Consider the following 52,150-nt stretch of genomic DNA (forward strand, 5'->3'; position numbering starts at 1 on the left):
TAGCGCCTGTGGCTATGGAAGAGGGGCTTAGGTTTGCTATAAGGGAAGGTGGAAGGACCGTTGGTGCTGGTGTCGTCACTAAAATTCTGGATTGAGGAGTAACGGACTATGGAGCAGGATAAGATACGGATAAGACTCAGAGCATACGACTACAAGCTTTTAGATGAATCCGTTAAAAAGATAATAGAAACCGTCAAGAGAACCGGAGGAGTTATAAGAGGTCCTATACCTATGCCAACGAAGATAAGAAAGTGGTGTGTCCTTAGATCTCCCCATAAATTTGAGCAGTCAAGGGAGCATTTTGAGGTCAGGGAGCATGCAAGGATACTTGATATAACGAGGGTTACACCTCAAACCATAGAAGCTCTTATGGAGATAAATCTTCCAGCAGGCGTAGACGTTGAAGTGAAGATGAGAGGTTAACGGTCATGGGTATCGGAGTTATAGGAAGAAAGCTTGGAATGACGCGAGTATTCGCAAAGGATGGAACGGCTGTGCCTGTAACTGTTGTGCAGGTGCCTACCAATTATGTCGTTCAGGTGAAGTCTCCCGAGAGAGACGGCTACCGGGCTGTTCAGGTAGGAGCCATAGAGGCGAAGGAGAAACATCTAACTAAACCCCTTATAGGACACTTTACCAAGAGAAATATTAAGCTTCTGAGATACCTTAAAGAGTACAGGATTGACAATCCTCAGGACTTTCAAGAGGGACAAGAACTGAAGATAGAGGAGTTATTTAAGCCCGGAGACCTTGTTGATGTGGTTGGGACTTCCAAAGGAAGAGGATTTGCTGGAACAATGAAAAGGTGGGATTTTGGGGGTTTCCCTAAATCTCACGGACACAGGTACCACAGAGCCGTAGGTTCCATAGGAAACAGGACAGACCCTGGAAGAGTCTGGAAAGGAAAAAAGATGGCCGGTCACTGGGGGTCTGAGAAGGTCAGAGTTCAAGCTCTTTTGGTGGTTGATGTTATTCCCGAAGAGGGGCTTTTACTCCTTAAGGGTTCTGTTCCAGGACCAAACAAAGGTTTGCTCTTTATAGAGCAGTCAAGGATAGCTGGTAGAAAGAAGCAGCAGCTTAAACAGAATAGGTTGAAGGCTATAGTTGAAGGACTTGGGCAGGTAGGAGCACAGTCATGAAGATAGGAAAGATAGAGGTCAAGGATGAGGTTTTCAACGTCAGGGTGAAGAAACACGTACTCTGGGAAGTTGTGAAGTGGCAACTTTCCTCAAGAAGACAGGGAACACACTCCACCAAAACCAGGGGTGAATTAGGCTACAGCGGTAGAAAGTTGTTACCCCAGAAAGGTACAGGCAACGCCCGTCACGGGGATAGAGGGGCGAACATACTTGTTGGTGGAGGTGTAGCCCACGGACCCAAGCCCAGAGACTACTCCTACTCCCTTCCCAAGAAGGTTAAGAAGCTGGCGCTGAAGATGGCTCTCTCGGATAAGGCTCAGAATAAGAGTATCCTTATAGTTGATACTATAGAGCTTGGAGATGTACCCAAAACCAAGAATGCCCTGGAATTTCTCAAGAAGAACAAGATTGATTCCGAAAAGGTTCTCATAGTTACACCTCAGAAAGATGAAGTTATTTATAAGTCCTTCAGAAACTTGCCAAACGCTAAAGTCCTTCCCGTTGAAGGGCTTAATGTGTACGATATCTTGTGGAGTGATAAACTTGTGATACACAAGGATGCGCTTGAAGGAATCTATAAGAGGGTTGAAGCATGAGTCAGAGGAGACCTTATGAGATCATTATCAGACCTGTTATAACAGAGAAGAGCAACAGGCTTATGGAGGATTACAACAAATACGCCTTTGAGGTTTCATTGGACGCTTCTAAGTCGGAGATAAGGAACGCCATACAGGAACTTTTCGGAGTCAAAGTGAAGAAGGTGAACACACTTATAGTCAAGCCAAAAAAGAAAAGGGTTATGGGAAGGTTCAGACAGTACGGGACCACAAAGAAGTGGAAGAAGGCTATAGTTACCCTTGAACCGGGTGAAAGCATTGACCTTCTTAATTTTGCAGGTTAAGGAGAGTGAGATATGGGTGTTAGGAAGTTAAAACCGGTCACAAATGGAGCTAGGCATGCGGTTGTTTACGATTTTTCTGAGATAACAAAAAGGGAACCCGAAAAATCCCTCGTGGTATGGTGGCATAGGGCTAAGGGAAGGTCACGCCAACAGGGTAAGATAACCTCTAGGCATAGAGGTGGAGGGCATAAGAAACTCTACAGGATAATAGACTTCAAACGGGATAAGAGTCTCGTTCCTGCAAGGGTGGCTGCGATAGAGTACGACCCGTTCAGGAGTGCCAGGATAGCTCTCCTTCACTACGCGGACGGTGAGAAGAGGTACATCCTCTGGCCAGAAGGTCTTAAGGTAGGAGACACCGTTATGTCCATAAATTATGAGGATGCCTCTGCTGGTAAAAACCTTCCTGAGATTAAGCCTGGTAACGCTATGCCTTTAAAATTCATACCGGTAGGAACAATAGTACACAACATAGAGCTCAAGCCTGGTAAGGGTGGTCAGCTTGTGAAGGCTGCTGGTACAGAAGCTCAGATACTGGGTAGAAGCGGGAGTTACGTTCAGGTAAGACTCCCTTCTGGAGAGATGAGACTCGTTCATGAGAGGTGCATGGCAACGATAGGAAAGGTTGGCCTCGCTGAGCATGAACTTGTTAAGCTTGGAAAAGCTGGTAGGACAAGGTGGCTGGGGTGGAGACCCCATGTTAGAGGTACGGCTATGAACCCTGTTGACCATCCTCACGGAGGTGGTGAGGGTAGAACCAGAGGTAAACATCCTGAGTCTCCATGGGGATGGAAGACCAAAGGGTACAAGACAAGGAGAGGTCGTAAGTATTCTGATAGGTTCATAATTACACGTAGAGATGGGAGGCCGCTCTAATGGGTTTTAAAGGTGCATGGAACAAGAGAAACAGGATTATTGAAGACCTTGATAGTTTCTACAGGCTTTACAAGAGAATTCACAGGCTTCACAAAAAGGTCAGGGAAGCTCAGAAGAAGGGAGACCCTGCCCTTATAGAGCAGAGGATTAAGAGGTATGAAGAAACCTATGAGCAGTTCAGAGATCTGGTCAATAAGAAAGCCTGGGTTCATCCCAAGCTTTGGAAGAAAATCAAGCAGATGAATGAGACAGGCGACAGAAAAGTCATAAAAACCTATTCCCGTTCAACAACCATAATTCCGGAGTTTGTGGGGCACACTATAGCGGTGCACAACGGAAAGACATTCGTTCCGGTTTACATAACTCAGGAAATGGTGGGACATAAACTCGGTGAGTTTGCCCCGACGAGAACTTTTAGGGGCCACCCTGAAAAGAGTGCAAAGGTGGTCAAGAAGAAGTGAGGTGTAGGATATGGGACAGCTGAAGATAAAGGATAAGAGTCAGAGAGAAGGTTACAGGCAGGGTGAAGCTATAGCCATACTTAGATACGCCAGGGTTTCACCTCTAAAGGCAAGGCTTGTTCTGAGTCAGATTCATGGGAAAAGTGTGGGTGAGGCTCTCTACCTTTTGAAGGTCCTTCCTAAGAAAGGTGCCCGTATAATTGAGAATGTTCTAAAGAGCGCCATAGCCAATGCTGAACAGAAAGGGCTTGACCTTGACAGACTTTACGTTAAGAAGGCGGTTGCCGATAGGGGACCTATGTTTAGAAAGTGGCTCCCCAGAGCCCATGGAAGGGCTACAATGCTCAGAAAGAGGCTTTCTCATATAACTATAGTACTTGCCGAAAAGCAGGAAGAGCAGGAGGACTGATTTATGGGACAGAAGACACATCCGATAGGCTTTAGGCTCGGTATAACTAAGAGCTGGGACTCAAAGTGGTACGCTCCCAAGAAGGAGTACGCTCAGACTCTCCATGAAGACCTGAAGATAAAGGAATACATAAAGGAGAGGTACAAGATAGCTGGGATATCCAACATTGAAATTGAAAGGATAGTGGACAAGCTCAAGATAAGGATTCACGCTGCGAGACCTGCAATAATAATAGGTAGGAAGGGACAGGAAGTTGAACTTCTTAAGAAAACTATAGAAAGTATGGTTCCTGGTAAAGAGGTGACTATAAACGTTGCTGAGGTGAGGGTCCCTGAGCTGGACGCCCAGCTTGTTGCCGAAGATATAGCCCTTCAGATTGAGAGAAGGGTATCCCACAGAAGAGCCATGAAGAGAGCCATAGACAATACCCTCAAGGCAGGTGCAAAAGGTGTAAAGATTCAGGTAAAGGGAAGGATAGGCGGTGCAGAGCTTGCCAGAAAAGAATGGTTCCTCGTTGGCAGGATGCCTTTACAAACCCTGAGGGCGGATATAGATTACGGATTTGCGACAGCTTACACGAAATACGGTATACTCAGCGTCAAGGTGTGGATATACAAGGGTGATGTCCTTAAGGGTGGAAAGGAAGAGGTTCTTAGAAAGATAGAGGAAGACTTAGCAAAGGTTCCTCAGGAGGTAGGATGAGATGTTTCTCCAGCCAAAGAAGACTAAGTACAGAAAACAGCAAAGGAGGACATTAAAGGGTAAATCTCTCAGAGGGAACAGGATAGCTTTTGGTGAGTATGGCATACAGGCGCTTGACAGGGCTTGGATAACCCAGAGACAGATAGAGGCAGTTAGGGTTGCCCTGGTTAGAGCCCTCAGAAAGGGTGCCAAGGTGTGGATAAGGATATTCCCTGATAAGCCATATACGAAGAAACCTAACGAAGTCAGGATGGGTGGAGGAAAAGGTGACCCTGAAGGTTTTGTAGCGGTGGTAAAGCCGGGCAGGATCATGTTTGAGTTCGGTGGCGTCCCGGAGGATGTAGCTGAGGAGGCTTTCAGGCTTGCCTCTGCGAAATTACCTATAAAGACGAGGCTTGTTAAGGCTGGAGGATTCACAGTATGAAGGCAGCGGAGCTTAGGAAATTGAAGAAGGAAGAGCTTGAGAAGAAGGTTGACGAGTTAAAGACAGAGCTTCTCAGGTTGAAATTTCAGCAGAAGATCTCCGGACTTGACAACCCCATGGCTATAAAGAACCTCAGAAGAGAGATAGCCAGGGCTCTTACCATTATTAGAGAAAAGGAATTAAGGGGTGAGTAAGATGGCTGAGAAGAACTGGAACGATAAAAGAAAACACCTTGTTGGAACAGTTGTATCCGATAAGATGGACAAGACAGTTGTGGTAAAGGTGGACAGAAAAGTTCCCCACCCGCTTTACGGAAAGCACATAATAAGGAGTAAAAAGTACCATGCCCACGACGAAAAAAACGAGTGCAAAGTGGGAGACGTAGTAGAAATCAGGGAGACGAGACCTCTCTCCAAGACAAAGAGGTGGGTTGTTGTAAGGGTTCTTCAAAGAGCTATAAAGGAGGAGGAAGCTCTTACCCAACAGTCCTAACTTTTCTTTCTCCTCTCCGAGCATATCTTTATCTCTATGCTCAGGTATATCCTCTATGTGGCTGCTGTATTTATAATAGCTGACCACGTCTTTACCCACTGGGGACCAGAAATAATAAACTGGCTGGCGAGCAGTTTTTTAGGCAGAGACGTTACCGTCGTTGAAGAAGCCCCTTACAGGGAGAGTCTTATAGATAAAGTTATTCAGAGTGTGCGTGATAAACTCGGTGATAGCCGGAGGTAGGTTATGAGTGCAAGCGAGTTTAAGTTCAACACCATTGAGGAGGCTGTAAAGGATATAAGAGAAGGGAAGATGGTCATAGTGGTTGATGACCCTGATCGGGAGAATGAAGGTGACCTTGTGATGGCGGCCGAGAGGGTGACCCCCGAAGCTATAAACTTCATGGCTAAGCATGGAAGGGGCTTAATATGTTTATCCTTGCCTCCTGAGAGATGTGAAGAGCTTGACCTTTATCCGATGGCCCACAGAAACACAGACCCTAAAGGAACGTATTTCTGTGTATCTATAGATGCGCACCCTAAACACGGAACAACCACGGGTATATCTGCCCATGACAGAGCTAAAACTATAAAGTTAGCAATAAGCCCCGAAGCTGGACCATCAGACTTTATAAGACCTGGACATGTTTTTCCCCTGAAAGCCAGACCAGGTGGAGTCCTTGAAAGGGCAGGGCACACGGAGGCTTCCGTAGACCTTGCAAGGCTTGCAGGGCTTTACCCTGCAGGAGTTATATGTGAAATAATGAAGGAAGACGGGACTATGGCAAGACTTCCAGACCTTGTAGAGTTTGCCAGAGAGCACGACCTTAAGATAATAACTATTGCAGACCTTATAAGGTACAGGCTTAAAAAGGAAAAGCTCGTTGAAAAAGTGGCAAGTGCCCATCTTCCCACACCTTGGGGAACTTTCAACATACACGCATACAGACACAAACTTACCGGGGAAGAACAGGTGGCTCTGACCATGGGAGATTGGGACGAGGAGGAGCCGGTTCTGGTCAGGGTTCACTCCGAATGCCTTACCGGCGACGTCTTTCGTTCCATGAGGTGCGACTGCAGACCGCAGCTGGAAAGAGCGCTTGAAATGATCGCCAAGGAGGGTAAGGGTGTTCTTGTGTATATACTCGGACATGAGGGTAGAGGCATAGGCATAGCTAACAAGATAAAAGCTTACGAGCTCCAGGAGAAAGGTTACGATACCGTAGAAGCCAACGAGAGGCTTGGCTATCCGCCAGACCTTAGAGACTACGGTGTTGGAGTTCAGATACTCCTTGACCTTGGAGTCAGGAAGATGAGGCTTATGACAAACAACCCAAGGAAGATAGTAGCTCTTGAAGGTTTCGGACTTGAGATAGTGGAGAGGGTCCCAATAAAGATAGACCCTAACCCTTACAACAGGGTATACCTTAGCACTAAGAAAGACAAACTGGGACATATGTTTTAAGGAGGTCAAGATGGCAGATTTTAGGAACGCAGGTATTGACAGGGGAGATATTAGAGCTGAGCTGAAGAACTTCCTGCTCGCTATAAGGATAAGAAAGGAAGAGTACATGAACATAATAGACGAGCTTGAACCTGATGAGCTTGAATTTGACCTTCGGGAATACAAGGAGTACTTTGAGAAACAGGTTAAACCTATCTATGAGCAGGCTCACGCAGTTGGTGTGGAGAGCCTGGTGGCCTTGGCTGAAGAGGTGAAACGTGTTTACGATGAGATAATAAACATGATAGAAAGCAAGCTTTCTTATGGAAAACAGGGATAGAGAGGGTCAAGAGGCTCTCAAGGAATTTGAAGGTCTATTTGAAGTAGTTGCAGTTAGGGATGAAGCCCAGATAGTCCGGGAATTTGGGAGGGGTTTAACCTTTTTAAAATTCTCTCCTATACTTGAGAGAGCCTTTCAGAATTACTACCTTTCCAAATACGCCTGGCAGTCCAGGATAGCGATAATCATGGGTATACTCCTTTACGCTTCCTTCGGTCTCCTTGATGCCATAGTGTTTCCAGACCTGAAGTCTTACTTCTGGTTCATTCGCTTTGGAGTTGTTATACCCTTAGGCTTTCTGTTTCTGTTTTTCACCTTTAAGGTCCACGATGAAGCAAAGATAGAGCTTTTGCACTCCTTTGTGGTGATAGCAGGAGGGCTTGGCATAGTTGCCATGATATATCTGGCTTCAACAGGCAAATCCTACCTCTACTATCCAGGGCTCATGCTGGTGATATTCTATGCCTTTACCCTTTCAGCCCTAAGGTTTTACTATGCCTCCGCTGTAGCACTCACGATAACCTTCACCTACCCTTTTGTTGACCTTTTTATTCTCAACACCCCAAAGGACCAGCTTCTTACAAATATGTTCTTTCTGGGCTCTGCTACCATACTGGGCATGCCCGTAAGCTACCTTTTGGAGAGACATAGCAGAAGGGACTTTCTCCTGACGATGCTCCTTGCCTTTGAGAAGAGAAGAACGGAGGAGTTAAACGTAAAACTTAAGGACATGTCCTATATTGACGGGCTTACGGGCGTAGCGAATCGTCTTCGCTTTGAAGAGTTCTTCCGTAAGGAGTGGGCAAGGGCAAAAAGGGCTAAGAGACCAATATCTCTTCTCATGCTGGATATTGATTTCTTTAAGAACTACAATGACCTGCTCGGACATCTGGAGGGGGACGAATGCCTTCAGATGGTTGCCGGTGCTATCGGTAAACACATAAGGTCTGATATAGACCTGGTTGCAAGGTATGGAGGGGAGGAGTTTGTGGTTGTCCTTCCAGAAACAAACCTCAGGGATGCGCTGAAGGTAGCTGAGAGAATTAGAAAGGACATAGAGAACCTGGCGATAGCTCACCCAGGCTCAAAGGTTTCCAAGTTCGTTACGGTTAGTATAGGCGTAGCCTGCTTAGTACCAACCAACAACCTTAAGAAAGAAGCCCTGATAAGGATGGCGGATAAAGCCCTCTACAGGGCAAAGGAGAAGGGCAGAAACAGAGTTGAGTACTACTCTTCTGAGGACTTCAACAGTAAATTTACCACCTCAGGATGACCGTAATCCTTAGCGAAATCCAAAGCGGTGAGTCCAGCGTTGTCCTTAGATTTCACATCCGCACCGGCTTTCAAAAGGAGTTCAACTACCTCTTTGTGCCCGTTCATGGCGGCTACGTGCAGAGGTGTGAGACCTGCCCCGTTTCGTACGTTGACCTTTGCGCCCCTTTCAAGAAGCAGTTTAACGATTTTAAGGTGTCCATTGCGGGAAGCCAAGTGAAGCGGTGTCCACCCATTTAGGTTTCGTGCGTTTACCTTAGCCCCGTGTTCAAGAAGAGACAGGACTATTTCATAATGTCCGTTGTTGGCTGCAAAATGAAGGGGTGTTGCCTTGTAGTTGTCCCTTGCGTTCACATCTGCTCCCTGCTCAAGAAGGAACTTGACAATATCTGTGTGTCCTGCCTCCGCTGCCACATGTAGCAGGCTTTCCCCTTCATGGTTCTTCATGTTCACATTGCTGCTGTTTACTAACTTTCTTAGAGTCTCCAAGTTACCGCCTTCGGCGGTCTTAAAGAGATCTGTGGAGAAGGATAAACCCACGGACAGGATAAAGATAATCAGGAACATAAAAAAAAGTTAACCCGCCTTTGCACCCTCTTCAATGTCCCTGTCCGGGACTATGAGAGACATCTTGTCTCCGTTGGATAGGGCGAGGATCATTCCCTGGGATTCTATACCGAATATCTTCCTGGGCTTTAGGTTTGCTACTACAAGTATCTTCTTGCCTACAAGTTCCTCAGGTGAGTAAAACTTTGCTATGCCTGCAACCACGGTCCTCTCTTCGTTTCCAAGGGAAAGTCTCAGCTTTATGAGCTTGTCCGAACCCTCTACCTTTTCAGCTTCAAGAACCTTGGCGAGTCTAAGGTCCAACTTCAGGAAGTCTTCAATTCCCACGTAATTCTTTTCTTCCATAGGATTCACTATTATATGACAGAAGACATCAAAAAGCCCACAGATTGCTGATAGAATGGCTAAAAACCACAGAAGGAGGTGGATACCATGGCTGAAACAGTAACTTTGAAAGGTAATACAGTCAGTCTTGTCGGACCTGTACTTAACGTTGGGGACGATGCACCGGAAGCGGTTGTCGTAACCACAGACCTGCAGGAAAAGAGAGTTGGTGGCGCTAAGGGTAAAGTTCAGCTTATAGTGACTGTTCCTTCCCTTGATACACCGGTTTGTGAAACCGAAACTAAGAAATTCAACGAACTTGTTCAGGGACTTGGAGACAAAGTTGACGTAACCGTGATTTCAATGGACTTGCCCTTTGCGGAGAAGAGGTTCTGTGAGAGCTTCAGCATAGGGAATGTCACCGTTGCATCTGACTTCAGATACAGGGACATGGAGAAGTACGGAGTCCTCATAGCGGAAGGCGCACTGAAAGGCATTCTTGCAAGGGCTGTGTTCATAGTTGACAAAGAAGGAAAGGTTGCCTACAAACAGCTCGTTCCAGAGATAACCCAGGAACCCAACTACGACGAAGTTCTCAGCAAACTCAAGTCTATGGTCTAACTCTTCGGGGGCGTCCCAGCCCCTGCTTAATTACTTACCCCTATATCTCAATACAGGTTTCCTGTTTGCTTCGGCTTCTTTTATCCTTCTAACAGGTGTTCTGAAGGGAGCTTTGTTTAACCTGTCGGGGTTTTCTTTTGCTTCCTTGACGATACTCTTTAAAGCTTCGGCGAATTCCCTGAGAGTGTCAGGGTCCTCCGTCTCGGTAGGCTCTATCATGAGCGCTTCCCTCACAACGAGAGGAAAGTAAACGGTTGGAGCATAAAAGCCATAGTCCAGCAACCTCTTTGCCACACCCATGGCGTTGGTGTTGTACTTCAAAAGGTTGGTTGCAGATAGGACAAATTCGTGCATGCAGGGGACGTGAGAGTATGGGTCGTTGAACACCCCTTTCAAGAGACTTCTCAGGTATCTTGCATTCAAAACCGCGTACTTTGCAACCTTATCTATCTCCCTGCCGTAGCTTAAGATGTAAGCAAGGGCTCTGAGCCACATGCCGAAGTGTCCGTAAAAGGCAAGGAGTTTTCCCACGCTCTTGGGGATGTTCCAGTTCAGGTAATATTTTTTTCCGTCAAACTCAACCTGGGGGACCGGGAGGTAAGGCTTCAGTCTCTCTGAGACCCCAACGGGACCGCTTCCGGGTCCTCCTCCTCCGTGGGGTGTGGAGAAGGTCTTGTGGAGGTTAAAGTGCATAACGTCAACTCCCCAGTCTCCGGGTCTTGCCACTCCCACAAGGGCGTTGAAGTTGGCTCCGTCCATGTAGAGGAGAGCGTCCCTCTTGTGGAGCTCCTCAGCCATTCTTTTTACCTTTCTTTCAAATATCCCAAGGGTGTTCGGATTGGTTATCATCAGTGCCGCCGTATCTTCTCCGAGCTTCTTCATAAAGTCTTCCCAGTCCAGCTCTCCGTTCTCGTCACTTTTAACCGTAACCACATCAAAGCCGCATATGGCAGCGGAAGCTGGATTCGTTCCGTGGGCTGAGTCTGGTATCAGAATCTTTCTCTTCTTGTCGTTTCCCCTGTCTCTGTGGTAAGCGAGGATTAAGAGGAGTCCGAGGAACTCTCCCTGAGCGCCAGCTGCCGGCTGGAGAGATACGTCCGCAAAACCTCCCAATTCTTTTAGAAGCTCTTTTAGCTCGTAAGCTACCCTCAGTGTTCCCTGTACCAGCTCCTCTGGAGTCAGCGGGTGGACGCTGAGGAACTCAGGCATGTTTGCCAGCTCCTCGTTTATCCTCGGGTTGTACTTCATAGTGCAGGAACCCAGTGGGACCATCGTGGTATCTATGGCGTAGTTGAGCTGGGAGAGCTTAGTAAAGTGCCTTACTACCTCCAGCTCGGAGAGCTCTGGGAGATTTAATTCTCTCCTTATATATCCTTCCGGTATAACCTCTGTAAGGTTTACCCTCGGAACATCAAGCTCCGGGAGTCTGTAACCTTTTCTGCCTTCCTTTGTCAGCTCAAAGAGGAGTTCCATAGGGGAAATATTTTACCTTCAAGGCTGTAAGTTCGCCTTCAGCTTTGAAGTATATCTGGTATTACTAACCGTTTCTAACCCTTCCGGACGCCCTGTTAAAAAACTTTACAGCACTGCCGATTTAATTCTTTGACAAAACCAATAGGAGGTGTCAGCCATGGCTCTAAGAATCAACTTCAACTATGAGGCGGCTGTGACGCACACAGCCCTCAAGCAGAACGAGAGGCTTATGAACAAGTCTCTCCTGAGGCTCTCAACAGGTCTCAGAATTCTGAACGCTGCGGACGATTCCGCAGGTCTGTTCATAGCTGACCAGCTTGCCGTTGTCTCCGCCGGTCTTGAACAGGGTAACAGAAACATCCAGACGGGAATATCCGCCCTCCAGATAGCGGAGAACTCCTCCGGACAGATTTACAACAAACTAAAGGAGATCTATGTCAAAGCTGAGAATGCTGCCAACGACATCAACGACCCCAACGCAAGGGCAGCTCTCCAGAAGGAGATAAGCAACCTCGTTGACGCCATTCAGAAGATAGGAACGGACACCGAGTACAACGGGATAAAGCTCCTTGACGGAACCTTCGCCGGAAAGTCCATACACTACGGACCGAGGTACGGACAGACGGTTACAGTTAACATAGGCGACGTGAGGGCACAGAGCCTGGGTGCTTACATAGTGAGCGGAAACGGAGGTGTATATACAAGTGCTGCAGACAAGCCAATAACTGGTTTGGAAACGGACAAAGATGATTATGCCCTTGCCAACGGTGAAGAGCTCAGGGTTGGAGGTCAGGTTGTCCTTCAGGGAACAGCTACAACTGTCCTCGTAGATGCGGCAACCGCCGCTAACAACATAAACAACGACGCTACCCTTCAGGCGGCGGGCATAGAGGCGGTTGCAAAGAACAAGAGCACCGGAGCGGATTTTACAGGTGTTGTGTCAGGTGATGCCGGAGACACTGTCACGTTGCATTTCTATGTTGGTGCAAGGGATATAACATCTCCCAACTTTTCCATAACAGGAGTCACAACAACTACCACACTTTCAGACCTTGTTACTCAGATTAACAGCCAAGCTTCTGCAACGGGGACACCTATAACTGCAAGAGCGGAAAACGGTAAGCTCGTTCTTGAAACGACCAACGGAGAAACGATAGCTATAGAGGCTGAAGTTACTGCCGATGCTGGATCAAACAATAACGTCGCTGTTAACTTCTCCCAGCTTATAGAAGGTGCTTCGGATGTAACAGGATTGGCTGATACGCAAAAAGCCTACGCCGTCAAAGTAGGTGAGCTACAGATTTACGGAACCGACAGCTTCGTTGTGAATGAGAGTGGTATAGATATAGTCGGTGGGAGCGGTCCGGACACTTCCATCACTGCAACCTTGAACAACCTCTACTCCATAGACGTTTCTACCAACTCAGGAGCTGAGACTGCGCTCCTTATAATAAAGAAGGCGATACAGAAGGTTGATACGGTTCGTTCCGAGATAGGTGCTGTTATGAACAACCTCCAGACAATATTTGACGCCCAGAAGGTCGCTCAGGACAACACCAACGAAGCTGAGAACGTCATAAGGAACGTGGACTTCGCTGAGGAGATGAAGAACTTCACGACGATGCAGATAAGGATGCAGTCCGGTGTTGCAATGCTCGCACAGGCGAACACCCTGCCCCAGCTCGTCCTACAGCTACTGAGGTAACAGCCTTTGAGGAGGGGAGGCTTGCCCTTCCCTCCGCCCTAAAAAGGAGAAGGAGCCATGAGGGTGAACGGTAAAGGCTCCGAGGTGGACATTGAACTTCTCAGGCAGGTTCAGAGGGAGGTTCAACCCCATAAGGGAGTGGAGTCTGTTAAGAGAGACATTGAAAGGAGGGCAGAGGAAAGCCTCCAGGAAAGCTCCATGAGCAGGGAGGAGCTCCAAAAGCTTCTCAGGGAAATTCAGAGGAAGCTTGATTACCTCAACAGATACCTGAAGATAGATATAGACGACCAGCTTGAGATACCGGTTGTGAAGGTTTTTGAGAGGGACACCAACAGACTTATCCGTCAGATACCCCCCGACTATGTCCTTGAGCTTATGAAGAGAATTGACCAGATGCTCGGTGTTCTGCTGAGCGAGAGGGTTTAGTATGGCTGGTGAACTCTTTCTGTCTGGACTTACGGGAACTAACTTTGACGGGGGTGCTATAGTTGACCAGATAATGCAGCTCAAATCCCTCCCGCTTCAAAGATTACAGCAGGAGAAAGCCCTCGTTCAGGCTAAGCTCTCCTCTCTGGGAAACCTCTCAAAGGGCATAGGTGATTTTCTATCTCTCTTTGAGGGTCTTGACGTTGATAGCTTATTTAAGGCAAAGCAGGCAACCTCCTCAAACCCTGACGTGTTAATTGCCTCTGCAACAGACGAGGCTCCCAACCTCAGTTTTTCCGTCAACGTGAACAAACTCGCCCAGGCTGAGGTCAGGGTCACCAACGGAGGCTTTGCAGACCTTACCGGAACCTTTGCAAGCTCTGGGACACTTACCATAACCTATGAAACCGGCTCGGGAACTGAAACCTTTGATATAGACTATAACGCAGGTGAAACCCTTGAAGACCTTGTGAATTCTATAAACAACGCTCAGGACAGGGTCAAGGCGAGCATATACTACGATGGGACGAGCTATAAACTCATGCTCTCAGAGAACGATTTGGGCGGCTCTAACGTTGAAACCGACGTTGCGGGCAACGTTTACGTGATAGGTGTGTCTGGTCTGCCTTCAGAGTTAGGGACAGGACTTGACACGATTCAGAGTGCTCAGAATGCTGAGATTGTGATAGGCTCAGGTTCACCTGTAGTCAGCCCTACCAACGAGTTTGAAAATGTTATAAGCGGTTTGACCATAGAGGTTAAGGATATTGGGAGTGCCAACGTTAGCGTGTCAGAAAACTACTCAAAGGTTACCTCCTTCCTGGAGGATTTCGTTAAGCAGTACAACGGACTGGTAAAGCTCGTGGACTCCCTTACGGTCGGTGAACAGGCTCTCTTCAGGGGTGATTACACCATAGCGAGCGTAAAGACGGGTGTGGCGGAAAGACTTGACCCCCTTATAGAGGAAGGTTTGATTGACTACAACGGTGATACGGGAGAGATTTCCCTTAAAACTGACAGGTTAAACGAGCTCCTGAACACTGACCCTGAAAAGGTGAAGGGTCTCATTGAGGACCTGAAAAGCTCCTACAGCTCCTATCTTGAGGGTGAAAAAGACCTCTTCAGCAGTTTTGAGCAGACCTACAACGAACAGATAGAGGATATAGACAGCCGGATACAATCCTTGGCAAACAGGCTCGTCCAAGAAGAGCAGTCTTTGAGAAGGGAATACGCTCAGCTGGAAGCTTTTATAGCTCAAGCGGAAGAGCTCAGACAGCGTTTCCAGCAGTTTATAGTCACCCTCTCTGAGATGACAAAAGGAGGTAATAAGTGATGAATCCTGCGGAGATTTATCTGAAAAATATGGTTGAGAATGCAAACCCAATAAGACTTGTAATAATGTTGTACGACAAGGCTATCTCTTGTATAGAGGACGCTATAGATGCTATAAGGAGCGGTCTTGGGGAGACTGAGAACGTTAAGAGAAAGGCTGAGAACCTGACAAAGACTATGGACATACTGATAGTTCTGAGGGCTTCCCTGGACTCCGAAAGGGGGCAGGAGATAGCTAAAAACCTTGACGAAATTTATGAGATTCTTATTAATGAAATTGTGAGCGCAAACATGAGGAATGATATAAGCACCCTTGAGAAGATAAAGGGGATACTTGAAGAGCTTAGGGAAGCTTGGGAAGAGGCAGAGAAAAAGGTTTACGGAAAGGAGGAGGTCACGGCGAGGGCGAATGAATGAAAGCCTTAAGGAGATACTTCTGAAGTGTGAGATATACCTTGAAGAGGATAACTACGATGCGCTCATAGAATCCCTGGAGAAGGTTGCAAGCTTTGATACTAAAAACTTAACAAAGGAAGAGTACGAAGAGGCTTTAAGGATAATAGAGTTCCTTATAAAGAAGGCGGAAGATAAAAAACTGAGCATAGCTGAGAAGCTCATGAACTTCCAGAGGTTCAAAGGTTACATAAAGTAAGAGAAACTCCGATGTTAAAGCAGGACTACCTCTACGGGTTCACCGTTCTTTATCTCCTTTACATCCTCAGGCACAATCATGTATGCGTTTGACTCAACCAATGAGGTCAGCATGTGGGACTGCTGCTTTGGATGAGGCTCACAGAGGGCTCTCTCTCCTTCAAACCATACCTTTGCCCTTGCAAATTCTCTCCTGCTTGCATCCCTGCGGGAGAAGTCCTTAGTCAAAACAGCCTTGAGCTTTTTCTTGAAGACTTCCTTTGCACCCAGCATCGTTCTTATGGCTGGGTAAACGAGCAGGTCAAAGGCTACCGCACAGGAGACAGGATTTCCGGGAAGACCAAAAAACAGCTTGTTCTCTCCGTAGGTCCCAAAGAGAACCGGCTTGGCGGGTTTTATCCTGAGTTTATGAAACTTAACATCAACCCCAACTTCCCTGACAAGGTACTGGACGTAGTCCTTTTCCCCCATTGAGACACCGCCTGTGGTTATGAATATGTCGTATCTGTGGCAGGTCTTGAGAACCTTCAGTAGTTCCTCTGGTTTATCGGGAGCTATACCAAGTTGATGAGGGACACCTCCTGCGCTCTCTATGAGAGAGTAGACCATGTGATGGTTTGAGCTTCTTATCTGAGAGGCTCTACTTTGAGGCTCGCCGAGCTCCAGGAGTTCGTCCCCCGTTGATAGCACGGCTACCTGTGGTCTCCTGTAAACTTCAATCACGGCTCTGTTAACAAAGGCGAGCATGCCCACCTCATATCCCCTTATCTCCTGTCCCTTGCGGAGTATCACTTCTCCTTCTCTTACGTCCTCCCCTTTGAGCCTTATGTTGGCTCCCTTCTTAAAGGCTCTCTTTATGTAAACCACCCCGTTTTTTGTTTCCGTATACTCTACCGGAACAACGGTGTCAGCCCCTTCAGGGATAGGAGCTCCAGTGAATATCTTTACTGCCATCCCCTCACCGACTTTAAGGTTCTCTCCTGTGCCTGCAGCGAACTCTCCCACAAGTTTCAGCTGTGCAGGTTTCTCTTCAGAGGCTTCCTTTATATCCTCATACCTCACGGCGAAGCCGTCCATGGCTGAATTATTAAATAGGGGTTTGTCAGTGTCTGAGGTTATATCTCTGGCTAAAAAGCGTCCAAGGGCGTCGTATATGAACACCTTCTCCGTGTCCAGCGGTTTCACATTCTCAAGAACTGTTCTTAAGGCGTCCTCAAGGGGTGTGAGTTCAGCCATGACTACCTCCTGCGGTAAGTATATCCTGATAGGCACCCTTTATGAACTCTATAGCCTCCTCTCGGGTTCTTACTTTACCTTCAATTTGAGCTTCCTCAAGCCTCTTCTTGAGCTCACCCACCATCTTCCCCTGAGATATGTTCAGTATAGCCATTATTTCCCGTCCGTTCAGCAGAGGCTCTATCCTTATTTCCTTTAGCTCGTTTCTTTTAAAGCTTTCAAGCTCACTTATAGTTTCAAGGAGGGCTTTGATGTCCTCCTGGCTATCTCCGCTGGCAAAGGCGTCTGCAATGGAAAGCAGGAAAAGGTGTGGAGCTATGTCGCCACACTCCTTCCAGAAGTTTGCCATACCCCTTCTTTTTAGCTCTCCTTTCAGGAAGGACTCCCTCAGGTAAAAGGGTCTCAGGTGATACCTCACAAGCTTCCCTATGAACCTGGTAGCTTGCTCACCCCATTTTAGTTTCCCACCTATTTTTTTGACTATCTCCTCGCCTACCTTGTCGTGGTTGTAAAAGGTTACCTTTCCCTCCTTTATTTCAAAGGTGTCAGGTTTGCCTATGTCGTGTAAGAGAGCACCCCACTTGAGTAGCTCAACGTCTGTGAACTCCCCCAGAAACCTTCGGCATCCGAAATCTCCCAGAAGCTCAACGCTCAGGTACTTTGTCCTCTCCTCTGTAACCCTCTCAACCTCCTCAAGAATCCTTAAAGTATGCTCATCAAGGGGATATAGGTGATGCTCTCCCTGGTCCTTTACCCTCTTTAACTTGGAAAACTCTGGTATAACGATTTCAAGGAGTCCCACCTCGTACAGCCTCCTTATAACCTTTGAGCCCTTTGGATGCTTCACAATTTTGAAGAGTTCGTGGGTTATTCTCTCTGCAGGAGCCTTGAGGATAAGACTCTTGTTCTTGTCAACGAATGTATAAAAGTCTTCTGTTAGCTCAAGCTCTTTCTCTATGGAAAGCCTGAAACCTCTCAGTATCCTCACTGGGTCTCTCTTCAGGTTCTCCTCGGAGATGGGTCTCAGCAGTCCGTTCTCTAAGTCCTTTATACCCTCTGTTGGGTCAAAGACTATGGTCTGTTTTGCTCCTATACTGAGTACGTCATCAAGGTTGACCGCTATGGCGTTTGCTGTGAAGTCTCTTTCCCTCAAATCTTCTTCCAGGGCTTTCTCCAGGTCTTTACCCTTCACCTGTGAAAAGTCAAACCTGTACCTATAAGGAGGCAGGTGTATGACCACGGAGGCAACTACGGGTCTCTTTATAAGTATTCCCTTCTTCTCAAATACGAAGAAGTGCCCTCCAGTCCTGTTTGCAAACTCTTGAGCAACCCTAACAGGGTCACAGGTAACCAGAAAGTCAACGTCTATATTTTCTCCCACAGGTTCTCCTAATATCCTGTCCCTTACCCATCCTCCCACAATAAAGCAGTAATCCTCTCTCGGTAAGACTTTCGCTACGTCGTCAAAGTAGGATAGGTAAAAGTTCAATCCGTGAAGGGTGTGTTTACCTTTTGCAACCAACTCAATATCCATGGTCTTTTATTTTAAGGCTTTATATGTAAATTTCTATGCTGCTAACATGGTTATATGATTGCTGTTCTCTTGCTACTGTTTTCCCTTGCCTTTTCTGGAGTGAAGGTGCTGTCCTCCGAATTTAACGAAGCTGCCTTCGGAATAAAGGTTGCAGGTGATGGTCTGTGTTTCGTAGGCAGGAGGAGCTCGGAGGAGAACGGATACGACGCCCTCCTTGGCTTCTGCAGGGACAGGTGCAGGACCTATCTCCTGAGCTCCAAATCCGACGATTACAGTTATACCGTTGAAACTCATGGGAGGTTGTGCCTCGGAGGGATCACTTCTCTCGCCCGCGGGAACATGGACCTGGTTTTAGTCCTCTTCGGAGAGGAGGGGATAGAGGAGGTTCTATCCTTTGGTGGTGAGGGAAACGATATGCTCTGGTTTATAAAACAGGTTAGTGATGGATATGTGCTTGTCGGTGGTGTGCAGGGCTCTGACTGGGACATACTTGTGGTTAAGCTGGACAAAGATTTAAACCTACTCTGGGCAAAAAGGTTGGGTACAGGATATGAGGAGTACGCCTACGGCGTGGCTGAGTATGGACGTAAGTACTACGTGGTGGGAAGGAGCAATTACAGAGGTAACTGGGACGCTTTCATACTTGAGATTTCCTCAGAGGGTAAGCTCCTGTCTTCAAAGCTTTTTGGTGGCGGAGGGAAGGACTACCTCAGGTATATAGGGCTTTTCAGAGGTAAACCTTTGGCAGTTGGAAGGTCTGAGACGACCCCAGACAGCGATGTACTGATACTGCTTCCTGAGAGTGGCATTTACAAGCTGTACGATGGGGGTGAGTTTGATTACGGCCGAGTTTTCTCCGCGGATAGGGACACAGTAATACTCATGGGCGATACTTATGAGGGGGGAACTTCGGACGGGCTGCTGATCTTCCTTGATGGAGAACTCAATCTCAGAGAAGCCTTCGCCGTTGGTGGAGACGATGTTGACTCGGTACGTTACCTTGACGGCCACGTTTTTGCAGGCTACACCTACTCTCTAAGCCTTGATAACGATGTTCTTTTGGGAGATGTCCGTCATCTGTGTAAGAGTTTTGTGGGGGAGAAAAAATTCAGAGAGAGGGAGGCAAATCTTCGCTTCTTTCCGTACCCGATTGAGGAGAGGATTTACGATATACGTCCCCTAGACCTTAGTTTTGGGATAAGGAGTCTGAAGCTACAGGAGAACAGCCCGTGTCAGGAATAGACCAGCTCCTTAATCTTTAAGACGAGCTCTTTTATCTCTTTTCTTATCGCTCCCTCTCTTGGCTTATCAATTAGGTACTCGTACATGTAGCTCCTGTCAACATCATCGTCAAACTCTTCCCAGTCAACGGAACTGAGAATCTCCTTGCCCAGGGCATTAAGCTCTCTGGGTGCTTCTCTCCCGGATATCTCGCACCATATCAGGGTCCAGCAGCGGGCAAGGGCGATGGGATGATATCCACCCCCTCCGAGGTATACACCCTCTCCAAAAGCCTCCCTTACAAGCCTGAAGGCTTCAAGGAACCCTACGTTTGAAAGCTCAAACTTTGACAGAGGGTCTTCAAGGAGAGGATCGGTGCCCAGCTGCAACAGGTAAACCTCTGGGGTAAACAAGTCCTTTACATAGGTGAGGATCTTTTCCAGCACAAAGAGATACTCGGTATCATTGACTCCCTTTGGGAGTGGGACGTTCAGGTTATACCCCTTCCCTTTTCCTTCACCTCTTTCCTCAAGGGAACCCTTTACAAAGGGAAAAGAATACTCTGGGGATTGGTGCAGAGACAGTACGAAAACTTCATTGTTGTTATAGTAGGCTTCTTGAACGCCATCACAGTGGTGGGCATCAAGGTCTATGTAAAGGACGTTTTTAATGCCCTTTTTCCTCAGGAATTCAATGGTTATAACTGGGTCGTTTATGAAGCAAAAACCGTGAGCCTTACTCTTTAAAGCATGGTGCATTCCTCCGGCGGGGTTGAAGGCTGAAAAGCCTTTCAGGAATAGTTCTGCAGCCTGAATGGAAGAACCGGTTGCTAAGGAGGAACCTCTGAACATGGCTGGGGAAACTGGGTTTTCATAGTTTCCTATGTTAAACTTCTCTCTCGCGCCTTCTGGGACACACTGGCACCTGTCCGCCTCAATAAGTGTTTCTATGTACTCCCTGTCGTGGAACAGTAGAAGCTCCTCTATGGTTGCCTCTCTGCTTTCAACCATACATTCTTCTTCCAGAAGGTTCAAAGCCTTAAGGAACTCTATGAGTAGGGATACACGGGGAATTCGGAGGGGATGGTTATTCGTGTATCGCAGGTTTTTATACCTGAGACTCCCTACAAGCTTAGCTTTTTTCATACTGTTGTTTCCTTGAGACTCTTTACAAGCTTGTGTATCTGGCGGAAGTTTATATCCCCTGCAAGCACATAGGTTTTTCCTTCGTAAGTGAAGCTCTCGGATACTGTTATACAGAAGTCGTCGGTAGCCTTTGATAGGTAAACGTCGGATATGAAAGTGCCCCCAGCGATGGCCTCTTTAAAGTAAGGTTTCTCAGACCGATCCGTTCCCTTCTTACCCTGTGCTACAAAGTAATCAACCTTTGGGTTTACTATGTTGTTGGTAATTTGGAGTCCCTTGTCGCTCATAATGTAAAAGAGTTCAAAGTATGGATACTTTTCAAACATATCGTAGAGAACATGCTCCCACGTATCCTTAGGGGTTATCCTGACACGCTCAACAACCTCTTTGAAGTCTTCAAGGATCCTCTTCTTTATATTGGTTATCAATTTCTGTTTTGTGGGGTCGTGAAGTATAAGTGTTGGTTGCAAGCCGTATATTATGAACACAGAACCCTCAATCTTTGCAGTTCTGTTTCTGAGCTCTTCCTGTAGATTGTATAGTTTTTCCTCGGAATCAACAACTGACATGTCAAGACAGAAGCCGTAAATGTGGACATGCTGGAACTCTCCAAAGAGGAGGGTATACTCTTTGTGGAACTCCTTAAACAGCTCTTTTATGCTTTCCTTTTGGGGTAGGTTGCTGGAAAGTATCCAGAACTCGCCTTTCTCAAGAATACCCGTTATCTCACCTTCAAATAACTCCTTTATGTCCTCAAGGAACATCTTCTTCACGCTCTCTAACTTTTGGGTATCAAAAACTTCCTTGAACTTATCAAGGTTTTTCAACCCGAAGATGCATAGGTACTCTTTCCTGCCTATGCTTGAATGAACCCTCTGCATTATAGGAAGTATGTATTCCTTGTGATGGGTTATATAGTGAAGAAGGGTGTCGTAAGTGAGAACGCCCAGGTATGTTCCCCTCTTGTCTACCACTATCACCGGTTCTCTGTCTATAGGAAGCATATCAAACAAATCGGTTAGGTTTTCCTTCCTTAGTGAAGTGTTTCTGAGCTTTGTACATATGATGGCTATATCTCCGGCGGTAAGCCTCTCGTTTGAATACCTATCAACCGCATCCCTGTAAACGAGTCCTATTGGCGTATTCTCTTTCAGAACGGTAAGGTACTTGTATATCTTTAGCTCTTCAAATATACCCTTTAGCTCCTTTAAACCTATGTCATAAGGGACCGTAGGTATACTGATGCTGATATCAAGGAGACTTATCTCCTCAGCCTTCATAACTTTAAATTTTCTATCCTCTTAGCCGCTTCAACAAGTCTTTCTGTCGGAACAGTAAGTGATATCCTGAAGAATCCTTCTCCTGCCTCTCCAAAGCCGTTACCGGGTGTACAAACTATACCAGCTTCATCTATCAATCTTCCTACAAACTCAGCGGAGGTGTACCCTTTGGGGACTTTAGTCCATACGTAGAAGGTAACGTCAGACTCTAAGGGTTCAAGACCGAGACTTTTAAGGGCTGCAGTCATCACTTCTCTTCTTTCCCTGTACACAGCCCTTAACTTGTCAAGTTCGTCTTCGGGTAAACTCAAGGCTGTAATGCCAGCCTCCTGAACTGCGTTGAACTGACCAGAATCCACGTTCGTCTTCACTTTACCCAGAGCCTTTACAAGCTCTTCGTTTCCAACGGCCATACCTATCCTCCACCCTGTCATGTTGTAGGTTTTGGAAAGTGAGTGGAACTCTATAGCGACTTCCTTTGCCCCTTCTATCTGGAGTATGGATATTGGTCTTCTGTCTCCCATGTATATCTCTGAATAAGCGTTATCAGAGGCAACTATTATGTTGTGCTTTTTAGCCCACCTAACAAGGTCTCTGTAGAAGTCTTCCGTTGCATCTGCTGAGGTAGGGTTGTTGGGATAATTAACCCAGATTATCTTTGCCTTATCTACTATCTCTTGGGGTATTGAGCCTATGTCTGGCAGGAAATCATTTTCCTCTTTAAGGGGCATGGTATAGGGTTTTCCTCCGGCAAATATGGTTCCTATCTTGTAAACGGGATAGGCTGGGTCTGGACATAGGACTACATCCCCTTCCTGGACGAAGGCAAGGGGAAAGTGTGCTATCCCCTCCTTTGAACCTATGAGTGCTGTCACTTCCCTGTTAGGGTCAAGATTTATGTCAAATCTTCTCTTGTACCACTGAGCAACAGCTTCTCTGTAAGCTTTCATGCCAACGTAGGAAGGGTATCTATGATTTTCAGGTTTCTTAGCAGCTCTGCAGAGGGCTTCCACTATGGGCTCTGGTGTGGGGAGATCTGGGTCTCCCACTCCGAGGTCTATCACGTCAACACCCTGGGCGAGTTTTTCCTGCTTCCTTCTGTCAAGCTCTGCGAACAGGTATGGGGGCAGAACCTTCAATCTCTGGGCGAGCTCAAAAGCCATTCGGACACCTCCTTAAGAAATGAGTAGGCATATAATTATATAGGCAGATGGTAATTAAAGAGGTAGATGATAAGACCCCCATAATAAACGAGCTAAAAAAATTACTTAAAAACCCAAAGATATATCCTAAGAAGAAAGACCAGATAAAGTTTGAGCTTTACAAACTGCAACAAGGTTGGAAGAATGAAAAAGAGGCTGCTTACTATATAAATACTTATTACAAAGATTCGGAAAAGGTTGCTGTGCTCCATGATATCAGGTTAGATATTAATGGCATAACTGTTCAAATAGACCATTTGCTTATATTTAGAACGGAAGTCATTGTATTTGAAAGTAAATATTTTTCTTCCAGCTTGTATTATGACTGGAAAAATAAGGCATTCAGCATAAAGACGGCAAAGGGATTTGTTGGAATACAAGACCCGATAAAGCAGGCTGAGAGACAGACTATAAATCTTCAGAGAATATTGAAGGATATAAAACTATACGATATGTTGCCTTCTGAGTATAAGTTTTACGTGCTGGTATCGCCGTCGGTGAACTTCAAAGGACGTATGCCCAAAGGTATACTTAAGGCGGATAAGTTTATAGACCAGTTCCGTTATGAAGACGAGAACATTGGTTTTATGGAAGGTGTTACACGACTCACACGTTTTATTAAGCATGGTTTTGGGAAAATAGTTTTTGTTGCAGAGCAGCTTAAAGAACTTCACCAGCCGTTAGATGTGAGTTTCTACTTGAAAAAATTAAAGTTAGACTGGTTATATTCATAACTCTACCTTTACGCTATCCTTCCCATCGTAGCTGGGACTGAAAGTTGCCAGTAGAACAGAAACAACCGAAGTGTTTGTATAAAAGTGAACCTTTCCCCTCGGTATGAAGGCTGTATCTCCCTCACTCAGCTTCTCTCTCTTCCCATCAAGGTAGAGCTCTCCGTGACCCCTCACGACCACGAAGGTGAGGTCGTGCGCAGCGTGATAATGAGGAAGCTCTGCAGTCCTTATGAATACGAGAAACTGACTTATATACTCTGTTTCATTTAACTTTATAACTTCAATCTCCTTTACACCCTTTACCTTATCTTCTATAACTTGCGATAAGTCTCTGATACATTCGGGGTTGAACATTCTCATCTCTCTACCCTCCTTAAGGCTAAGATTATATCTTTGTGAGGCTGGTGTTATCGGGGGGCTGGTTCGGAGAGGAAGGACTTTACTCTTGTGAGGTAAAGGAGGTCATTTATCCTCAGAGTGTTGAAGAGCTTAAAGACTTTGATGGTTTTGTTATACTGTCCTATGAGCTTGGTGGTAGATTTCTTGAGCTGAACCTAAAAGAAACTCCTCTTCCAAAGATAGTTGCCCTGAAGCTTTCCCAGCCTATGAGGTTTGAAGCTGAGCCAAAGGCTGTACATCTTGAACCCATAGGAATGTCCCTATCGGAGTTGGAGTTCAAGGAACGCGTTGATAAAGTAAAGGGGTATATAGAGAGAGGGGACGTCTATCAGATAAACCTCTCCACTAAGATAGACTTCAGTCTTCAGGGGAAACCTTCAGACCTTTTCCTTCAGTTCTGGGAGAGGCAACCTGTTCCCTATGGCTTCCTCCTTGAGCTTGACGACCTCTTTGTTATGTCCGGCTCAATGGAGCTGTTCTTGGAGAAGAGGGGCAAGATAATATGTAGCAAGCCCATCAAGGGGACGGGCAAGAGCCCGGACACCATACTTGCCAGCGAGAAGGAGAGGGCTGAGAACCTCATGATTACGGACATGGTTAGGAACGATATAGGCAGGGTCGCTAGAACGGGGAGCGTCAGGGTTGCGGAGCTCTTCAAGGTTGAGGAGTATGAGACCCTCTGCCAGATGCACTCAACCGTTGAGGGAGAAACCGGGGAAAACTTTCCACGGATAATTAGGGAAACTTTCCCACCCGCCTCTGTAACTGGAGCACCAAAGCACAGGGCGGTTCAGGTGATAGACGAGCTTGAACCCCACCCCAGGGGTTACTACTGCGGTGCCGCGGGGTTCGTGGAAGCCGACGGAGACTTTACTTTGAGTGTTCTCATAAGGACCGCCTTCGGCGGTGGTTCAGAACTCAGCTACTTTGCGGGATGTGGAATAGTCTGGGACTCGGACCCGGACAGGGAGTGGAAGGAGCTTCTCCTGAAGACGAAAGCCTTTTATCCGTAGAGGGATATCTTCGTTTCCTTCCTCTCCATAAAGCCCTTTCTGAGGGTGTAGCCCTGTTCTGGGTATAGCCCGTAGAAGAGGTTCTGAACATGGTTACCCTCAACGAAGAAGCTCCACCTCTCAAGGGCGCTTCCAAAGAGTACGAAGAGGTATGTTAGCCCAAAGATCCAGTGGTTTGCGGTTCCTGTTATCCAGGCATATAGTACCAGGAATAGGGGCACAAGGAAGGTGATAAGGTATGCCAGGGGTATAACCGTTGAAAGCATCTCCTTACCCCTTCTGTAAAAGAATTCCTCGGTGCAGTAGTTGTCGGTTGTGGACCCTGTGTCTATAACCCTCATAGGTCTGTTGTGGGGTAGGTTTAAGGCTTCGTTTAGGGTTGGGCGCTTCAAATAGAACTGGCGTATGTTGAAGGCAAGTCTAAAGCCAAAGGCAAGTGCTATGAATAGAAAGGATAAGAATATGAAAACTCCGAGATAGGGAAGGTTATACAGGTAGGAGAAGTAAGCCATCAACGTAGAGCCGAGCATAAGGTACATCAAGAGGTAGTAGATTACGGTTATAGAGCTGTTCCACTCAAGAACAAACTTGTTGGAAGCGTATATCATCGCTGTAGAAAAGCCACTCAGGATACCGAGCACGAAGGTGAGAATTCCAAAGAGGTGCTCAAAGAAGGGATTGGCTCCAACTTGATTTAGAACCAGGTACACCAAGAGTGTAAAACCGTAGGCACCGCTGAAAACAGCCTCCCTTGATAACCAGGAAGTCCTGAATCTCTTTATGGCTTTCCAGGCTCTGAGTTTGTGTCCTAAGTGAAAAGAAGCCCCGAAGGCTCCCAGTCCTATTAGGATAAGTTCAAGCACCCCCAACTTAAGGATAACTTCCTGGGGGAGTCCCTGTCCCTTTCCAAAGAGTTTCAGGAACTCAATTGCATACATGAATATAAAAAGACCTATAGACGTCCCTGCCGTTAGGAAGAAGAATATCAGTGACATAGGGGGATGCATTATACAACCTCCTCCACCTGTTTTTCTTCAGGCACATGCCCTTTATTGGAAACATGATGTCTCTTCATAACCTCTAAGAAGAGAGGGTTATCAGGCTTTAAAATATGCTTCTCAAACTCTTCAATGTTTATCTTGGTTTCAATCCTCGGTAAGTAATGGTTTCCGGGATTGGTTCCCATATCCGGGAAGAGAACAAATCCGTTTCTCTCTTCAATAACCTTGTACACCTCACTTTCTGGGTCCTCTATATCCCCAAAGAACCTTGCCCTTGCAGGACAGGTAAGGACGCAGGCAGGTTTCCTGTGCTCAGGGGGGAGGGATTCATCGTAAATCCTGTCTATGCACAGGGTACACTTCTTCATGACCTTGTCCGCTTCATCGTATTCCCTGCACCCGTAGGGACAACTCCAGGAGCATAGTTTACACCCTATGCAATCATCATAGTTCACGAGGACTATGCCGTCCTGCTCGCGCTTGTAGGAGGCTCCTGTTGGACAGACGGGAACACAGGGTGCATCCTGGCAGTGAAGACATGACTTGGGGAGATGAAACACCTGGGTATTTGGAAACTCACCCATCTCATATGTCATTATCCTGTTGTACCATACCCCTTCGGGATGGGCTCCGTAAGGGTCAAAGTCAGATAGGGGACCAAAAGCTGCTTGGGTGTTCCACTCCTTGCAGTTTGTAGCGCAAGCATGACACCCAACACAAGTGTTCAAATCTATGACTAATGCGAACTGTGCCATCACAGTACCTCCTTAAGGCTTGTACCTGAGCAGGTCAACCCAGCGCTCCTTTATATAGGGCAGGGGCTCTACCCTGAATTCTGGGTAGGTTTCGGGCGTTTGGTCTTCTGCCCTGTATACCTTTACCTTTGTATCAAACCACGCCAAGTGTCCTGTCACGGGGTCTCCGTAGAAGAGTTCTCTGCCGCCTATCTTTATGCTATGGGGTATGACGTGGTTTAGGAGGAAACCTTCATGTCCCTCCTCAGCTTCGGGTTTGAGTCCCCAAGTGCCCTGCATCTTTCCTATGGCGTTCCATGTCCATACCGAATTTGGCTCTGTTGCTTCGGTCAGAAAAACCTGACACTTGACCCTTCCGACCCTTGACTCAACCCAAACCCAGTCAAGGTGTTTTATGCCCAACTTTTGGGCTGTCTTCGGGTTCATGTACAGGAAGTTCCTGGTTGAAATCTGTCTGAGCCAGACGTTCTGAGAATCCCAGGAGTGATACATCCACTGAGGTCTTGCGGTAAAGGCATAGAGGGGGTAGTCATTACCACTTACTTCCTCTTCAAAGGGCGGGTACCAGAAGGGTAGGGGGTCAAAGTACTTGACCAGTCGTTCTCTTATAACAGGGTCGTTTGGAGGCTGGTTTTCTCCTTCCCACAAACCTAATCCTGCCAGTCTGAAGGTTTGAAGGGATTCCACATAGAAGTTCATTATTATTGGGTCCGTCTTCTTTATAAAACCAACACTCTTCGCCCACTCAAGGTAGTCCTTATTTATGTGCCTGAAGTATCTCATATGTTCGGGAAGCCTGTAGTAGAAAAAGCCCTTGTTCTTTGTATACATCTCAAGCTGCTTAGGGTTTGGTTCTCCCACAAAGTGCTTGTCTCCGTTCTTACCTCTCCATCCTGCCAGAGCTCCTATGCCGGGTCTGGGTTGCCAGTTTATAAGGAAGTCTTTAAAGTCCTTGTACTTTGGTGTTCCATCCTCATTCACGAAACCGGGGAGCTTGAGCTTTGTTCCGAGCTCTACCATTACGTCTCCCCAAGGTTTGACATCAAGCCCTTCCTTTTTAGGGTCAACTATTGGTTGTCTGAGTGCGTCAACCGGTCCGAAGGCTACGGAGGGTGGTCTGTCAAGCAGAGAAAGGGCAAACCACTGCTCCAGATATGTGGCATCGGGCAGAACCAGGTCTGAGTAAGCCACCTGTTCGCTGTAGAAAGCGTCTATCGTTATTATCCGGGGGATTATGTAGTTCCCCGCAGCATCCTTTGCCGTAAGGGCTTGGATTATGTAGGGTATGTTTTGGGAAGAGTTCCATGCCATGTTTGCCATGTAGATTATCAGTACATCTATTTCATAAGGGTCTCTCTGGTACGCTGCAGGGATGACGTTCTGAATGCACCCATGAGCTGCTACTGGGAACTCCCAGCTGTAAGCTCTGTCTATTCTAAGAGGTTTACCGTTTTCATCTACCAGCAGGTCATCGGGGTTTTGGGGTAATCCCAGGTGAGGACCCTTCAAGGTTTCTCCGTATTTTAGGTCCTTCAGGGACCTTATCTTAACAGGTTTAGGCAGGTCTTCTATGTGTTTCGGGTAAGGTGGCTTTGCCAGGTGTCCACCGGGGACGTCAACACAGCCAAGCAGCATCTTTAATACGAAGACCGCCCTTGCTGTTTGGAATCCGTTGGAATGAGAAGCTATACCTCTCATTATGTGGAAGGAGACGGGTCTACCTCTCATTGTCTTATGCTTTCTCCCCCACGCGTCTGTCCATTCTATAGGTAGCTCAATAGGCTCATAGAGGGCTATAACACCCATCTCCTTTGCAATTCTCTCTATGTCTTTTGCGGGTATCCCCGTTATCTTCTCAACCCTTTCAGGGGAGTATTCCTTAACAAGTCTCTCCGCAAAGATATCAAAAGCCGGTCTTACCTTGAACCCTTCCGGAGTTTCAAACACACCTATGAAGGCTGGTTCAAGCCCATCAGGAACTATTCTGTCCGCTGGCTGGAAGGACTTGGACTTCTTGTCGTAGACCATGGGCTTGCCTTCCTCGTTCCTGTAAAAGAGCCCATCTTTAGAGGTTCCGGGTGCCTGTATAACAAGCCATGGGGCGTTGGTTTGCTCCTTTAGGAAAGTCCAATCTATGAGGTTGTATTTGAAAAGCACGTGCATAATGCCCATTATGAAAGCTCCGTCAGTTCCAGGCTTTACCGGAACCCACTCATCCGCTATAGCACCGTAAGACCACCTTACGGGGTTCACAAACACAAGCTTTCCGCCCTTCCTCTTCATTTCCTGTATTCCGAGCTTGAAGGGATTGGAGGCGTGGTCTTCTGCAACACCTATCATCATGAAGTACTTGGTGTTTTCAAAGTCAGGGTCTCCAAACTCCCAGAAGGAGTAGCCTGTTGAAAGCAGTCCGGCGGCGGCAACGTTCACGGAACAAAAGCCTCCATGAGCTGCCCAGTTTATGGTTCCCAGCTGCTGGGCAAACCATCCGTTGATAGCCTGCATTTGGTCCCTTCCAGTAAAGAAGGCTACTCTTGCAGGGTTTTTCTTTCGTGCTTCATCTATCCACTTTGCAGCTATCTCTATAGCCTCTTCCCACTCTATCTCCTTAAACTGACCTGAGCCCCTTGGTCCAGTTCTCAGTAAGGGTTTTCTAAGCCTTGCGGGGGAGTATTCCTTCATTATCCCGGAAGAGCCTTTGGCACATAAAACCCCTTTATTCAGAGGGTGGTCATCATTTCCCTTTATGTAAGTGACCTTGTTGTTCCTAACGTAGACCTCTATCCCACATCTACAAGCACACATGTAACATGTGCTGTAATACTTCCTTTCGTAAAAACTTCCTCCTATCTCCATCATGCCGCCTCCTGTGGGCACGCTTTATCTAAAAGGATAATCCTGAGCCTAAAGTATTGATAGCATTTTTACTTAAAGCTCCATAAGAGTTCCTTATAGGGTTTATAAGATACAACTTATCACACCACCTCAACCCACACTCCTTTAAGATATAGGGTGTTTGGCATTTGGAGTATCCAGGGGTGGTCTTTGTCTTGGAAGGTTTTTGCTATCACCCTGACCTGCCTTCTTACATCGTAGGATGCTTGTGTAAGAACTTCAAGGAGATGTTGCTCTGTTATATGGAAGGAGCAGGAAAATATCGCAAGATAGCCTCCTGGTTTAACCAGTTTGAGTCCTCTAACGCATAGCTCTTTATAACCCCTGAGGGCGTTGGGAACCGCATGTCTGTTCTTGGCAAAGGAGGGTGGGTCTATCACCACCAGGTCAAACTTCTCTCCTTTGGAGACCAGTTCCCTCATAAAATCAAAGGCGTTCGCTTCAACCCACTCTATTCCGGAGAGACCGTTTAACTCCTCGTTCTTCCTCCCAACCTCAAGGGCGAGCCCTGATATGTCAACCGCTATGACCTCTCCAGCCCCCATTTTCTTCATGTTAAGGGCAAACCCTCCTGTATGACAGAATACGTCAAGACACCTGTCTCCTGGTTCAACGAGGCTTCGGACGAACCTCCTTGAGTTTCTCTGGTCAAGGAAAAAGCCTGTCTTCTGTCCCTGGGGTATGTTTATCACGTACTTCAGGTCGTGTTCCCATATGGTTATCTCCTCAGGCACGTTCCCGTAAACTGTGCCCTCCTTAGCATTGACACCTTCCACTTTCTTTGCCGTTAGGTTTTCCTTCTCGTATATACCTTTTGGTCTAAGAAGCTCAACCAGGGACTCAATAACCGTGTCCCTGAACTTGTTCATGCCGTAAGTGGTGAACTCAATTACTGTATACTCTCCATAGACGTCCACTATGAGCCCAGGCAAGAGGTCTCCCTCCGAGTGTATGAGCCTGAAGGCGTTGCTGTTTGTGTAAAGCCTTTTCCTGTAATTATAGGCTTCCTTTATCCGTTTCTTTATAAGCTCTTTGTTTATAGGCTCCTCCTTATCAAAGGAGAGTATCCTAACCGCTATGTTTACCTCGGGGTTTATATAACCGTAGCCGAGGAATTTACCTCCAAAATCCCTAACTACTACCAGCTCTCCCTTTTTGGGCTTCCTTGAGTAAGACGCTATCTCCGGTCTGTATATCCAGGGAAAGAAACCCCTTACCCTGTCCTCAATTCCCGGTTTCACTCTGACCTGAAGCATTCAGTTATATTTAGTTTATACTTCTCTTTTGAAACATGGGGATATTTGATAAGCTCTTCAAGAAAAAGAGGGAAGAAGAGAACCTATGGACGAAATGTCCTGAATGCAAGACACTCCTATACGTTCCGGACCTTAAGAGGAATTATAAGGTTTGTCCAAAGTGTGATTACCATTTCCCCCTTTCTGCTCCTGAGAGGGCTGAATTTCTCCTTGACGATACGGGTGCCGAGAGACTGTTTGAAGATGTTCTGCCTGCGGACCCTTTAAAGTTTAAAGATACTAAGCCCTACAGGGAAAGACTTAAGAAGGCTCAGGAGCAGACGGGTCTTACCGAGGCTCTTGTTGTTGTGAAAGGATACATGGAAGGGAAGAAAGTGGTCTTAGCCTCAATGGATTTTGGCTTCATAGGGGGAAGTATGGGTTCCGTTGTTGGAGAGAGGTTTTTCAGAGCCTGTGAACTTTCTCTAAGAGAAGGTATACCCCTGATCGCGGTAACCTGTTCTGGCGGTGCCAGGATGCAGGAGGGTATACTCTCTCTGATGCAGATGGCGAAAACTACCTTAGGGGTTGGGATGCTGAAGGAGAAGGGAATTCCCTATATAACCGTGCTTGCAAACCCTACAACCGGAGGTGTTGCGGCAAGCTTTGCCTTTCTGGGAGACATAATAATAGCGGAGCCAAAAGCTCTGATAGGGTTTGCCGGACCCAGGGTGATTGAGCAGACCATAAAGCAGAAACTTCCGGAGGGCTTTCAGCGTTCTGAGTTTCTCCTTGATAAAGGTATGGTAGATATGGTGGTTTCCAGGAGGCAGATGAAGGGCACCCTTTCCAAACTTCTTGACCTCGCCTACTATTCGGAGAGATGTTACAGGAGCTGAACTTTCTTCTTGAAAGCTATCCCTTCCCTATATGGGAGGGGCTTTTGAGGATACTGCTTGCCATGTTCCTGGGGTCTATAATAGGTCTTGAAAGGGAAAGGAGGAAGCAGCCGGCGGGCTTTAGAACCCATGCTGTCCTGGCATTGGGCTCATCTTTGTTGAGTATAGTGTCCATATACATACCCACTGTTTACGGGACGGGGGTAAACGTTGACCCATCAAGGATAGCCTCTCAAGTGGTAAGTGGAATAGGCTTCTTGGGAGCGGGTGCTATCTTACGAATGGGCGTATCTGTTAAGGGATTAACTACCGCTGCAAGCTTGTGGACTACCGCAGGTATAGGTCTGGCTGTGGGGGCAGGTATGTACTCCCTGTCCGTGTTCTCAACTCTCGTCCTTCTGATTGTGCTAAGTCTTATGAGCAAGTTTGAGAAGGAGTTCCTTTCAAAGAAGAGCAAGACGGTTAAGGTTGTTGCGCAGGAGCTTTCAGGTGTTTTTGAGGAGCTGAGTAAGGTCCTTGAGGAGGGAAATGTCTTCAAGATAGAGAGGAGAGAGGGGTTGGTGGAAGTTTATTATGAAGTTCCCTATGAGCCTGAAGAGCTTAGTCTGAAACTCAAAGAACTATCAAAAGCTGGGGGAATCCTGTCTGTTGAGGTCATATAAGGAGGTCTCTTCTGTTACAGAACTCCATGGCGTCTTCTGGTGAGAGTTCTACACTCCTAAGTACACACTCAGCTGCCTTCTTTATCACGGCACGAGCCAACTCCTGCTCCTCTTTTGAGAAAGGAGAGAGTACATACTTGACCACATCTCCCTTGGTTTTTGGTCTTCCTATACCTATCTTCAAGCGGGGGAACTTCTCCGTCTTTATATTCTTTATTATGGACTCAACCCCCTTGTGTCCTCCGGAACTCCCTTCAAGGCGAAGCCTAGTCATGCCCAGGGGAAGGTCAAGGTCATCATATATAACCAGCATCTCTGCCGGTCTTATGTTGTAATCCTCAAGAAGGTTGATAACGGCTAATCCAGAGTTGTTCATGTAAGTTTGGGGTTTAGCCAGAAGAACTTCCCTTCCACCTATCCTTGCCCTGTAAAGGTGAGACAGCCCCTCTTCGGTGTAGTTTTTCAATTTTAGTCTGCTGGCAAGCTCGTCTATGACCATGAACCCGACGTTATGTCGGGTGTTTTCGTACTCCTTTCCGGGGTTACCCAGACCAACTACAAGTTTTATCATTCAGAGGCTTGTTCTTCCGTTTCCTCTTCCGTCTCTTCCGTTACCACCTGTTCAATTTCGGGCTCAGCCACGACCGCAACGGTCTCTTCAGGGTTGTCAAGGATTTCACACCCTTCCGGAGGCTGAATGTCCCTTACGTGAATGACATCACCTATTCCCAAACCGCTAACGTCTATGGATATCTTATCTGGTAGGTTTGCAGGTCTTGCCTTTACAGTGAGAGAGTGCATCAGGGCTTCAAAGATGCCTCCAAACTCAACGCCCGCAGGGGTTCCCACGAACTCAATGGGAACTTCAACTTCTATCTCTTTAACGTTCGCGATATCGTAAAGGTCAACGTGAATAGGGTTGTCCCCGAGCCACCCGAATTGGACCTCTTTGAGAATGCAAACCCTTTTATCTCCGTTTATTTCAGCTTCCATCAGAAAAGCCTCACCGTGGGGTAGGGAAAGGAAGTCTTTTACCCCTATCCAGGCGTGGACGTTCTCCACGTCCTTCCCGTAAATCTCTACCGGTATGAAACCCTCTTTTATCATTCTCTTTGTTTCACTCTTCTTACCAGGCACCCTTTCCGTAAGTTTTACCTTAACCCTTCTCATAGAATTCCTCCTAAATTACATGCGGAGTTGAGAATTATATCACACTTGGTAATATAATAGGAGTAGTCTATGGTAAAGATATACGTGGCAAGACAGCCTATCCTTGACAGAGAGGGAAAGATATTTGCTTACGAGCTCCTATTCAGGTCCGGTTTTAAGAACAAAGCTGAGTTTGGAGAGAATGACGGGGTGAGGTGCACCGCCAGGGTGATTGAGTCCGTGATGAGCTCCTACAACCTCGGAAAGATAATAAGGGATAAGAAAGGTTTTATAAACATAGATGAGACGAGCGAAATCCTTAACGTGGCTGAGCTGCTTCCTCCAGACAGGATTGGCTTTGAGGTCCTTGAGAGTGCAATCTTAAGTACCGATTTTCTGAACACCTTAAAGAGGCTCAAGGAGTTGGGCTATGAGCTCTCCTTGGATGACTTTGTATACTCGGAGGAGTTTATCCCATATCTTGAACTTGTTGACTACGTCAAGATAGATGTTCTGGAACAGAGCGAGGAGGAGGTGAGGGAGATTCTCCCAAGGTTAGAAAAATACGGGGTCAAACTTGTGGCTGAGAAGGTGGAAACCTACGAGCTCTTCAAAACCTATCTTGAGATGGGCTTCCATTATTTTCAGGGTTTCTTCTTTCAGAAGCCCAAGATTGTGGTTTCTAAAACTGTTGAACCGGCGTACGCTGCTCTCGTCCAGCTCTACAACATGGTTGCCGAGGAGAGAGACGTAAAGGACATAGAGAGAGTTTTTAAAAAGTTTTCAGAGTTGTCTGTGAAGCTCCTTCAGCTTATAAACTCCGCCTATTACTCCCTGAGGCAACCCGTGAAGTCTATAAGACATGCTGTCTTGATGCTGGGCTACCAGAACCTCCTTAAGTGGATACTCCTTCTGATGTACTCGGTAAGGAGCGAAGACTTCACCTCAGATCCCCTGTTTGAAGAGGCTTCCATAAGGGGTTTCTTTATGGAAAAACTGGCGGACTTCCTTTTCCCAGATAAGGAAACTCCAGGAAAGGCTTTTATAGTTGGGATTCTTTCTCTTGTGGATGTTCTTCTGAGCGTTCCTATGGAGGAGGTTGTAGAACATCTATCCCTTGAAGAGGATATTCGGGAAGCCCTTGTGAGCAGAAAGGGTAAGCTGGGCGGTCTTCTCACCCTTGTTGAGAAGGTTCAGAAAGGGAATCTTGCTAACCTTGAGGAGCTCCTTTCCCCTTATAAGGAGAAGGGGCTAACTCCGGAGAAGTTGCTTCAGCTGCATACCGAGGCAATTAAAGAGTATTCAGAGATTGAGTTTTAAATAAATAGGGAGCTTACAGACTCCTCTTCGTGTATCCTCTTTATGGCTTCTCCCAAAAGCGGTGCTACTGAAACTATCCTGAGCTTGTCAAACAGCTTGTCCCCTATCGGGATTGTGTTCGTTATTATCACCTGCTCTATGGGGGAGTTTGTCAGCCTTTCAACCGCCGGACCCGAAAGAACCCCGTGGGTTGCGCAAGCCAAAACCCTCTTTGCCCCCCTGTTTATTAGCATGTTTGCAGCTGCGACCATAGTTCCGGCGGTATCTATTAGGTCATCTATTATTATCGCTTCCTTCCCATCAATTTCCCCAACCACATCCAGGACTTCCGCCTTGTTGGGTTCAGGTCTCCTCTTGTATATTATCGCTATGCCACACCCAAGCCTATTGGCAAGCAGCCTTGCCCTTTCAACTCCGCCCGCATCCGGTGATACAACTACCGGATTCTCAAGGATAAGGTTCTTCTTGATGTACTCATAGAGAACAGGGAGTGCCGACAGATGGTCAACGGGAATGTCAAAGAAACCCTGTATCTGAGGGGAGTGGAGGTCTATGGTCACAACCCTGTTGGCTCCAGCCACAGTTATGAGGTCTGCAAGGAGTCTTGCACTTACGGGAGTCCTTGGCTTGTCCTGTCTATCCTGACGGGCATAGGCGAAGTAAGGTATAACCGCCGTTATCCTTCCTGCTGATGAGCGTTTTAGAGCGTCAATTATCAGGAGTAGTTCCATTATATGCTGATTTGCTGGGCTGGAGAGAGACTGGAAGACGTAAACATCTGCCCCCCTTATTGACTCGTTTATCTGAACCCTTACCTCACCATCGCTGAACTTGGTGACAAGCATGTTGGAGATAGGCACACCGAGGTACTGGGCAGCCTCCTCAACTATGGCTCTGTTCGCTGTCCCTGTAAGTATCTTCAAAGGTCTATTCATAGGTTTTATATGGCTGGGGTGCCTGGATTCGAACCAGGAACCCCCGGATCCAAAGTCCGGTGCTCTGCCAGTTGAGCTACACCCCAAGCCAGCTCTTAGCTTTTACCACCTTCCACCCCCTGAGCCTGGCACCAGTCTCTAACTCAGGGGTAGGTTTACCTATATAGAATACAGCAGAACCGCTACCGCTGACAAGGGCTTTAAAACCAAGGTGTTCCACAAAGCGAACAGCCTCACCTATCTCGGGATATAGGCTGCAGGCTATCTCTCCCAGTTTGTTTTCAAGGAGTTCGTACCTCCCCTCCCTAATTAATGAGACCAGCTTCTCCGGGCTCATCTGTGGGGTCAGGTCCTCTTCCCTGACCAAAGAGTAAACCTTTCTGGTTGAGGCTTTGACCGAAGGTATGAGAAGGGTTACGTCAAGCTCTATCGGTTCTATCTCCTCAAGTATCTCTCCCCTTCCCCTTCCTATCTGGGTTCCGCCCCTGAAGAAGAAAGGCGCGTCTGAAGAAATGATACCTGCTATCTCCATCAGCTCATCTTCACCGAGAAGCTCTCCCATTAACCTGTTAACCTCTTTTAAAACGGTGGCAACGTTTGAACTTCCACCACCCAGCCCTGCGCCTTCAGGTATATTCTTGTTTATAAAAACCGACAGCTCAATCTCTCTTCCCACCCTCCTCTCAAACTCTGCAAGGGCTCTGTAAACGAGGTTTTCTTCCATAGGGATTCCTGTGCTGGTCTCAACCCTAAAGGGTCCCTCCTCTATCCTCACCTCGTCACAGAGGTCAATAGCGTGGTAAAGGGTAAGTATGTCGTGATACCCGTCGGACCTCTTACCCAAAATCCACAAACCTAAGTTTATCTTTGCAGGAGAGGAAACCTTAGCTAAAACCTCCACATTTATAAGTTTATTTATTTTAAAATTTTGGAAAGGGGGAAGATAGGCATAAGGGAGGTGGTATCATGGTCCCTACTCAGGAAGTTATAAGAGAGGCTTACTTTCAGCTGTCAATTCTCAGCTCAACCTCTTTGGAAGTTGAAGCCCTTAGGGAGCTCAATTATAAGGTCAGAAAGGTTGCTGAGAGACTGATTGCCCTTTCAAAGGGTAGAGAGGATGTTTTACATAAGGCTGTTGACTTATATACCCGCTTGGGTGAGAACTATGAGCTTATCAATATAGACCCAGAGCTTGCCGCAAAAACGCTTGAGGAAGCCATAAGAGAGCTTGAAAAGCTTATCGGGTAGTCTGACACTCCTGAAAAGTTATAATCATTCCTATGGAATATGAAGCGGTTATCGGTCTTGAGATACACGTCCAGATGGACACTCAGACCAAGCTCTTCTGCGGTTGTAAGGTTGAATTTGGAGCGGAACCTAACACCAACGTATGCCCGGTGTGCCTGGGTATGCCCGGGGCTCTCCCCGTTCTGAACAAAAGGGCGGTTGAATATGCGGTTAGGGCTTCCTTAGCTTTGAACTGTGAGGTTCACTTGGAGTCTATCTTTGCACGGAAGAACTACTTTTACCCTGACCTCCCAAAGGGTTATCAAATATCTCAGTATGAAAGACCTATAGCTACCGATGGATACCTTGAGTTTGAACTCCCGGACGGGAGTAAAAAGAGGGTTAGGATAAGAAGGCTACACATGGAGGAAGATGCCGGTAAGAGCATACATGAAGGCTCAAAGAGTTACGTTGACCTTAACAGGGCTGGGACACCCCTTATGGAGATAGTTACGGAGCCGGACCTGAGTACTCCTGAAGAAGCCAGGGTCTTCTTGGAAAACCTCAGGAACATAATGCGCTATGTGGGGGTTTCCAAAGCGGACATGGAAAAGGGACAGCTTCGTTGTGATATAAATGTCTCCATAAGACCAAAAGGTTCAAAGGAGCTTGGAACAAGGACAGAGATAAAGAACGTCAATTCTTTCAGGTTTGTCCAGAAGGCTCTTGAATATGAGATAGAGCGTCAGATAAAGCTTGTTTCCGAAGGTGGTAGGGTTGAGCAGGAAACCAGAACCTTTGACCCTTCAACGGGAAAAACCTTCACCATGCGAACAAAAGAGGAAGCTGAGGATTACCGCTACTTTCCCGACCCAGACCTTTTGCCCCTTAAACTTGAAGAGAGCTGGATAGAGGAAATAAGGAACACGATGCCTGAACTTCCCCATCAGAGGTTAGAGAGACTCCTATCTCAGTATGGTATAAGCGAGTATGAGGCGAAGATATTTGTCCAGAACAAGGAGCTGGGAGACTTCTTTGAGGAGGCGGTCTCCCATCTTCAGGAGCCTAAGCTTATAGCCAACTGGTTACTTAACGACCTGCTTGGACTCCTTAACGAGAAACAGATACCCCTTGAAAACTCCCCAGTATCGCCGGAGGGTCTGGCGGAACTCGTCAAGCTTATAAAGGATAATGTGATCTCCACCAAGATAGGGAAAGAGGTAATAAGGGATATGGTTGATTCAGGTAAAAGAGCTTCTCAAATAGTGGAGGAGAAGGGTTTGAAGCAGATTACCGATGAGTCCTCTATAAGACAAATAGTTGAGGAGGTTGTGAAGCAGTTTCCAGAGGAAGCTCAGAGGTACAGACAAGGTGAGGACAAGCTCATAGGTTTCTTCGTGGGACAGGTAATGAAGTCTACCAAAGGGAAGGCTAACCCCAAGCTTGTGAATCAGTTATTGAGAGAGGTGTTGAAAGGATGAGGATAGCTCTGGGTTCAGACCATGCGGGTTTCCCCCTCAAGGAGAAGATAAAGGAGTTCCTCTTAGAGAAAGGACACGAGGTTGTGGATTTTGGAACTACCTCAGTTGAATCCACCCACTATCCCCTCTTTGCAAAGGAGGTGTCTCTTGCTGTACAGAACGGCAAGGCAGACAGGGGTATACTCGTGTGTGGTACGGGCATAGGTATGTCTATAACAGCCAATAAGTTTAAAGGTATAAGGGCTGCCCTGTGTATGAACGAGTATATGGCGAGAATGAGCAGGCTCCACAACGATGCAAACGTTCTATGTCTCGGTGACCGGGTTGTAGGTGAAGACCTCGCCCTTGCCATAGTTGAAACGTGGCTTGAAACACCCTTTGAAGGTGGAAGACACGCAAAGCGGGTTGAACTGATAGCGGAAATAGAGAAAGAATACCTCTGATATGGAGCGCTTAAGGAGGTTTTACCCGGACCCAGTTCTCCTTTTTGCAGTGATACTCCTGTCCCTCATAGGTTTCCTTGCGATACTGAGTGTCAGGGTGATGCCTGACCTCCTTTACAGCTTGGAAATCCAACATTTTAGAAAGCCGTTGTTCTTTCTGATATCTTTACTTTTGGGACTCTTCCTCATGTCTTTTGTGTCTTACGCACTGGACTATAAAAAGCTGAACAACCAGCGTATGGTTTACTTTCTGGTGAGCTTGTCTCTGTTCTTTCTCTTGCTTGTCCTGTTAAAAAAGCTTCTTTTGGGAAAATCCGTGGAAAGGTGGTTGATAGGGACCAGTATTCAGCCGTCAGAGTTTTCAAAGGTTATAATCGTGGTCTTCATAGCCTACTACGTTGCACGCAAAGGTGCCATAGACAGACTCAGGTTCTTTGGCTGGGCTGTCTTGATTGTGGTGGTTCATTCTGTTCTTCTGTTCCTACAACCCGATAAGGGAATGGCTCTATTTATACTCCTCTTGGCTTGGGGAGTGATGTGGATAGGTGGAACTTCGCCCAAGATATACATGCCTGTTGGGGCACTCTTCACCTTTTTCGGGGCTTTCATGCTCTACTTTGGGGGGGATTACGTCCACAAGAGGTTTAGTGTCTGGCAAAACCCCACTGAGGATTCTTTTGGAGCAGGTTATCAGGTAATTCAATCGTTACTTGCCTTTATGAATGGGGGACTTTTAGGACAGGGGTATGGAAAGGGGTTTCAGAAGCTGGGACCACTGACCCAGGCGGACACGGACTACGTTCTTGCAGTTATAGGTGAGGAGCTGGGGCTCCCTGGGCTTATATTCGTATTTCTGCTCTATGGAATTGTGATTAAAAGGTTAATCAGTATAGCTAGCGAGGTTGCCGATACCTTTGGGAAGTTGTTGGTTTACGGGTTTATGCTTAACATAACCATATCCGTAGTTGTCAACGTCATGATGACGGTTAACCTTATCCCACCGAAGGGAACTCCCCTTCCCTTTATAAGCTACGGTGTGAGTAACATGCTGGCTAACCTATTTGCCCTCGGGCTTGTTGGTGCGGTTTATAAAAGACAGCTTCAGTACAGACTCCTCTGATAGAATCATAGAGATGAAGGTCGTAGACTTAAGGAACAGGGCTTGGAGGTTTGATGACAGGCTCCGTTATCTGGCTAGCAGGGGTGATATCCTCGCCGAGGAGTACGAGGGGAGTGTAAAGGAGATAATAAGCCAGGTAAGAGACAGAGGGAATGAAGCTCTCATTGAGTACACCCGAAAGTTTGACGGACTTGAACTTACCCAGGATACCCTTGAGGTTCCTTACGAAGAGCTTGAGAACGCTTACGAAGAGCTTGAAGAGAAGGTAAAGGAAGCCCTTGAGATTGCTGAGGAGAGGATAAGAGTATTCCATGAGAAACAGCTTGAAAGGTCATTCTTCAAGGAGGAAGAAGGGATAATCTTAGGACAGAAGGTTTTACCTCTGGAGCGGGTTGGGGTTTACGTTCCGGGGGGCAAAGCTGCTTATCCCTCCACCGTTCTTATGAATGTCGTCCCGGCTGTTGTTGCAGGTGTTGAGGAGATAGTGATGGTATCTCCAAAGCCTAATAGGTACACCCTTGCGGCTGCCTACATAGCCGGTGTGAGTAGGGTCTTTCAGGTTGGGGGTGCTCAAGCTGTAGCAGCCCTGGCGTATGGAACAGAAACTGTGCCAAAGGTTGATAAGATAGTCGGTCCAGGCAACATATACGTTGCCCTTGCGAAGAAGCTCCTCTTTGGAGTTGTTGATATAGACATGATAGCTGGTCCTTCAGAGATACTTGTGATAGCTGATGAAGGTGCAAACCCTTCCTGGGTTGCCTCTGACCTTCTATCCCAGGCAGAGCACGATGAGCTGGCAGCGTCAATACTCCTCACACCTTCGGAGAGCTTCGCAAACAGAGTAAAGGAGCACGTTTACAAGATTCTTGAATCTATGGAGCGAAGAGACATAGCTGCCAAGTCTCTGGAGAGGTTTGGAACCGCTTTCATAGTTGAAGACCTTTATCACGCTTGCGAGGTGGCTAACTTCATAGCTCCGGAGCATCTTCAGGTCATGACCAGAGAACCTATGGCTCTGCTTCCCTACATAAAGCATGCGGGAGCCATTTTCCTCGGAGATTACACTACCGAACCTCTTGGAGATTACGTCCTTGGACCGAACCATACCTTGCCTACCGGAGGAACAGCTCGCTTCTTCTCTCCCTTGGGTGTGTATGATTTCCTGAAGAGGAGCTCGGTGCTTTACGTGTCTGAAGAAGGATTTAAGAGAGTCTCAGACCTTGCTGAAGCTATAGCTATGGCTGAAGGATTGGAAGCCCATGCTCTCTCTGTCAGAATTAGAATGAAAGAATGAGATATACCCTGTCCTTATTTTTATCCCTGATTCTTTTATTTTCCTGTGCCCCCAAGGTTGAGCGGGAATGTACATACGATAAACAGGCAATAGACACCTACAGGGATAGAAGAATACCGCAGGATTTCCGTATATACGGGCTTCTGAAGTATGGACCCGTCAAGTTACCTATGATGCTTGCGAAATTTGAAGATTACTACACTGTGAGAGTGGCTAAGGCTAAGGGAATCACCCTTGAAGGAGACAGGCTCTGTCTGGAGAGTAAATGTTATATACTGCCAGCACCTCCTGAGAACCTGGTCTTTGGTAAGCTTCTGACGGGGAAAGAGTACTCCTTTTGCAGAGAGGGGCTTTTGTATTTTCGTGAAAGGGGTAAACTTTACGAGAGATTGGTTGTTTTCAGGAACAACAAACCTTTGGAACTTGCGATAATCCATCTTAAGAGTAACGAGAGTGTGAAAGTTCTTTTTGGACCTGAAGATAACAAGGGTTACTTCAAGGAGCTCCGTTTTATACTTAATCAGAAGGAGATTGAACTTACTATTGAGGAGGTAGAAATCTGATGTTTCCTGAACTCATAGAGGTATTTGGTTTGAAGATATCAACTTACGGTGTCCTGGTAGCCATAGGGCTTATATTCGCCTACTTCCTGGCTATAAGACTCTCCCGTTCTCAGGGAATTCCGGAGGAAAAGGCTGAGTCCGTGTTCATATACGCTGCCGTTTTTGGCATAGTTGGTTCCCGAATCGCCTTTCTAATTGAACACCCTGAGGAAATTAAAAGCCTGATAGATTTCGTAGCCCTTTGGAAGGGGGGAGTGAGCTTCCTCGGTGGTCTTGCGGGGGGCATACTTGGTGCTCTGATAGCTGTTAAGAGGCATTCCCTCCCTTTATGGAAGGTTGCCGACGTTGCCGCTCCCTCTCTCGCCCTTGCTCATTCCATAGGCAGGCTTGGATGCACCGCTGCCGGGTGTTGCTACGGGAGACCTGTTCCAAACGCGGAAGATGTAAGTGTAGGTATCCATTTCATGAAGGATTTTCCCTTCTTTTACATAGTTTTTCCCTCAGGTGCTGTTGCTCCCCACGGGATACCGCTTTATCCTACCCAGTTGTTGGAGGCAGGAGGGAACTTCCTTATATTCCTCATACTGCTCTTCCTATTTAAAAGGAAGAGGTTTGATGGAGAGGTTTTCAGTCTTTACATGCTCCTCTATGGGGCAGAGAGGTTCACTCTTGAGTTCTACAGGGGTGTAACGCCGCCGATACCAGGACTGGGCCTCACGTGGAATCAGGTGGCTACCCTCATGATGGTCGTGCTTGCTGTAGCTCTCTTCCTAATTCTGAAGAAACAGCCCTCTCCCGCAGAAGAACACTGAGACGGTAATCTATAAGTATGTCCACAGGTTCAAGTTCAAGGTTTTCGTCCCTGAAAGGCACACTGTAGGGAGAGCTGTAGAGTTTAATTCTATCCCTGCCTCTGATGTCACCCACGTGTTTCTTCAGGGATGCTATTGTCCCACCCTTCTTTCTGCCAACCGCAGGCGTCTCCCCGATTTTGAAGCCTAAGTCAAGGAGAGCTCTTCTGACCGGCAGGGAAGAAGTATAGGATACCCACACGCCGGTATCCTTCATCAGACCTTTGACCATGTTGAGGAGTTCCAGAGTCCACGCCTCCGGATTTCTGTAAGGAGAGAACGGGTCGTAAAACACAGCGTCAGCTCTGAACCCCTTTATAACCTTCAGAGTTTTCCGCATGTCCCCTTTGTAAAGTTTTAAACTTACACCCTCCCTTTCCCCGTTCGGGAGCAGGCTGAGAACCTTCTTATGGGTTTCCCTGTATGGCTCTGGAAGGGCAGGTATGTTTTCAGGGATAGCTTTATCAAGGGTTATTATCTCTACTTCAATACTCTTGTTTACCTTTCTGAGCTTGTGGACGGCCACAGCCACGTTGTATCCAAGACCAAAACCTATGTCAAGTATCGCTACTCTTTCCATGAACTGGGCGGACTCTATCAACCCGGAGGGTTTTACAAACTTTTGAGCAGCTTCTGTGAGGGCTCCGGCTGTCAGGCTGTGATATGACTCACCGTACTCACTGCTTATCAGGGTGTAGCTTCCGTCTGCCGTGACCACAACTTCGTTATCTGAAGGTGGTGTGTCGGGCAACCATCTCTTTATATCCCTTAAAACCCTTTTACATTCTTCCTGTGAAAGCTCCAGCCCTCTTATAGAAGCCCTCTCAAACAGCCTTCTTCTGAGGTTCTCCATACCCGCCAAGGTGGCTCTCAATTATCTCTTTCAGCCTCCACTTTCTTGGTAGCTCTCCCATAAAGACTATATGTTCTTCGGTGTAGTCTTCGTCTTCATCTTCAACCAGTAAAACGGGGGTGGTTGCTATTCCAAGGTATGTAAAGGTATCCAGCATCTCATACATATCTACCTCTTCCCACTCAAATGGGACTTCCCTCTGAAGTTCTGAGAGGAGCTTTTTAACTCTATCACATCTTGGACATACTTCTTGGGTTACAAGTACGAATTTCATTTCCGCTTACCTCCGACCAGGAATATAAGCTTCCGAACCACTGATACATTGATTTTCGTTATATTTCTCTCGCCACCCTGTTCTTTCCTGTCTTCTTGGCTATGTATAGGGCTTTGTCCGCCCGGAGGATCACATCCTCAGCATCTTTGTCTTCTCCCTGCCCCTGAGCCGCTCCTATGCTAACCGTTAACCTGATCGTTTCCTCGCCCGCCGAGAACCTGTGCAACTCTATTCTCTTCCTTATATTCTCGGCAGCCCTCAGGGAACCACTTAAGGGTGTAGAGGGCAGTATGGCTAAGAACTCTTCACCACCGTATCTGAACACCATGTCCGAGTCCCTTAAGGTTTCCTTTATGAGCCTTCCAAGCTCTGCCAGCACCCTGTCCCCCACCTGATGTCCGTAGTTATCGTTTATTTTCTTGAAGTCGTCTATGTCTATCATAAGCACCGATACAGGCTTTCCTAAAGCTAAGAACCTATCTATGACCTCTTTACCAAATTCATCAAAAGCTCTCCTGTTGAAAACGCCCGTTATGTTGTCCATGTAAGCCTTACCTGTATAGACCTCTATCTCTTTGGAAAGGACGTTTATGTACTTCTCAATCTCCTTTGCCATATCAAGGATTGCGGACTCTATCGCACCAAACTCATCCCTTCCAAGGGAAGGGGTTTTGGGAAGCTCGTGAAACTTTCTCTTCTTTATTAGCTCAGTGAGGGCATAGAGTTTCTCCACCTTTGCGGACACCCTGCCCAGGGAAAGGACAGAGCCTATGAATATAGCCACCAGCAGGGGAATGTAGCTTCCAAGCAGGCTCTTTAAACTGTCTAGAGCCAGGTTTGCCGAGAGGGAACTTACGTCCTTGTATGTGAAAAAGTAACCTATCTCCCTCTCTGAGAAATCCTCTATGGGCACGTTACAAAGGAAGAAGGGTTTGTCCTCAACCTTAACCTTAAGAGACTTACCGGAGAACTCAAGAGCACCGACGAGGTCCTTAGTTCCTCCCTGCAGGCTCACAAGGTATTCCTCTTTTCTGACCGTTTTGGAGGTGTACGCCATGTAGCTCTCCTTTAAGAGGGAACGCTTTAGTGCTTCATCCTTGATGGCAAGTCCGCATCCTGTTCCGGTTATTGAGCTGTAGTACCTTAAAAAATCCTCCATGTCTATACCTACCGACACCAAGCCTATAGCTTTTCCATCCTTAGTTATTGGGTTTACAGCCCTTATGCCCACATAGTTCGTGCATATGATTATTGATTTTGTGGTGATGCAGTTCTTCCCCGACTCAACCACATCTCTTCTTATTCCTGTGACGTCCCTCCCAGATTCTCTTGGGTTCCTCATGTTGAGGAAGTTAACTGCAGGCAGCTTGAAAAAGCTTATCTCCCTTATAAGGTTCTCCCTGCTTACCTCCTCGTAAAGGGGTTTCAGCTTCAGGTATAAGCCTTCTTTATCACCCGACTCAAAGAGCTTCCTTACATCACTGTCCCTTGCTATGTACGAGGATACTGAGTTGGCAACCCTTTTATGGAACTCAACGAGCTTGTTGAACTCAAAGGTGCTCTTTTCACAGAAAGACTCCTTCTCCTTTTTGAGAAGCTCTCTGTACAACTCAAACTGGTGGTAAGTGACCAAAGCAGTGGTAAGGGTAAAGGCAGTTACAGTAAAGAGGAAGACCTTTTTACGCAGCGTCATTCTTCCATAATATAAATCGGTCTATTGAGGTCTCATGTGAGGGAAAAGTATCACGTCCCTTATCGTATCGGTATTTGTGAGGATCATAACCAGTCTGTCTATCCCTATTCCTTCACCGGCTGTTGGGGGCATCCCGTACTCAAGAGCTCTTATGAAGTCCTCATCCATGGCCATAGCTTCTTCGTCCCCCATCTCTTTCTCCTTTATCTGCTCAACAAACCTCTCCCTCTGGTCTGCAGGGTCATTTAGCTCCGTGTACGCGTTGGCGACCTCATAGGTAGCGACTATAAGCTCAAACCTCTCAACTAATTCACTGTCTTCCCTGTGGGTCTTGGCAAGCGGGGATAGTATTTTTGGAAAATCTATTACAAAGGTAGGTTGAATCAAGTCCTCCTCTGCCACCTTCTCAAAGACTTTATCTATCAGCTTCGCATGGGTGAGTTTGTCGTAATTGGTTATATCAAGCTCTTTGGCGAGCTCTCTTAGCCCTGAGAGGTTATGAAGGAAGAACTCCTTATCCCTCCCTGTTTTCTCCTTCAGCAGGTCAAAATACCTGACCTTTCTGAGAGGCGGTGTAAAATCTATCTCCTTCCCCTCGTAGATAAGCTTCAGGGTGCCTACTGTTCTTTCAAGTAGGTGGGCAAACAGCTCTTCCGTGAACTTCATCAGGTCATTGTAGTCCCAGTAAGCTGCATAGAATTCCACCATTGTGAACTCTGGGTTGTGGGTTCTGTCCACGCCTTCGTTTCTAAAGTTCCTTCCCAGCTCGTAAACCCTTGGAAAACCACCAACTATCAGTCTCTTCAGGTAAAGCTCCGGAGCTATCCTCAGATAGAGGTTCATTTCAAGGTAGTTATGGTAGGTCATAAAGGGTTTTGCATTTGCTCCACTGGCTATGGGTTGGAGTATTGGGGTTTCAACTTCAATAAAACCCCTGTCATCAAAAAATTTCCTCAATTCGCTTATGAGCTTGCTCCTGAGCAGAAAGGTTCTCCTTGCATCTGGGTTGGCTATGAGGTCAAGATATCTCTGTCTGTACCTGACTTCAACATCTTTAAGCCCATGCCACTTCTCTGGCAATGGATGAAGGCATTTGGCAAGGAGTTGAAAATTGTGAACTTCAACGGTTAGTTCCCCTGTCTGAGTTCTAAAAAGCTCACCTTCAACCCCCACTATGTCCCCAAGGTCAATAAATTCGTTGAAGAAAGAAAACCTCTCATCACCCACAAGGTCCTTCTTGAGGTATATCTGAATCTTCCCTGTAAGGTCCTGTATGTGCCCGAACACAGCCTTCCCCATGGTTCTCAGAGCCACAACTCTCCCACCGAGGGAAACCTTTTCCTCTTTGGGCTCCGAATCAAACCTTTCCTTCAGAGCTCTTATGCTCTCGGTATCGCCTTCTGATAGGACCGCCTGAGTTAAACTGAGCTTTCCCTCAACCCTTGATAGCAACCCTTCAAAGGTATACTCTTCGTTCTGTTTAAGCCCTTCTTCCCTTGTGAACACCAGGATTTCCACATTTTCCTCGTCGGAGAGTCTCACCATGTAACCTTCTTCCGTTTTTGAGACCCTCTTTGCCTTTCCCCTTATCCTAACCTTAAAACCCTCCGGCGGGTCGGTTTCAAACTTCCTTCTGACGCTTCCTATGAAGTCCGTAACCTCAAACTTGTAAGGGTAGGGGTTTATATTCCTTTTTCTCAGCTCTTGAAGTTTCTTCAATCTTGCCTCTTCCATGGGAAAAGAATTATAAAGCCTCTTCGTCTACAATGCTCAGAGCGGTTTTAACAAATCTCTCTGCCCTGTCAAGAGAATCTATCTCTTGGGTTAGGTAATCTATAAGCTCGTAAGCGTCCTCCTTTGTCAGGAGGTTTCTGTTGAAGCGTTTCTCAATTATCACTGCATTGAAGATGTAATCTCCTGCAGGTCCTATCTCGTTGATAAAGGTGTCCTTCAAAGCTTCTATTTGGTGGGGGGAGAGATACCTCTTCTTTCTCCTTACCTGTTTTAGCTCCCCTTCTTTCTCCTTCTGTTCAACGTACCTTCTCCTTGAAATTTCTTTCAGCTCGCTTAGAACATCCGTAAACTGCCTCAACTCCTCAACTACGCCACCCATACCGTAGAGGACTTTTGCCGCGCCTACTCGCTTTGGGAAGAGACCTATGACGTAGAGCTGAGGGTTCAGCACACCAATGTAGTAGTAATACTTACCAACATCTCCGAAGGAGAAATCAGGAGGACTTTCGGAGTTTCCAGTATCAAGGGTGGTAAAGCTTATGGCTGTTGTTTCAAGCCTCTGGAGCCATCTTCTAACAAAGTTATCTTCAGTATCCGCAGAGTATACACTTAAAAACCCCAGCACATCCTGGACAGCTATGAAGAGGGCACCTGTTCCTTGTCTTGCCCTATCAAGGGCTATCTTGAGCTCTTCTTCAGGACTCATGCTTCTTTAACCTTCTTATGAGAGCCTTGAGGGATAGTCTCATCCTCTCAAAGGACTCGGCTAGTCTGTTTATCTCTAAATAACGCCCCTGAATCTCCAGGGGTGTATCAAGGTCTCCCTCACTCATCTTCTCTAAACGTTTTGTCATCTCTTTTATGGGTCTGAGTATCGTCCACTCTATCAGGAGCTGAATTATCAGTATTGGACCCACAAACCAGCATAGAACGAGGAAAAGAGTTGAACCGAGGGCGTACTTCCAGGCTACCTCTTCCGGAACATCGTTGTTCACCAGGGCAAAGAAGAAGACAAAAAACACCAGCACGGCAGCGAGCAGAGACCCTATAAAGACGATATCCAGAATTTTGTAAAGTATGCTCCTGTACTTTTTACCTCTTCCTATCAAGCTCTCCCTCCAGCTGGGATATGAGTTCCTTTATGTTAACGCGCATCTTTTCAAAGGCTTCAGCCATATGACCGAACTCGTCGTTGGTTTCTGGCTTTATGGGTGTTTCCAGGTCTCCCTTGCTTACCCTTTCCATGGCGTCTATCATATGGTCAATCCTTTCAAGTATCAGCTTGTAGAATACAGCCCTAACGAAAAATATCGGTAGTGTAAAGGCAAGGGTTATAACGGCTGCAGAGAAGAGCATTATCTTAGGTATCTTGTAAGAAGGCACGTCGGTTATGTTAAGCACCACATAAAGGACACCGAGAGTTATAAGGACGCTGAACAATGAACCAGCGGTAACGTAAACCGTAAGCCTACCCAAAAGCCCCTCTTTTTCCACCTCTTCCTCCTGGCTGTATTATACAATCTTAGAACTTGCTTTCGGCTTGGTAAATTGTTAAAATACTATTTTGTCTCTTTTTAGGACGCATTTTAGCTTAGGAGTTGGGAGAGAAAAGCCATGATACAGAGACAGAGTTATATGAGCGTTGCTGATAACTCAGGCGCAAAGAGGGTACAGGTTATAGGGATACCCTATGCACCGAGAAAGTATGCTACCCTTGGAGATGTTATAACCGTGACTGTTAAGGACGCTCTGCCTGATGGGAACGCAAAGAAGGGGAAGATATACAGGGCTGTGGTCGTTAGGGTTGCAAAGGAGGTAAGGAGACCTGATGGAAGCTACATAAAGTTTGACGACAACGCCTGTATACTCCTGAACCAGTACGGGGAACCCCTTGGAACGAGGGTGTTAGGACCTATAGCGAGAGAGGTAAGAAACAGGGGCTTTACAAAGATAGCTTCCCTGGCACCGGAGGTGGTTTGATGGCGTGGAAGATAAAGAAAGGAGACACCGTATTAGTAGTTAGGGGTAGCAAAGCTAAGAAGGGGCAAAGTGGTAAGGTTGTCAGAGTTATTCCCGAAAAGAACAGGGTTATAGTTGAAGGCGTTAACCTCGTTAAGAAGCATCTTAAAGAAATACCAAACGTCAGGGAAGGTGGAATTGTTGAGGTTGAAGCCCCCATACATGTAAGCAACGTTATGCTTGTGTGTCCTAACTGTAACAAGCCAACCCGTGTGGGTTTCAGGCTCGTTGAGGAGAAGGGTGTGCTAAGGAAGTACAGATTTTGTAAGAAGTGTAATGAAAACATAGACCTTGTTAGGGAAAAACAGTTGAGAGGTTAATATCATGGCTGTAGCTACTAAGTATGTGCCCAGGTTGTATCAGAAGTACAGGGACGAGGTTGTCCCCCGTCTTATACAGAGGTTTGAGTATAAGAACCCTATGGAGGTCCCAAGGCTCGTCAAGATAGTCGTGAACATGGGCGTAGGGGAAGCTGTTCAGGATATAAAGAACCTTGAGAGAGCCATGGAAGACCTCAGGCTAATTACAGGACAACAGCCCTCTATAAGAAGGGCTAAGAAATCTGAAGCTGGCTTCAAGCTCAGGAAAGGCATGCCTGTGGGTGCTAAGGTTACCCTTAGGAAAGAGAGGATGTGGGACTTCCTTGATAAGACCATTTCTGTTGCACTGCCAAGGGTTAAAGATTTCAAGGGGTTGAATCCACGTTCCTTTGATGGAAGGGGTAACTACTCCTTTGGCATAGCTGAACAGATAGTTTATCCGGAGATAGACTACGATAAGGTTGACAGGATTAGGGGTATGGATATAAGCATTCACACGACCGCCGAGACCGACGAGGAGGCGCTGTGGCTTCTGTCCCTCTTAGGTTTACCAATAAGAGCATCTTAAGGAGGTAAGTATGCCTAGAAAAGCTAAAGTGGCAAAGGACCTTAAGTACTACCCAAAGTGGAAGGTGAGGAAGAAGAATAGATGTCCGATATGTGGAAGACCGAGAGGTTTTATAAGGTACTTCAATATGTGTAGGCTCTGCTTTAGAGAGAGGGCTTTGAGGGGTGAACTCCCTGGTGTAAGGAAATCAAGTTGGTAACGGAGGTTAAGATATGGACCCTATAGCGGATATGTTCTCTGCAGTTAAGAATGCGATAATGAGGAAGAAAGACTACGTTGACGTACCCTCTTCAAAGACTAAAGAGAGAATACTGGACCTCCTTAAGAGGGAAGGTTTTATAAAGGACTGGGAAAAAGTTGAAGGCGGCAAATACGACAAGGGAACCCAGTACACCCTCAGGATTCACCTTAAATACCTTGACCCTAAAAAAGAGAGAAACGCTATTACCAACCTGGTGAAGATTTCTACCCCAGGGAAAAGAGTTTACTCCCCTGCTAAGAGGATTCCTTACGTGAAAAGAGGACTCGGTGTAGCTATAGTTTCCACCGATGCGGGCATACTTACAGACCACGAGGCAAGGAGCGCTAAAAAAGGTGGCGAGGTGATAGCCATAGTCTGGTAGGAGGAAGGACATGTCAAGAATTGGGAAGAACCCGATACCTATCCCTGATGGTGTTAAGGTTCATTTAAAGGGAAACGAGATAACCGTTGAAGGACCGAAAGGTAAGCTTTCCATGAATTTTCACCCGGACATGAAAGTTACAGTTGATGAAAAGGAGAAGCAGATAAGAGTTGAGAGACCAACGGAAAGAGCCTTTCACAAGGCTCTTCATGGAACAACGGCGGCTCTCATAAGGAACATGGTTAAGGGAGTTACCGAAGGGTTTACTGTTGTCCTTGAGGTTCAGGGACTCGGATACAGGGCTGCCGTTAAGGGTAACGCTCTTGAGCTTAGCTTGGGTAAGTCTCATCCGGACATATACCCAATTCCTAAGGGTATAAGTATTGAGGTAAAGGGGAACGAGATTCACGTGAGTGGCGTAGATAAACAGATGGTTGGTCAGGTTGCAGCGGAAATAAGAGCCTTTAGGAAGCCAGACCCCTACAAGGGTAAGGGTATAAGGTACAAGGGTGAAGCCCTCAAACTCAAGCCTGGAAAGGCGGCTGGTAAGAAGTGAGGAGGTTTTAAATGGCTAAGCTAAGCAGGAGAGAGAAAAGAGCGAGGAGACACAGGAGAATTAGAAAAAAGGTGTTCGGTACACCGGAAAGACCTAGGCTCGCCGTTTACAGGAGTCTTCATCACTTCTATGCCCAGCTTATAGACGATACCACAGGAAATACGCTTGTTTTTGCTTCAACCCTTGACCCCGAGTATGAAAAATTGGCTGGGAAAAGGGGCGGTAAATCTATAGAGGCTGCCCAGAGGGTAGCAGAGGTTTTGGTGAAGAAAGCCCTGGAGAAGGGAATAAAGAAGGTTGTCTTTGACAGGGGTGGTTTCATATACCATGGGAAGATAAAGGCTTTTGCTGATAAGTG

Annotated in this window: 66 protein-coding genes and 1 tRNA gene (1 of these 67 cut by a window edge); 42 read left to right on the forward strand and 25 right to left on the reverse strand. The window is 46.8% G+C overall.

Annotated elements, in window-relative coordinates; translation table 11 throughout:
* The 16 genes from BCF55_RS00005 to BCF55_RS00080 form a co-directional block, all read left to right on the forward strand.
* A partial coding sequence (locus tag BCF55_RS00005) for an EF-Tu C-terminal domain-related protein (RefSeq protein ID WP_147424990.1) occupies nucleotides 1–95 on the forward strand: 95 nt, incomplete at its 5' end.
* Nucleotides 96–108: 13 nt separating this feature from the next.
* The gene (gene rpsJ, locus BCF55_RS00010) at nucleotides 109–423 is read left to right on the forward strand and encodes a 30S ribosomal protein S10 (RefSeq protein WP_121008549.1); all 315 of its coding nucleotides are present in this window, start codon (nucleotides 109–111) and stop codon (nucleotides 421–423) included.
* 5 nt (nucleotides 424–428) lie between these two features.
* On the forward strand, nucleotides 429–1,139 hold the full coding sequence (gene rplC / locus BCF55_RS00015; protein WP_121008551.1) for a 50S ribosomal protein L3: 711 nt from the start codon (nucleotides 429–431) through the stop codon (nucleotides 1,137–1,139).
* Nucleotides 1,136–1,735: a 50S ribosomal protein L4 gene (rplD, locus tag BCF55_RS00020; RefSeq protein WP_121008552.1), complete on the forward strand. Its 600-nt coding sequence runs from the start codon at nucleotides 1,136–1,138 to the stop codon at nucleotides 1,733–1,735. The genes rplC and rplD overlap by 4 nt, the downstream gene beginning before the upstream one ends.
* On the forward strand, nucleotides 1,732–2,040 hold the full coding sequence (gene rplW / locus BCF55_RS00025; protein ID WP_121008554.1) for a 50S ribosomal protein L23: 309 nt from the start codon (nucleotides 1,732–1,734) through the stop codon (nucleotides 2,038–2,040). The genes rplD and rplW overlap by 4 nt, the downstream gene beginning before the upstream one ends.
* 12 nt (nucleotides 2,041–2,052) lie before the next feature.
* Nucleotides 2,053–2,916 (forward strand): 50S ribosomal protein L2, encoded by an 864-nt coding sequence (gene rplB, locus BCF55_RS00030; RefSeq protein ID WP_121008556.1) that lies wholly within the window; start codon nucleotides 2,053–2,055, stop codon nucleotides 2,914–2,916.
* Complete coding sequence (gene rpsS / locus BCF55_RS09905; RefSeq protein WP_484496815.1) at nucleotides 2,916–3,377, forward strand: 30S ribosomal protein S19; 462 nt, start codon at nucleotides 2,916–2,918, stop codon at nucleotides 3,375–3,377. The genes rplB and rpsS overlap by 1 nt, the downstream gene beginning before the upstream one ends.
* A 10-nt stretch (nucleotides 3,378–3,387) precedes the next feature.
* Nucleotides 3,388–3,786, forward strand: a complete 399-nt coding sequence (gene rplV, locus BCF55_RS00040; RefSeq protein WP_245960364.1) for a 50S ribosomal protein L22 — start codon at nucleotides 3,388–3,390, stop codon at nucleotides 3,784–3,786.
* Nucleotides 3,787–3,789: 3 nt separating this feature from the next.
* Nucleotides 3,790–4,488, forward strand: a complete 699-nt coding sequence (gene rpsC, locus BCF55_RS00045) for a 30S ribosomal protein S3 (RefSeq protein ID WP_121008558.1) — start codon at nucleotides 3,790–3,792, stop codon at nucleotides 4,486–4,488.
* 1 nt (nucleotide 4,489) lies between these two features.
* Nucleotides 4,490–4,912 (forward strand): 50S ribosomal protein L16, encoded by a 423-nt coding sequence (gene rplP / locus BCF55_RS00050; protein WP_121008560.1) that lies wholly within the window; start codon nucleotides 4,490–4,492, stop codon nucleotides 4,910–4,912.
* Nucleotides 4,909–5,106, forward strand: coding sequence for a 50S ribosomal protein L29 (rpmC, locus tag BCF55_RS00055; protein ID WP_121008562.1), 198 nt, complete (start codon nucleotides 4,909–4,911; stop codon nucleotides 5,104–5,106). The genes rplP and rpmC overlap by 4 nt, the downstream gene beginning before the upstream one ends.
* A gap of 1 nt (nucleotide 5,107) precedes the next feature.
* A complete protein-coding gene (rpsQ, locus tag BCF55_RS00060; RefSeq protein ID WP_121008565.1) occupies nucleotides 5,108–5,404 on the forward strand; it encodes a 30S ribosomal protein S17 in 297 nt (98 codons plus the stop codon).
* Between the two features lie 36 nt (nucleotides 5,405–5,440).
* Complete coding sequence (locus BCF55_RS00065; protein ID WP_121008567.1) at nucleotides 5,441–5,647, forward strand: hypothetical protein; 207 nt, start codon at nucleotides 5,441–5,443, stop codon at nucleotides 5,645–5,647.
* Nucleotides 5,648–5,650: 3 nt separating this feature from the next.
* Nucleotides 5,651–6,868, forward strand: coding sequence for a bifunctional 3,4-dihydroxy-2-butanone-4-phosphate synthase/GTP cyclohydrolase II (locus BCF55_RS00070; protein WP_121008569.1), 1,218 nt, complete (start codon nucleotides 5,651–5,653; stop codon nucleotides 6,866–6,868).
* Between the two features lie 10 nt (nucleotides 6,869–6,878).
* Nucleotides 6,879–7,187, forward strand: a complete 309-nt coding sequence (locus BCF55_RS00075) for a hypothetical protein (protein ID WP_121008571.1) — start codon at nucleotides 6,879–6,881, stop codon at nucleotides 7,185–7,187.
* A complete protein-coding gene (locus BCF55_RS00080; protein ID WP_121008573.1) occupies nucleotides 7,171–8,460 on the forward strand; it encodes a GGDEF domain-containing protein in 1,290 nt (429 codons plus the stop codon). The genes BCF55_RS00075 and BCF55_RS00080 overlap by 17 nt, the downstream gene beginning before the upstream one ends.
* Here the strand turns inward: BCF55_RS00080 and BCF55_RS00085 are convergent.
* Nucleotides 8,415–9,026, reverse strand: a complete 612-nt coding sequence (locus tag BCF55_RS00085; protein ID WP_121008575.1) for an ankyrin repeat domain-containing protein — start codon at nucleotides 9,024–9,026, stop codon at nucleotides 8,415–8,417. The two genes, BCF55_RS00080 and BCF55_RS00085, sit on opposite strands and share 46 nt — an antisense overlap.
* Before the next feature lie 9 nt (nucleotides 9,027–9,035).
* Complete coding sequence (metG, locus tag BCF55_RS00090; protein ID WP_121008577.1) at nucleotides 9,036–9,371, reverse strand: methionine--tRNA ligase subunit beta; 336 nt, start codon at nucleotides 9,369–9,371, stop codon at nucleotides 9,036–9,038.
* Between the two features lie 87 nt (nucleotides 9,372–9,458).
* Between metG and tpx the strand changes: the two genes are divergently transcribed.
* Nucleotides 9,459–9,971, forward strand: a complete 513-nt coding sequence (gene tpx, locus BCF55_RS00095; RefSeq protein ID WP_121008579.1) for a thiol peroxidase — start codon at nucleotides 9,459–9,461, stop codon at nucleotides 9,969–9,971.
* Between the two features lie 30 nt (nucleotides 9,972–10,001).
* Here the strand turns inward: tpx and gcvPB are convergent, their stop codons facing one another.
* Nucleotides 10,002–11,444 (reverse strand): aminomethyl-transferring glycine dehydrogenase subunit GcvPB, encoded by a 1,443-nt coding sequence (gene gcvPB, locus BCF55_RS00100; RefSeq protein ID WP_121008581.1) that lies wholly within the window; start codon nucleotides 11,442–11,444, stop codon nucleotides 10,002–10,004.
* A 157-nt stretch (nucleotides 11,445–11,601) separates the two neighbouring features.
* On the opposite strand from gcvPB, the gene BCF55_RS00105 reads away from it, so the two are divergent.
* Genes BCF55_RS00105 through BCF55_RS00125 form a run of 5 tightly spaced genes read left to right on the forward strand, consistent with a single transcriptional unit; the run spans nucleotide 11,602 to nucleotide 15,559 of the window.
* Nucleotides 11,602–13,149, forward strand: a complete 1,548-nt coding sequence (locus BCF55_RS00105; protein WP_121008583.1) for a flagellin N-terminal helical domain-containing protein — start codon at nucleotides 11,602–11,604, stop codon at nucleotides 13,147–13,149.
* 57 nt (nucleotides 13,150–13,206) lie between these two features.
* Complete coding sequence (locus BCF55_RS00110) at nucleotides 13,207–13,575, forward strand: flagellar protein FlaG (RefSeq protein ID WP_121008585.1); 369 nt, start codon at nucleotides 13,207–13,209, stop codon at nucleotides 13,573–13,575.
* Between the two features lies 1 nt (nucleotide 13,576).
* Nucleotides 13,577–14,908, forward strand: a complete 1,332-nt coding sequence (gene fliD / locus BCF55_RS00115) for a flagellar filament capping protein FliD (protein ID WP_121008587.1) — start codon at nucleotides 13,577–13,579, stop codon at nucleotides 14,906–14,908.
* On the forward strand, nucleotides 14,908–15,324 hold the full coding sequence (fliS, locus tag BCF55_RS00120; RefSeq protein ID WP_121008589.1) for a flagellar export chaperone FliS: 417 nt from the start codon (nucleotides 14,908–14,910) through the stop codon (nucleotides 15,322–15,324). The genes fliD and fliS overlap by 1 nt, the downstream gene beginning before the upstream one ends.
* Nucleotides 15,317–15,559 carry a hypothetical protein gene (locus tag BCF55_RS00125; RefSeq protein WP_121008591.1) on the forward strand — a complete coding sequence of 81 codons (243 nt, stop codon included), beginning with the start codon at nucleotides 15,317–15,319 and terminating at the stop codon, nucleotides 15,557–15,559. The genes fliS and BCF55_RS00125 overlap by 8 nt, the downstream gene beginning before the upstream one ends.
* A gap of 14 nt (nucleotides 15,560–15,573) precedes the next feature.
* Here BCF55_RS00125 and BCF55_RS00130 read toward each other — a convergent pair whose 3' ends face one another.
* Both BCF55_RS00130 and BCF55_RS00135 read right to left on the reverse strand, forming a co-directional pair.
* A complete protein-coding gene (locus tag BCF55_RS00130; RefSeq protein ID WP_121008593.1) occupies nucleotides 15,574–16,794 on the reverse strand; it encodes a molybdopterin molybdotransferase MoeA in 1,221 nt (406 codons plus the stop codon).
* Nucleotides 16,787–18,328: an HDIG domain-containing metalloprotein gene (locus BCF55_RS00135; protein ID WP_121008595.1), complete on the reverse strand. Its 1,542-nt coding sequence runs from the start codon at nucleotides 18,326–18,328 to the stop codon at nucleotides 16,787–16,789. The genes BCF55_RS00130 and BCF55_RS00135 overlap by 8 nt, the downstream gene beginning before the upstream one ends.
* 54 nt (nucleotides 18,329–18,382) lie before the next feature.
* Between BCF55_RS00135 and BCF55_RS00140 the strand changes: the two genes are divergently transcribed.
* A complete protein-coding gene (locus tag BCF55_RS00140) occupies nucleotides 18,383–19,570 on the forward strand; it encodes a hypothetical protein (protein ID WP_121008597.1) in 1,188 nt (395 codons plus the stop codon).
* Here BCF55_RS00140 and BCF55_RS00145 read toward each other — a convergent pair.
* Genes BCF55_RS00145 through BCF55_RS00155 form a run of 3 tightly spaced genes read right to left on the reverse strand, consistent with a single transcriptional unit; the run spans nucleotide 19,561 to nucleotide 23,137 of the window.
* Nucleotides 19,561–20,694 carry an acetoin utilization protein AcuC gene (locus BCF55_RS00145; protein WP_121008599.1) on the reverse strand — a complete coding sequence of 378 codons (1,134 nt, stop codon included), beginning with the start codon at nucleotides 20,692–20,694 and terminating at the stop codon, nucleotides 19,561–19,563. The two genes, BCF55_RS00140 and BCF55_RS00145, sit on opposite strands and share 10 nt — an antisense overlap.
* On the reverse strand, nucleotides 20,691–21,974 hold the full coding sequence (locus BCF55_RS00150; RefSeq protein WP_121008601.1) for a PDC sensor domain-containing protein: 1,284 nt from the start codon (nucleotides 21,972–21,974) through the stop codon (nucleotides 20,691–20,693). The genes BCF55_RS00145 and BCF55_RS00150 overlap by 4 nt, the downstream gene beginning before the upstream one ends.
* Nucleotides 21,971–23,137 carry an LL-diaminopimelate aminotransferase gene (locus BCF55_RS00155; protein WP_121008603.1) on the reverse strand — a complete coding sequence of 389 codons (1,167 nt, stop codon included), beginning with the start codon at nucleotides 23,135–23,137 and terminating at the stop codon, nucleotides 21,971–21,973. The genes BCF55_RS00150 and BCF55_RS00155 overlap by 4 nt, the downstream gene beginning before the upstream one ends.
* A gap of 47 nt (nucleotides 23,138–23,184) precedes the next feature.
* Here BCF55_RS00155 and BCF55_RS00160 point away from each other — a divergent pair, with 47 nt between their 5' ends.
* A complete protein-coding gene (locus tag BCF55_RS00160) occupies nucleotides 23,185–23,910 on the forward strand; it encodes a nuclease-related domain-containing protein (protein WP_121008605.1) in 726 nt (241 codons plus the stop codon).
* Here BCF55_RS00160 and BCF55_RS00165 read toward each other — a convergent pair.
* Nucleotides 23,905–24,270, reverse strand: a complete 366-nt coding sequence (locus BCF55_RS00165; RefSeq protein ID WP_121008607.1) for a cupin domain-containing protein — start codon at nucleotides 24,268–24,270, stop codon at nucleotides 23,905–23,907. The two genes, BCF55_RS00160 and BCF55_RS00165, sit on opposite strands and share 6 nt — an antisense overlap.
* Before the next feature lie 35 nt (nucleotides 24,271–24,305).
* Between BCF55_RS00165 and BCF55_RS00170 the strand changes: the two genes are divergently transcribed.
* Nucleotides 24,306–25,322 carry a chorismate-binding protein gene (locus BCF55_RS00170; protein WP_121008609.1) on the forward strand — a complete coding sequence of 339 codons (1,017 nt, stop codon included), beginning with the start codon at nucleotides 24,306–24,308 and terminating at the stop codon, nucleotides 25,320–25,322.
* On the opposite strand, the gene sreC is transcribed toward BCF55_RS00170, so the two are convergent.
* The 4 genes from sreC to BCF55_RS00190 form a co-directional block, all read right to left on the reverse strand.
* The gene (sreC, locus tag BCF55_RS00175; RefSeq protein WP_121008611.1) at nucleotides 25,313–26,329 is read right to left on the reverse strand and encodes a sulfur reductase subunit SreC; all 1,017 of its coding nucleotides are present in this window, start codon (nucleotides 26,327–26,329) and stop codon (nucleotides 25,313–25,315) included. The genes BCF55_RS00170 and sreC overlap by 10 nt on opposite strands.
* Nucleotides 26,329–27,078 carry a sulfur reductase subunit SreB gene (sreB, locus tag BCF55_RS00180; RefSeq protein ID WP_121008613.1) on the reverse strand — a complete coding sequence of 250 codons (750 nt, stop codon included), beginning with the start codon at nucleotides 27,076–27,078 and terminating at the stop codon, nucleotides 26,329–26,331. The genes sreC and sreB overlap by 1 nt, the downstream gene beginning before the upstream one ends.
* 12 nt (nucleotides 27,079–27,090) lie before the next feature.
* Entirely contained in the window at nucleotides 27,091–29,934 is a 2,844-nt protein-coding gene (gene sreA, locus BCF55_RS00185; RefSeq protein WP_121008615.1) for a sulfur reductase subunit SreA, read from the reverse strand.
* 119 nt (nucleotides 29,935–30,053) lie between these two features.
* Nucleotides 30,054–31,229, reverse strand: coding sequence for a class I SAM-dependent rRNA methyltransferase (locus BCF55_RS00190; protein ID WP_121008617.1), 1,176 nt, complete (start codon nucleotides 31,227–31,229; stop codon nucleotides 30,054–30,056).
* A 35-nt stretch (nucleotides 31,230–31,264) separates the two neighbouring features.
* Here BCF55_RS00190 and accD point away from each other — a divergent pair, with 35 nt between their 5' ends.
* Entirely contained in the window at nucleotides 31,265–32,107 is an 843-nt protein-coding gene (gene accD / locus BCF55_RS00195) for an acetyl-CoA carboxylase, carboxyltransferase subunit beta (protein ID WP_121008619.1), read from the forward strand.
* On the forward strand, nucleotides 32,092–32,769 hold the full coding sequence (locus tag BCF55_RS00200; protein WP_121008621.1) for an MgtC/SapB family protein: 678 nt from the start codon (nucleotides 32,092–32,094) through the stop codon (nucleotides 32,767–32,769). Before accD ends, BCF55_RS00200 begins: the two co-directional genes overlap by 16 nt.
* Here BCF55_RS00200 and pth read toward each other — a convergent pair.
* Nucleotides 32,762–33,340: an aminoacyl-tRNA hydrolase gene (gene pth, locus BCF55_RS00205; protein WP_121008623.1), complete on the reverse strand. Its 579-nt coding sequence runs from the start codon at nucleotides 33,338–33,340 to the stop codon at nucleotides 32,762–32,764. The two genes, BCF55_RS00200 and pth, sit on opposite strands and share 8 nt — an antisense overlap.
* On the reverse strand, nucleotides 33,337–33,939 hold the full coding sequence (locus tag BCF55_RS00210; protein ID WP_121008625.1) for a 50S ribosomal protein L25/general stress protein Ctc: 603 nt from the start codon (nucleotides 33,937–33,939) through the stop codon (nucleotides 33,337–33,339). The genes pth and BCF55_RS00210 overlap by 4 nt, the downstream gene beginning before the upstream one ends.
* Nucleotides 33,940–34,008: 69 nt before the next feature.
* On the opposite strand from BCF55_RS00210, the gene BCF55_RS00215 reads away from it, so the two are divergent.
* On the forward strand, nucleotides 34,009–35,238 hold the full coding sequence (locus BCF55_RS00215; RefSeq protein ID WP_121008627.1) for an EAL and HDOD domain-containing protein: 1,230 nt from the start codon (nucleotides 34,009–34,011) through the stop codon (nucleotides 35,236–35,238).
* Here the strand turns inward: BCF55_RS00215 and BCF55_RS00220 are convergent.
* The 3 genes from BCF55_RS00220 to ispE form a co-directional block, all read right to left on the reverse strand.
* Nucleotides 35,235–36,173 carry a ribose-phosphate diphosphokinase gene (locus BCF55_RS00220; protein WP_121008629.1) on the reverse strand — a complete coding sequence of 313 codons (939 nt, stop codon included), beginning with the start codon at nucleotides 36,171–36,173 and terminating at the stop codon, nucleotides 35,235–35,237. The genes BCF55_RS00215 and BCF55_RS00220 overlap by 4 nt on opposite strands.
* Nucleotides 36,174–36,183: 10 nt before the next feature.
* Nucleotides 36,184–36,259: transfer RNA gene (locus tag BCF55_RS00225), tRNA-Gln, on the reverse strand.
* Nucleotides 36,250–37,074 (reverse strand): 4-(cytidine 5'-diphospho)-2-C-methyl-D-erythritol kinase, encoded by an 825-nt coding sequence (gene ispE, locus BCF55_RS00230; RefSeq protein ID WP_121008631.1) that lies wholly within the window; start codon nucleotides 37,072–37,074, stop codon nucleotides 36,250–36,252. The genes BCF55_RS00225 and ispE overlap by 10 nt, the downstream gene beginning before the upstream one ends.
* A 65-nt stretch (nucleotides 37,075–37,139) precedes the next feature.
* Between ispE and BCF55_RS00235 the strand changes: the two genes are divergently transcribed.
* From BCF55_RS00235 to lgt, 7 genes are read left to right on the forward strand one after another with little or no spacing between them, the layout of a single operon-like run.
* Entirely contained in the window at nucleotides 37,140–37,421 is a 282-nt protein-coding gene (locus tag BCF55_RS00235) for a hypothetical protein (protein WP_121008633.1), read from the forward strand.
* 32 nt (nucleotides 37,422–37,453) lie between these two features.
* Nucleotides 37,454–38,881: an Asp-tRNA(Asn)/Glu-tRNA(Gln) amidotransferase subunit GatB gene (gatB, locus tag BCF55_RS00240; RefSeq protein ID WP_170144708.1), complete on the forward strand. Its 1,428-nt coding sequence runs from the start codon at nucleotides 37,454–37,456 to the stop codon at nucleotides 38,879–38,881.
* A complete protein-coding gene (gene rpiB, locus BCF55_RS00245; protein WP_121008637.1) occupies nucleotides 38,878–39,324 on the forward strand; it encodes a ribose 5-phosphate isomerase B in 447 nt (148 codons plus the stop codon). The genes gatB and rpiB overlap by 4 nt, the downstream gene beginning before the upstream one ends.
* Nucleotide 39,325: 1 nt before the next feature.
* Nucleotides 39,326–40,444 carry an FtsW/RodA/SpoVE family cell cycle protein gene (locus BCF55_RS00250; protein ID WP_121008639.1) on the forward strand — a complete coding sequence of 373 codons (1,119 nt, stop codon included), beginning with the start codon at nucleotides 39,326–39,328 and terminating at the stop codon, nucleotides 40,442–40,444.
* Between the two features lie 13 nt (nucleotides 40,445–40,457).
* Nucleotides 40,458–41,738: a histidinol dehydrogenase gene (gene hisD / locus BCF55_RS00255; RefSeq protein WP_121008641.1), complete on the forward strand. Its 1,281-nt coding sequence runs from the start codon at nucleotides 40,458–40,460 to the stop codon at nucleotides 41,736–41,738.
* Entirely contained in the window at nucleotides 41,735–42,301 is a 567-nt protein-coding gene (locus BCF55_RS00260; protein WP_121008643.1) for a hypothetical protein, read from the forward strand. Before hisD ends, BCF55_RS00260 begins: the two co-directional genes overlap by 4 nt.
* Entirely contained in the window at nucleotides 42,301–43,113 is an 813-nt protein-coding gene (gene lgt, locus BCF55_RS00265; RefSeq protein WP_121008645.1) for a prolipoprotein diacylglyceryl transferase, read from the forward strand. Before BCF55_RS00260 ends, lgt begins: the two co-directional genes overlap by 1 nt.
* Here lgt and BCF55_RS00270 read toward each other — a convergent pair.
* Genes BCF55_RS00270 through BCF55_RS00300 form a run of 7 tightly spaced genes read right to left on the reverse strand, consistent with a single transcriptional unit; the run spans nucleotide 43,040 to nucleotide 49,200 of the window.
* Nucleotides 43,040–44,026, reverse strand: coding sequence for a tRNA (5-methylaminomethyl-2-thiouridine)(34)-methyltransferase MnmD (locus tag BCF55_RS00270; protein WP_170144709.1), 987 nt, complete (start codon nucleotides 44,024–44,026; stop codon nucleotides 43,040–43,042). The two genes, lgt and BCF55_RS00270, sit on opposite strands and share 74 nt — an antisense overlap.
* Nucleotides 43,977–44,279 (reverse strand): glutaredoxin domain-containing protein, encoded by a 303-nt coding sequence (locus BCF55_RS00275; RefSeq protein WP_121008649.1) that lies wholly within the window; start codon nucleotides 44,277–44,279, stop codon nucleotides 43,977–43,979. The genes BCF55_RS00270 and BCF55_RS00275 overlap by 50 nt, the downstream gene beginning before the upstream one ends.
* A gap of 58 nt (nucleotides 44,280–44,337) precedes the next feature.
* Nucleotides 44,338–45,972: a sensor domain-containing diguanylate cyclase gene (locus BCF55_RS00280; protein ID WP_121008651.1), complete on the reverse strand. Its 1,635-nt coding sequence runs from the start codon at nucleotides 45,970–45,972 to the stop codon at nucleotides 44,338–44,340.
* A 21-nt stretch (nucleotides 45,973–45,993) separates the two neighbouring features.
* Complete coding sequence (gene lysS, locus BCF55_RS00285; RefSeq protein WP_121008653.1) at nucleotides 45,994–47,706, reverse strand: lysine--tRNA ligase; 1,713 nt, start codon at nucleotides 47,704–47,706, stop codon at nucleotides 45,994–45,996.
* A gap of 10 nt (nucleotides 47,707–47,716) precedes the next feature.
* Nucleotides 47,717–48,412, reverse strand: a complete 696-nt coding sequence (locus BCF55_RS00290; protein WP_121008655.1) for a DUF8082 domain-containing protein — start codon at nucleotides 48,410–48,412, stop codon at nucleotides 47,717–47,719.
* Nucleotides 48,402–48,815, reverse strand: coding sequence for a HAMP domain-containing protein (locus tag BCF55_RS00295; RefSeq protein ID WP_121008657.1), 414 nt, complete (start codon nucleotides 48,813–48,815; stop codon nucleotides 48,402–48,404). Before BCF55_RS00295 ends, BCF55_RS00290 begins: the two co-directional genes overlap by 11 nt.
* A complete protein-coding gene (locus BCF55_RS00300; protein WP_121008659.1) occupies nucleotides 48,799–49,200 on the reverse strand; it encodes a HAMP domain-containing protein in 402 nt (133 codons plus the stop codon). Before BCF55_RS00300 ends, BCF55_RS00295 begins: the two co-directional genes overlap by 17 nt.
* A 120-nt stretch (nucleotides 49,201–49,320) precedes the next feature.
* Between BCF55_RS00300 and rplN the strand changes: the two genes are divergently transcribed.
* The 7 genes in view from rplN to rplR are tightly spaced (at most 13 nt apart) and all read left to right on the forward strand, a layout consistent with a single transcriptional unit that may run on beyond the window.
* Nucleotides 49,321–49,686, forward strand: a complete 366-nt coding sequence (rplN, locus tag BCF55_RS00305) for a 50S ribosomal protein L14 (RefSeq protein ID WP_121008661.1) — start codon at nucleotides 49,321–49,323, stop codon at nucleotides 49,684–49,686.
* Nucleotides 49,686–50,045, forward strand: coding sequence for a 50S ribosomal protein L24 (rplX, locus tag BCF55_RS00310; RefSeq protein ID WP_121008663.1), 360 nt, complete (start codon nucleotides 49,686–49,688; stop codon nucleotides 50,043–50,045). Before rplN ends, rplX begins: the two co-directional genes overlap by 1 nt.
* 4 nt (nucleotides 50,046–50,049) lie before the next feature.
* On the forward strand, nucleotides 50,050–50,613 hold the full coding sequence (gene rplE / locus BCF55_RS00315) for a 50S ribosomal protein L5 (protein ID WP_170144710.1): 564 nt from the start codon (nucleotides 50,050–50,052) through the stop codon (nucleotides 50,611–50,613).
* A gap of 10 nt (nucleotides 50,614–50,623) precedes the next feature.
* A complete protein-coding gene (locus tag BCF55_RS00320) occupies nucleotides 50,624–50,812 on the forward strand; it encodes a type Z 30S ribosomal protein S14 (protein WP_121008667.1) in 189 nt (62 codons plus the stop codon).
* A 13-nt stretch (nucleotides 50,813–50,825) separates the two neighbouring features.
* The gene (gene rpsH, locus BCF55_RS00325) at nucleotides 50,826–51,236 is read left to right on the forward strand and encodes a 30S ribosomal protein S8 (RefSeq protein ID WP_121008669.1); all 411 of its coding nucleotides are present in this window, start codon (nucleotides 50,826–50,828) and stop codon (nucleotides 51,234–51,236) included.
* Between the two features lie 10 nt (nucleotides 51,237–51,246).
* Nucleotides 51,247–51,792 carry a 50S ribosomal protein L6 gene (gene rplF / locus BCF55_RS00330; RefSeq protein ID WP_121008671.1) on the forward strand — a complete coding sequence of 182 codons (546 nt, stop codon included), beginning with the start codon at nucleotides 51,247–51,249 and terminating at the stop codon, nucleotides 51,790–51,792.
* Nucleotides 51,793–51,803: 11 nt separating this feature from the next.
* Nucleotides 51,804–52,150, forward strand: partial view of a 50S ribosomal protein L18 gene (gene rplR, locus BCF55_RS00335; protein WP_121008673.1) — the 5' portion only. 25 nt of this gene lie beyond the right edge of the window; only the first 347 of its 372 coding nucleotides appear in the window; the start codon lies at nucleotides 51,804–51,806; its stop codon lies off the right edge, out of view.

The sequence above is a fragment of the Hydrogenivirga caldilitoris genome, assembly GCF_003664005.1.
Classification (GTDB): domain Bacteria; phylum Aquificota; class Aquificia; order Aquificales; family Aquificaceae; genus Hydrogenivirga; species Hydrogenivirga caldilitoris.

Bases quoted from the DNA above. Each gene is read 5' to 3' on its own strand.
- rpsJ (WP_121008549.1), top strand. From the start codon at position 109: ATGGAGCAGGATAAGATACGGATAAGACTCAGAGCATACGACTACAAG.
- rplC (WP_121008551.1), top strand. From the start codon at position 429: ATGGGTATCGGAGTTATAGGAAGAAAGCTTGGAATGACGCGAGTATTC.
- rplD (WP_121008552.1), top strand. From the start codon at position 1,136: ATGAAGATAGGAAAGATAGAGGTCAAGGATGAGGTTTTCAACGTCAGG.
- rplW (WP_121008554.1), top strand. From the start codon at position 1,732: ATGAGTCAGAGGAGACCTTATGAGATCATTATCAGACCTGTTATAACA.
- rplB (WP_121008556.1), top strand. From the start codon at position 2,053: ATGGGTGTTAGGAAGTTAAAACCGGTCACAAATGGAGCTAGGCATGCG.
- rpsS (WP_484496815.1), top strand. From the start codon at position 2,916: ATGGGTTTTAAAGGTGCATGGAACAAGAGAAACAGGATTATTGAAGAC.
- rplV (WP_245960364.1), top strand. From the start codon at position 3,388: ATGGGACAGCTGAAGATAAAGGATAAGAGTCAGAGAGAAGGTTACAGG.
- rpsC (WP_121008558.1), top strand. From the start codon at position 3,790: ATGGGACAGAAGACACATCCGATAGGCTTTAGGCTCGGTATAACTAAG.
- rplP (WP_121008560.1), top strand. From the start codon at position 4,490: ATGTTTCTCCAGCCAAAGAAGACTAAGTACAGAAAACAGCAAAGGAGG.
- rpmC (WP_121008562.1), top strand. From the start codon at position 4,909: ATGAAGGCAGCGGAGCTTAGGAAATTGAAGAAGGAAGAGCTTGAGAAG.
- rpsQ (WP_121008565.1), top strand. From the start codon at position 5,108: ATGGCTGAGAAGAACTGGAACGATAAAAGAAAACACCTTGTTGGAACA.
- BCF55_RS00065 (WP_121008567.1), top strand. From the start codon at position 5,441: ATGCTCAGGTATATCCTCTATGTGGCTGCTGTATTTATAATAGCTGAC.
- BCF55_RS00070 (WP_121008569.1), top strand. From the start codon at position 5,651: ATGAGTGCAAGCGAGTTTAAGTTCAACACCATTGAGGAGGCTGTAAAG.
- BCF55_RS00075 (WP_121008571.1), top strand. From the start codon at position 6,879: ATGGCAGATTTTAGGAACGCAGGTATTGACAGGGGAGATATTAGAGCT.
- BCF55_RS00080 (WP_121008573.1), top strand. From the start codon at position 7,171: ATGGAAAACAGGGATAGAGAGGGTCAAGAGGCTCTCAAGGAATTTGAA.
- BCF55_RS00085 (WP_121008575.1), bottom strand. From the start codon at position 9,026: ATGTTCCTGATTATCTTTATCCTGTCCGTGGGTTTATCCTTCTCCACA.
- metG (WP_121008577.1), bottom strand. From the start codon at position 9,371: ATGGAAGAAAAGAATTACGTGGGAATTGAAGACTTCCTGAAGTTGGAC.
- tpx (WP_121008579.1), top strand. From the start codon at position 9,459: ATGGCTGAAACAGTAACTTTGAAAGGTAATACAGTCAGTCTTGTCGGA.
- gcvPB (WP_121008581.1), bottom strand. From the start codon at position 11,444: ATGGAACTCCTCTTTGAGCTGACAAAGGAAGGCAGAAAAGGTTACAGA.
- BCF55_RS00105 (WP_121008583.1), top strand. From the start codon at position 11,602: ATGGCTCTAAGAATCAACTTCAACTATGAGGCGGCTGTGACGCACACA.
- BCF55_RS00110 (WP_121008585.1), top strand. From the start codon at position 13,207: ATGAGGGTGAACGGTAAAGGCTCCGAGGTGGACATTGAACTTCTCAGG.
- fliD (WP_121008587.1), top strand. From the start codon at position 13,577: ATGGCTGGTGAACTCTTTCTGTCTGGACTTACGGGAACTAACTTTGAC.
- fliS (WP_121008589.1), top strand. From the start codon at position 14,908: ATGAATCCTGCGGAGATTTATCTGAAAAATATGGTTGAGAATGCAAAC.
- BCF55_RS00125 (WP_121008591.1), top strand. From the start codon at position 15,317: ATGAATGAAAGCCTTAAGGAGATACTTCTGAAGTGTGAGATATACCTT.
- BCF55_RS00130 (WP_121008593.1), bottom strand. From the start codon at position 16,794: ATGGCTGAACTCACACCCCTTGAGGACGCCTTAAGAACAGTTCTTGAG.
- BCF55_RS00135 (WP_121008595.1), bottom strand. From the start codon at position 18,328: ATGGATATTGAGTTGGTTGCAAAAGGTAAACACACCCTTCACGGATTG.
- BCF55_RS00140 (WP_121008597.1), top strand. From the start codon at position 18,383: ATGATTGCTGTTCTCTTGCTACTGTTTTCCCTTGCCTTTTCTGGAGTG.
- BCF55_RS00145 (WP_121008599.1), bottom strand. From the start codon at position 20,694: ATGAAAAAAGCTAAGCTTGTAGGGAGTCTCAGGTATAAAAACCTGCGA.
- BCF55_RS00150 (WP_121008601.1), bottom strand. From the start codon at position 21,974: ATGAAGGCTGAGGAGATAAGTCTCCTTGATATCAGCATCAGTATACCT.
- BCF55_RS00155 (WP_121008603.1), bottom strand. From the start codon at position 23,137: ATGGCTTTTGAGCTCGCCCAGAGATTGAAGGTTCTGCCCCCATACCTG.
- BCF55_RS00160 (WP_121008605.1), top strand. From the start codon at position 23,185: ATGGTAATTAAAGAGGTAGATGATAAGACCCCCATAATAAACGAGCTA.
- BCF55_RS00165 (WP_121008607.1), bottom strand. From the start codon at position 24,270: ATGAGAATGTTCAACCCCGAATGTATCAGAGACTTATCGCAAGTTATA.
- sreC (WP_121008611.1), bottom strand. From the start codon at position 26,329: ATGCATCCCCCTATGTCACTGATATTCTTCTTCCTAACGGCAGGGACG.
- sreB (WP_121008613.1), bottom strand. From the start codon at position 27,078: ATGGCACAGTTCGCATTAGTCATAGATTTGAACACTTGTGTTGGGTGT.
- sreA (WP_121008615.1), bottom strand. From the start codon at position 29,934: ATGGAGATAGGAGGAAGTTTTTACGAAAGGAAGTATTACAGCACATGT.
- BCF55_RS00190 (WP_121008617.1), bottom strand. From the start codon at position 31,229: ATGCTTCAGGTCAGAGTGAAACCGGGAATTGAGGACAGGGTAAGGGGT.
- accD (WP_121008619.1), top strand. From the start codon at position 31,265: ATGGGGATATTTGATAAGCTCTTCAAGAAAAAGAGGGAAGAAGAGAAC.
- BCF55_RS00200 (WP_121008621.1), top strand. From the start codon at position 32,092: ATGTTACAGGAGCTGAACTTTCTTCTTGAAAGCTATCCCTTCCCTATA.
- pth (WP_121008623.1), bottom strand. From the start codon at position 33,340: ATGATAAAACTTGTAGTTGGTCTGGGTAACCCCGGAAAGGAGTACGAA.
- BCF55_RS00210 (WP_121008625.1), bottom strand. From the start codon at position 33,939: ATGAGAAGGGTTAAGGTAAAACTTACGGAAAGGGTGCCTGGTAAGAAG.
- BCF55_RS00215 (WP_121008627.1), top strand. From the start codon at position 34,009: ATGGTAAAGATATACGTGGCAAGACAGCCTATCCTTGACAGAGAGGGA.
- BCF55_RS00220 (WP_121008629.1), bottom strand. From the start codon at position 36,173: ATGAATAGACCTTTGAAGATACTTACAGGGACAGCGAACAGAGCCATA.
- BCF55_RS00235 (WP_121008633.1), top strand. From the start codon at position 37,140: ATGGTCCCTACTCAGGAAGTTATAAGAGAGGCTTACTTTCAGCTGTCA.
- gatB (WP_170144708.1), top strand. From the start codon at position 37,454: ATGGAATATGAAGCGGTTATCGGTCTTGAGATACACGTCCAGATGGAC.
- rpiB (WP_121008637.1), top strand. From the start codon at position 38,878: ATGAGGATAGCTCTGGGTTCAGACCATGCGGGTTTCCCCCTCAAGGAG.
- BCF55_RS00250 (WP_121008639.1), top strand. From the start codon at position 39,326: ATGGAGCGCTTAAGGAGGTTTTACCCGGACCCAGTTCTCCTTTTTGCA.
- hisD (WP_121008641.1), top strand. From the start codon at position 40,458: ATGAAGGTCGTAGACTTAAGGAACAGGGCTTGGAGGTTTGATGACAGG.
- BCF55_RS00260 (WP_121008643.1), top strand. From the start codon at position 41,735: ATGAGATATACCCTGTCCTTATTTTTATCCCTGATTCTTTTATTTTCC.
- lgt (WP_121008645.1), top strand. From the start codon at position 42,301: ATGTTTCCTGAACTCATAGAGGTATTTGGTTTGAAGATATCAACTTAC.
- BCF55_RS00275 (WP_121008649.1), bottom strand. From the start codon at position 44,279: ATGAAATTCGTACTTGTAACCCAAGAAGTATGTCCAAGATGTGATAGA.
- BCF55_RS00280 (WP_121008651.1), bottom strand. From the start codon at position 45,972: ATGACGCTGCGTAAAAAGGTCTTCCTCTTTACTGTAACTGCCTTTACC.
- lysS (WP_121008653.1), bottom strand. From the start codon at position 47,706: ATGGAAGAGGCAAGATTGAAGAAACTTCAAGAGCTGAGAAAAAGGAAT.
- BCF55_RS00290 (WP_121008655.1), bottom strand. From the start codon at position 48,412: ATGAGTCCTGAAGAAGAGCTCAAGATAGCCCTTGATAGGGCAAGACAA.
- rplN (WP_121008661.1), top strand. From the start codon at position 49,321: ATGATACAGAGACAGAGTTATATGAGCGTTGCTGATAACTCAGGCGCA.
- rplX (WP_121008663.1), top strand. From the start codon at position 49,686: ATGGCGTGGAAGATAAAGAAAGGAGACACCGTATTAGTAGTTAGGGGT.
- rplE (WP_170144710.1), top strand. From the start codon at position 50,050: ATGGCTGTAGCTACTAAGTATGTGCCCAGGTTGTATCAGAAGTACAGG.
- BCF55_RS00320 (WP_121008667.1), top strand. From the start codon at position 50,624: ATGCCTAGAAAAGCTAAAGTGGCAAAGGACCTTAAGTACTACCCAAAG.
- rpsH (WP_121008669.1), top strand. From the start codon at position 50,826: ATGGACCCTATAGCGGATATGTTCTCTGCAGTTAAGAATGCGATAATG.
- rplF (WP_121008671.1), top strand. From the start codon at position 51,247: ATGTCAAGAATTGGGAAGAACCCGATACCTATCCCTGATGGTGTTAAG.